Annotated in this window: 47 protein-coding genes (1 of these 47 cut by a window edge); 21 read left to right on the plus strand and 26 right to left on the minus strand. The window is 67.0% G+C overall.

Annotated elements, in window-relative coordinates:
- The 3 genes from iscB to plsY all read left to right on the plus strand — a co-directional run.
- The coding region (gene iscB / locus AC1DQ3_RS10020) for an RNA-guided endonuclease IscB (protein ID WP_477120037.1) at positions 1-1403 on the plus strand (1403 nt) is incomplete at its 5' end.
- Positions 1403-1894, plus strand: a complete 492-nt coding sequence (gene ybaK / locus AC1DQ3_RS10025) for a Cys-tRNA(Pro) deacylase (protein ID WP_477120038.1) — start codon at positions 1403-1405, stop codon at positions 1892-1894. The genes iscB and ybaK, both read left to right, overlap by 1 nt.
- Before the next feature lie 103 nt (positions 1895-1997).
- On the plus strand, positions 1998-2615 hold the full coding sequence (gene plsY / locus AC1DQ3_RS10030) for a glycerol-3-phosphate 1-O-acyltransferase PlsY (RefSeq protein WP_477120039.1): 618 nt from the start codon (positions 1998-2000) through the stop codon (positions 2613-2615).
- Positions 2616-2689: 74 nt separating this feature from the next.
- Here plsY and AC1DQ3_RS10035 read toward each other — a convergent pair whose 3' ends face one another.
- The 3 genes from AC1DQ3_RS10035 to AC1DQ3_RS10045 form a co-directional block, all read right to left on the minus strand.
- Positions 2690-2983 carry a GYD domain-containing protein gene (locus tag AC1DQ3_RS10035; protein ID WP_477120040.1) on the minus strand — a complete coding sequence of 98 codons (294 nt, stop codon included), beginning with the start codon at positions 2981-2983 and terminating at the stop codon, positions 2690-2692.
- 201 nt (positions 2984-3184) lie between these two features.
- Positions 3185-4462, minus strand: a complete 1278-nt coding sequence (locus AC1DQ3_RS10040; protein ID WP_477120041.1) for an ATP-binding protein — start codon at positions 4460-4462, stop codon at positions 3185-3187.
- Positions 4459-5190: a response regulator gene (locus AC1DQ3_RS10045; protein WP_477120042.1), complete on the minus strand. Its 732-nt coding sequence runs from the start codon at positions 5188-5190 to the stop codon at positions 4459-4461. Before AC1DQ3_RS10045 ends, AC1DQ3_RS10040 begins: the two co-directional genes overlap by 4 nt.
- 318 nt (positions 5191-5508) lie before the next feature.
- Here AC1DQ3_RS10045 and AC1DQ3_RS10050 point away from each other — a divergent pair, with 318 nt between their 5' ends.
- Genes AC1DQ3_RS10050 through AC1DQ3_RS10065 form a run of 4 tightly spaced genes read left to right on the plus strand, consistent with a single transcriptional unit; the run spans position 5509 to position 14969 of the window.
- Positions 5509-6957, plus strand: coding sequence for an MdtA/MuxA family multidrug efflux RND transporter periplasmic adaptor subunit (locus tag AC1DQ3_RS10050; protein ID WP_477120043.1), 1449 nt, complete (start codon positions 5509-5511; stop codon positions 6955-6957).
- A 9-nt stretch (positions 6958-6966) separates the two neighbouring features.
- On the plus strand, positions 6967-10101 hold the full coding sequence (locus AC1DQ3_RS10055; RefSeq protein WP_477120044.1) for an MdtB/MuxB family multidrug efflux RND transporter permease subunit: 3135 nt from the start codon (positions 6967-6969) through the stop codon (positions 10099-10101).
- A complete protein-coding gene (locus tag AC1DQ3_RS10060) occupies positions 10101-13397 on the plus strand; it encodes an efflux RND transporter permease subunit (protein WP_477120045.1) in 3297 nt (1098 codons plus the stop codon). Before AC1DQ3_RS10055 ends, AC1DQ3_RS10060 begins: the two co-directional genes overlap by 1 nt.
- A gap of 9 nt (positions 13398-13406) precedes the next feature.
- Positions 13407-14969, plus strand: a complete 1563-nt coding sequence (locus AC1DQ3_RS10065; protein WP_477120046.1) for an efflux transporter outer membrane subunit — start codon at positions 13407-13409, stop codon at positions 14967-14969.
- A gap of 21 nt (positions 14970-14990) precedes the next feature.
- Here the strand turns inward: AC1DQ3_RS10065 and AC1DQ3_RS10070 are convergent, their stop codons facing one another.
- The gene (locus AC1DQ3_RS10070; RefSeq protein WP_477120266.1) at positions 14991-16418 is read right to left on the minus strand and encodes a sensor histidine kinase; all 1428 of its coding nucleotides are present in this window, start codon (positions 16416-16418) and stop codon (positions 14991-14993) included.
- Positions 16419-16420: 2 nt separating this feature from the next.
- On the minus strand, positions 16421-17134 hold the full coding sequence (locus AC1DQ3_RS10075) for a response regulator (protein ID WP_477120047.1): 714 nt from the start codon (positions 17132-17134) through the stop codon (positions 16421-16423).
- Positions 17135-17260: 126 nt separating this feature from the next.
- On the opposite strand from AC1DQ3_RS10075, the gene AC1DQ3_RS10080 reads away from it, so the two are divergent.
- On the plus strand, positions 17261-18241 hold the full coding sequence (locus AC1DQ3_RS10080; protein ID WP_477120048.1) for a tripartite tricarboxylate transporter substrate binding protein: 981 nt from the start codon (positions 17261-17263) through the stop codon (positions 18239-18241).
- 15 nt (positions 18242-18256) lie between these two features.
- Here AC1DQ3_RS10080 and AC1DQ3_RS10085 read toward each other — a convergent pair whose 3' ends face one another.
- The gene (locus AC1DQ3_RS10085; protein ID WP_477120049.1) at positions 18257-19159 is read right to left on the minus strand and encodes a LysR family transcriptional regulator; all 903 of its coding nucleotides are present in this window, start codon (positions 19157-19159) and stop codon (positions 18257-18259) included.
- A gap of 114 nt (positions 19160-19273) precedes the next feature.
- Between AC1DQ3_RS10085 and AC1DQ3_RS10090 the strand changes: the two genes are divergently transcribed.
- The gene (locus tag AC1DQ3_RS10090) at positions 19274-19732 is read left to right on the plus strand and encodes a PACE efflux transporter (protein ID WP_477120050.1); all 459 of its coding nucleotides are present in this window, start codon (positions 19274-19276) and stop codon (positions 19730-19732) included.
- A gap of 335 nt (positions 19733-20067) precedes the next feature.
- Here AC1DQ3_RS10090 and AC1DQ3_RS10095 read toward each other — a convergent pair whose 3' ends face one another.
- From AC1DQ3_RS10095 to AC1DQ3_RS10125, 7 genes are all read right to left on the minus strand, one after another.
- Entirely contained in the window at positions 20068-20871 is an 804-nt protein-coding gene (locus AC1DQ3_RS10095) for an IclR family transcriptional regulator (protein ID WP_477120051.1), read from the minus strand.
- Between the two features lie 112 nt (positions 20872-20983).
- Positions 20984-21124 (minus strand): hypothetical protein, encoded by a 141-nt coding sequence (locus AC1DQ3_RS10100; protein WP_477120052.1) that lies wholly within the window; start codon positions 21122-21124, stop codon positions 20984-20986.
- Between the two features lie 34 nt (positions 21125-21158).
- Positions 21159-22493, minus strand: a complete 1335-nt coding sequence (locus AC1DQ3_RS10105; protein WP_477120053.1) for an MmgE/PrpD family protein — start codon at positions 22491-22493, stop codon at positions 21159-21161.
- Between the two features lie 13 nt (positions 22494-22506).
- Positions 22507-23352 carry an alpha/beta fold hydrolase gene (locus AC1DQ3_RS10110; RefSeq protein ID WP_477120054.1) on the minus strand — a complete coding sequence of 282 codons (846 nt, stop codon included), beginning with the start codon at positions 23350-23352 and terminating at the stop codon, positions 22507-22509.
- Positions 23353-23391: 39 nt separating this feature from the next.
- Positions 23392-25494, minus strand: a complete 2103-nt coding sequence (locus tag AC1DQ3_RS10115; RefSeq protein ID WP_477120055.1) for an acetate--CoA ligase family protein — start codon at positions 25492-25494, stop codon at positions 23392-23394.
- A gap of 4 nt (positions 25495-25498) precedes the next feature.
- Complete coding sequence (locus tag AC1DQ3_RS10120; protein WP_477120056.1) at positions 25499-26293, minus strand: enoyl-CoA hydratase/isomerase family protein; 795 nt, start codon at positions 26291-26293, stop codon at positions 25499-25501.
- A 58-nt stretch (positions 26294-26351) separates the two neighbouring features.
- The gene (locus AC1DQ3_RS10125; RefSeq protein WP_477120057.1) at positions 26352-27347 is read right to left on the minus strand and encodes a tripartite tricarboxylate transporter substrate binding protein; all 996 of its coding nucleotides are present in this window, start codon (positions 27345-27347) and stop codon (positions 26352-26354) included.
- 273 nt (positions 27348-27620) lie between these two features.
- Between AC1DQ3_RS10125 and AC1DQ3_RS10130 the strand changes: the two genes are divergently transcribed.
- The 4 genes from AC1DQ3_RS10130 (at position 27621) to dacB (ending at position 32233) form a co-directional block, all read left to right on the plus strand.
- Positions 27621-28238, plus strand: coding sequence for an alpha/beta hydrolase (locus AC1DQ3_RS10130; protein WP_477120058.1), 618 nt, complete (start codon positions 27621-27623; stop codon positions 28236-28238).
- Positions 28239-28638: 400 nt separating this feature from the next.
- A complete protein-coding gene (locus AC1DQ3_RS10135) occupies positions 28639-29919 on the plus strand; it encodes a flavin-dependent oxidoreductase (protein ID WP_477120059.1) in 1281 nt (426 codons plus the stop codon).
- A gap of 154 nt (positions 29920-30073) precedes the next feature.
- Positions 30074-30658, plus strand: coding sequence for a MarR family winged helix-turn-helix transcriptional regulator (locus AC1DQ3_RS10140; RefSeq protein WP_477120060.1), 585 nt, complete (start codon positions 30074-30076; stop codon positions 30656-30658).
- Positions 30659-30694: 36 nt separating this feature from the next.
- Positions 30695-32233, plus strand: coding sequence for a D-alanyl-D-alanine carboxypeptidase/D-alanyl-D-alanine endopeptidase (dacB, locus tag AC1DQ3_RS10145; protein WP_477120061.1), 1539 nt, complete (start codon positions 30695-30697; stop codon positions 32231-32233).
- 1080 nt (positions 32234-33313) lie between these two features.
- Here the strand turns inward: dacB and AC1DQ3_RS10150 are convergent.
- The 7 genes from AC1DQ3_RS10150 to AC1DQ3_RS10180 all read right to left on the minus strand — a co-directional run bounded on the left by AC1DQ3_RS10150 (position 33314) and on the right by AC1DQ3_RS10180 (position 41442).
- Positions 33314-34300 carry an L-threonylcarbamoyladenylate synthase gene (locus AC1DQ3_RS10150; RefSeq protein ID WP_477120062.1) on the minus strand — a complete coding sequence of 329 codons (987 nt, stop codon included), beginning with the start codon at positions 34298-34300 and terminating at the stop codon, positions 33314-33316.
- Positions 34301-34366: 66 nt separating this feature from the next.
- Positions 34367-35611: a 5-(carboxyamino)imidazole ribonucleotide synthase gene (locus AC1DQ3_RS10155; RefSeq protein ID WP_477120063.1), complete on the minus strand. Its 1245-nt coding sequence runs from the start codon at positions 35609-35611 to the stop codon at positions 34367-34369.
- Between the two features lie 114 nt (positions 35612-35725).
- On the minus strand, positions 35726-36223 hold the full coding sequence (gene purE, locus AC1DQ3_RS10160) for a 5-(carboxyamino)imidazole ribonucleotide mutase (RefSeq protein ID WP_035869268.1): 498 nt from the start codon (positions 36221-36223) through the stop codon (positions 35726-35728).
- Positions 36224-36376: 153 nt separating this feature from the next.
- Complete coding sequence (locus AC1DQ3_RS10165; protein WP_477120064.1) at positions 36377-37285, minus strand: phosphoribosylaminoimidazolesuccinocarboxamide synthase; 909 nt, start codon at positions 37283-37285, stop codon at positions 36377-36379.
- A gap of 162 nt (positions 37286-37447) precedes the next feature.
- Positions 37448-38512, minus strand: a complete 1065-nt coding sequence (gene fba, locus AC1DQ3_RS10170) for a class II fructose-bisphosphate aldolase (RefSeq protein WP_477120065.1) — start codon at positions 38510-38512, stop codon at positions 37448-37450.
- A 161-nt stretch (positions 38513-38673) separates the two neighbouring features.
- Positions 38674-40110: a pyruvate kinase gene (pyk, locus tag AC1DQ3_RS10175; protein ID WP_477120066.1), complete on the minus strand. Its 1437-nt coding sequence runs from the start codon at positions 40108-40110 to the stop codon at positions 38674-38676.
- 123 nt (positions 40111-40233) lie between these two features.
- Positions 40234-41442, minus strand: a complete 1209-nt coding sequence (locus AC1DQ3_RS10180; protein WP_477120067.1) for a phosphoglycerate kinase — start codon at positions 41440-41442, stop codon at positions 40234-40236.
- Between the two features lie 351 nt (positions 41443-41793).
- Here AC1DQ3_RS10180 and AC1DQ3_RS10185 point away from each other — a divergent pair, with 351 nt between their 5' ends.
- The gene (locus AC1DQ3_RS10185; RefSeq protein ID WP_477120068.1) at positions 41794-42933 is read left to right on the plus strand and encodes a helix-turn-helix transcriptional regulator; all 1140 of its coding nucleotides are present in this window, start codon (positions 41794-41796) and stop codon (positions 42931-42933) included.
- Positions 42934-42973: 40 nt separating this feature from the next.
- On the opposite strand, the gene AC1DQ3_RS10190 is transcribed toward AC1DQ3_RS10185, so the two are convergent.
- From AC1DQ3_RS10190 to AC1DQ3_RS10205, 4 genes are all read right to left on the minus strand, one after another.
- Positions 42974-43297: an AzlD domain-containing protein gene (locus AC1DQ3_RS10190; RefSeq protein WP_477120069.1), complete on the minus strand. Its 324-nt coding sequence runs from the start codon at positions 43295-43297 to the stop codon at positions 42974-42976.
- Positions 43294-44112, minus strand: a complete 819-nt coding sequence (locus tag AC1DQ3_RS10195) for an AzlC family ABC transporter permease (protein WP_477120070.1) — start codon at positions 44110-44112, stop codon at positions 43294-43296. Before AC1DQ3_RS10195 ends, AC1DQ3_RS10190 begins: the two co-directional genes overlap by 4 nt.
- A 276-nt stretch (positions 44113-44388) precedes the next feature.
- Complete coding sequence (locus AC1DQ3_RS10200) at positions 44389-45411, minus strand: Bug family tripartite tricarboxylate transporter substrate binding protein (protein ID WP_477120071.1); 1023 nt, start codon at positions 45409-45411, stop codon at positions 44389-44391.
- 166 nt (positions 45412-45577) lie between these two features.
- Positions 45578-49486, minus strand: coding sequence for an SNF2-related protein (locus AC1DQ3_RS10205; RefSeq protein WP_477120072.1), 3909 nt, complete (start codon positions 49484-49486; stop codon positions 45578-45580).
- Between the two features lie 112 nt (positions 49487-49598).
- On the opposite strand from AC1DQ3_RS10205, the gene AC1DQ3_RS10210 reads away from it, so the two are divergent.
- The 6 genes from AC1DQ3_RS10210 (at position 49599) to AC1DQ3_RS10235 (ending at position 54302) form a co-directional block, all read left to right on the plus strand.
- Complete coding sequence (locus AC1DQ3_RS10210; RefSeq protein ID WP_477120073.1) at positions 49599-50519, plus strand: branched-chain amino acid transaminase; 921 nt, start codon at positions 49599-49601, stop codon at positions 50517-50519.
- An 83-nt stretch (positions 50520-50602) separates the two neighbouring features.
- The gene (locus tag AC1DQ3_RS10215) at positions 50603-50797 is read left to right on the plus strand and encodes a zinc-finger domain-containing protein (protein ID WP_477120074.1); all 195 of its coding nucleotides are present in this window, start codon (positions 50603-50605) and stop codon (positions 50795-50797) included.
- A 121-nt stretch (positions 50798-50918) separates the two neighbouring features.
- Entirely contained in the window at positions 50919-51941 is a 1023-nt protein-coding gene (gene waaF / locus AC1DQ3_RS10220; protein ID WP_477120075.1) for a lipopolysaccharide heptosyltransferase II, read from the plus strand.
- 57 nt (positions 51942-51998) lie between these two features.
- Positions 51999-52439, plus strand: coding sequence for a YybH family protein (locus AC1DQ3_RS10225; protein WP_477120076.1), 441 nt, complete (start codon positions 51999-52001; stop codon positions 52437-52439).
- Between the two features lie 58 nt (positions 52440-52497).
- Complete coding sequence (locus tag AC1DQ3_RS10230; RefSeq protein ID WP_477120077.1) at positions 52498-53583, plus strand: YheT family hydrolase; 1086 nt, start codon at positions 52498-52500, stop codon at positions 53581-53583.
- A 137-nt stretch (positions 53584-53720) separates the two neighbouring features.
- Positions 53721-54302: a DUF2946 family protein gene (locus AC1DQ3_RS10235; protein ID WP_477120078.1), complete on the plus strand. Its 582-nt coding sequence runs from the start codon at positions 53721-53723 to the stop codon at positions 54300-54302.
- Positions 54303-54347: 45 nt separating this feature from the next.
- Here the strand turns inward: AC1DQ3_RS10235 and AC1DQ3_RS10240 are convergent, their stop codons facing one another.
- A complete protein-coding gene (locus AC1DQ3_RS10240) occupies positions 54348-56165 on the minus strand; it encodes a M48 family metallopeptidase (protein WP_477120079.1) in 1818 nt (605 codons plus the stop codon).
- A 127-nt stretch (positions 56166-56292) separates the two neighbouring features.
- Here AC1DQ3_RS10240 and moaC point away from each other — a divergent pair, with 127 nt between their 5' ends.
- Positions 56293-56775 carry a cyclic pyranopterin monophosphate synthase MoaC gene (gene moaC / locus AC1DQ3_RS10245; RefSeq protein WP_477120080.1) on the plus strand — a complete coding sequence of 161 codons (483 nt, stop codon included), beginning with the start codon at positions 56293-56295 and terminating at the stop codon, positions 56773-56775.
- A gap of 120 nt (positions 56776-56895) precedes the next feature.
- On the opposite strand, the gene AC1DQ3_RS10250 is transcribed toward moaC, so the two are convergent.
- Positions 56896-57208, minus strand: the 3' portion of a protein-coding gene (locus tag AC1DQ3_RS10250; protein WP_477120081.1) for an excalibur calcium-binding domain-containing protein. It continues 29 nt past the right edge of the window; 313 of the gene's 342 nt are visible here — the last part of the coding sequence; its start codon lies beyond the right edge, outside the window — the gene reads right to left on this strand; its stop codon occupies positions 56896-56898.

Consider the following 57208-nt stretch of genomic DNA (forward strand, 5'->3'; position numbering starts at 1 on the left):
TGGCAGTCTTTGTGTTGGACAAGCGCGGCAAGCCGCTCATGCCGTGCAGTGAGAAGCGCGCCAGGCTGTTGCTGGCGTGCGGCCGCGCGCGCGTGCACCGCGTGATGCCCTTCGCCATCCGCCTGGTGGATCGGCGGCAGGCGGACAGCGTTTTGCAACCGGTTCGCCTTAAACTCGATCCAGGCAGCAAGGGAACCGGCGTGGCCATCGTGCGCGAGGTCGAGGCCGGCGGTGACGAGACGGCTCGGGATGTCGCCGTCCTGTCTCTCGCAGAACTGATCCACCGCGGCGCGCAGATCAGCCTGGGCCTGACTGCACGGCGGGCCATGCGACGTGGCAGGCGTGGCCGCAAGACCCGGTATCGTGCCGCGCGTTTCAATAACCGGCGCAAGCCCGTTGGCTGGCTGGCGCCGAGCCTGCAACACCGTGTGCAGACCACGATGGCTTGGGTGCGCCGTTTCCGGGCGCTCGCGCCGATTACMGCCATCAGCACCGAACTCGTCCGCTTCGACATGCAGGCGCTGCAAAACCCGGAGATCTCCGGCGTCGAGTATCAGCAAGGCGAACTGGCCGGCTACGAGGTCCGGGAGTACCTGCTGGAGAAATGGGGCCGGCAGTGCGCGTACTGCGATGCCCGCGATACGCCGCTGGAAATGGAGCATATCGATGCCCGGGCAAACGGTGGCTCCAACCGGGTCGCCAACCTGACGCTGGCGTGCGTGCCTTGCAATCGGAAGAAGGCCGCGCRYCCGCTCKCYGATTTCCTGCGCAAGGACCCGGAGCGTCTCMGRCGCATCCTGGCCAAGGCAAAGTCACCGCTTCGCGACGCTGCTGCGGTCAATTCGACCCGCTGGGCACTGTACAACGCCCTGAAGACGACGGGGCTTTCCGTGGAGACGGGTTCTGGCGGCCGGACGAAGTACAACCGCCGTCGTTTCGATTTGCCAAMGACGCACGCCCTGGACGCGGCATGCGTCGGAGCCGTGGACTCTGTCTCGGACTGGCAAAAGCCCACGCTGGCGATCAAGTGCGCGGGCCGCGGCGCTTACCAGCGTACTCGCCTCACCGCCTCCGGCTTTCCTCGCGGCTACCTCATGCGCAGCAAGCGCGCCTTCGGCTTTCAGACCGGCGATATGGTGCGGGCCGATGTCCCGTCCGGGAAGAARACCGGCAGCCATATTGGGCGGGTGGCGATTCGCGCCTCYGGATCCTTCAACATTCAGACCGCTGAACGGCTCGTCCAGGGTATCTCTCACCGCTACTGCAAGATCATTCAGCGCGGCGATGGATACGGATATTCACTCGTAGCGCTTTCCGCAAAGGAGAGCGGGCACAGGGGCGACGCTTCGCGTCGCGCGCTATCCCTCACCGGCCTGAAGGCCGATGTTTCCCGCGCGAATTGATGAGTAAATCGAAGCACATTTCGGAAACCCCCGCTACGCAGTTTCTCAAGCAGCATGGCGTGGCCTTTGGCGAGCATGCCTACGATTACGTAGAGCATGGGGGCACCGGGGAATCGGCGCGGCAGCTTGGCGTGGAGGAGCATGCGGTAATCAAGACCCTGGTCATGGAAGACGAGAAGGCGCAGCCGATGATTGTGCTGATGCATGGGGATTGCTCGGTGTCGACCAAGAACCTGGCGCGGCAGATCGGGCGCAAGAGCGTGCAGCCGTGCAAGCCCGAGGTGGCGCAGCGGCATAGCGGTTATATGGTCGGGGGGACCTCGCCGTTCGGAACCCGCAAGCGGATGCCGGTCTTCGTGGAGGCAAGCGTGCTGGCGCTGGAGCGGATCTATATCAACGGTGGGCGCCGGGGGTATCTCGTCAGCATGGATCCGCAGGTGTTGGCGACGCTGGCGGGCGCGGAGGCGGTGGAATGTGCGTTGCCGGATTGAAGCCGCGGAGAACGCAAGGCAAGTTGGCCATCCGGGTAGTCACCGAAGAAAACATCCCCCTTCCAAGCTACAATCCCGCCAGCCTTAAATACCCGGTTCCCCAATGGCCAATCTGCTTTTCGCCCTCGCCGCCTACCTGATCGGCTCCGTTTCCTTCGCCGTCGTGGTCAGCAAGGCCATGAATCTGCCCGATCCGCACACCTACGGCTCCGGCAATCCCGGCGCCACCAACGTCCTGCGCAGCGGCAACAAGAAGGCCGCGGTATTGACGCTGATCGGCGACGCCTTGAAGGGCTGGCTGGCGGTCTGGCTGGCGCAGCGCTTCGGTCCGGCCTACGGCCTCGACGACACCGGCATCGCGCTGGTAGCCGTGGCGGTCTTCCTGGGCCACCTGTTCCCTGTCTTCTTCCGTTTCGCCGGCGGCAAGGGCGTGGCTACGGCAGCCGGCATCCTGTTCGCCATCGATCCGCTGCTGGGCGCCGGCACGCTGGCCACCTGGCTGATCATCGCCTTTTTCTTCCGCTACTCGTCGCTGGCCGCGCTGGTATCGGCCATCTTTGCGCCGTTCTTCTATGTGCTGACGTCGGGCGTGGACGTGATCGCCGGCGCGGTCTTCGCAATCAGCGTGCTGCTGGTGGTTCGCCATCGCCAGAATATCGGCAAGCTGCTGGCGGGCAAGGAAAGCCGCATCGGCGAAAAGAAGAAGGCGCCCGGGGCCTGACCGCAGGGCGCATCCACCAGGGAAAAGCCCGCACGAAGCGGGCTTTCATTTTGGCGCGGCAGCACGGAATGCCGTTACGGCATCTTGCTGAGGATCCCGTCCATCTCATCCGCGGAGAAGGCGCGCAGCGTCTGGGTATGCACATTGCCCGCCATGCCCAGGGACAGGGAAAACGCGGTCATGGTGGCCTCGTCGGGCGCGGTAAAGGTTGCGACGAGGTCGTATTGGCCGAGCGTCCAGTAGATGTCTTTCATGTCAATACCACTCTTTTTCGCCATTTCGCGAACGGCAGCGGCACGCTTGGTTGTGTCCTTAACGGTACGGATTCCCTGGTCGGTAAAGTTTAAGAGAGCGACGAAAGTTGCCATAATGCATCTCCTGATCAACTTGAATGGGCGCTACGCGTTGCCGGAGCGCACAGTGCAAGTGATGCAGCAATCTGCATACCATGCGAGACATCGCCTGCGCCGCATGGCCGTGGCATCAGGGGAACGCCCCCGCAACGGGAAAATCTGCCTGGAAGTGTTCCAGGCTTGATACGCTCCGGGACGCCGCGTTGGAAACCGCGCTCAGGCCGCTTGCGCCAGCGCCGCGAACGGGAACACCATTTCCACGCGCAATCCGCCCTCGGCACGGTTTTCCAGCACGAGCCGCCCGCCCGCCTGGCGCACCAGCCGGTCCACGATGGCCAGGCCCAGGCCCGAATGCGCATTGCCGCCGCGCGCCGGGTCCAGCCGCACGAAAGGCAGCGTCACTTTTTCCATCGCTTCCGGGGGAATGCCCTCGCCGTGGTCTTCCACCACCATGTGCCAGCCATCGGCCTGGCGCGAGGTGCTGAGCAGCACCGGGGGAGCGCCATAGGCATAGGCGTTGTCGATCAGGTTGCCGACGATGCGGTCGAGCTGGGTGGCGATCAGGCGGAAACCCTCGCCTGCCATCAACGACACTTCCACCGCCTTGTCCTGCTCGGACAGCGAGGCGGCCAGTTCGCCGAGGCGGCGATCGACCGGCACCGGCCGGGCAGCCGGCTCGCCGCTCTGGGCGAAGGTCAGGAACTGCTCGACGATGGACGACATCGATTCGACATCGCGCGTCACGCCAGCCGCCGCCTTGGGATCGGCCAGCATCTCGGCGCGCAGCCGCAGTCGTGCCAGCGGCGTCTTGAGGTCGTGGGCGATGCCGGCCAGCATGGTGTTGCGCTCCTGGTCGATGCGGGTCAGGTCGGCCATCATGCGGTTGAACCGCACGATCAGCTGGCGCAGCTCGTGCGGGCCGCGCTCGCGCAGCGGCTTGACCGCGTGCTGACGCGACAGCTGCTCGGCCGCCGCGGCCATGTCGCGCACCGGGCGCTGGATCTGCCAGGCAAGCAGCAAGGCCACCGCCATGGCCACGCCGACCACCAGGATCACCCCGGGCAGCAGGCGGTTGTCGGGCGGCGGGTTGACCACCCACAACGCCGGCATCGCAATCCAGTCCTGCCGCTGGGGCAGCTTGATCCAGATGCGCGTAGTCTGGTCTTCCTCCAGCCGCACCAGGGTACCGGGCGGCATGTGCTGGGTGAACTGTTCAACCAGCCGGCGCGCCCGGCCCTTGGCCGCCACGGTATGCTCGGCGGCGCTGGCCTCGCTGGCCACTTCCACCAGGCTGGGCAGCTTGACCGGCGGTTGCGCGGCCAGCGCGCGCTGGATGCTCTCGAACTGGAAGATCATCTGCTCGACGGAGTAATCCAGCTGCTGCTGGCGGCGGTCCATGCGCAGGATAGCGAGCCAGGAAAAATGGCTCAGCACCAGCACCGCTGCGATCAACAGCGCGATGCGTCCGAACAGCGTATCGATGCGCAGCTTCATTGCGGTATTTCGTCGGCTTCGTCAGGCACGAAGGTATAGCCTCGCCCCCGCACGGTCTGGATATAGCGGGGACGCTGGGCGTCCTCGTCGAGCAGGCGGCGCAGGCGCCAGATCTGCACGTCGATGCCGCGATCGCTGATGCCGCTGGCGGCGCCGTACATCAGCTCCACGATGCGCTCGCGCGACAGCACTTCGAGCGGGTGCATCAACAGCAACTTGAGCAGTGCGAACTCGGTATCGCTGATCGCCACAGGCTCGCCTGCGCGCACCAGCGAGCGCAGGCGGAAATTGACGCGGAAGGGTCCGAAGGCCATGCCCTCCCGGTCTTCCGGCGCGGCGGCCGGGCGCGCCAGCTTGCGGCGCAGCACGGCGTTGATGCGAGCCAGCAATTCGCGCGGCGAGAACGGCTTGCCCAGATAATCGTCGGCACCGATTTCGAGCCCGACAATGCGGTCGATCTCGTCGCTGCGCGCGGTCAGCAGGATCACGGGAATATCGTCGTTCTTGGCACGCAGGTTGCGCAGCGCCGTCAGGCCGTCCACCTTGGGCATCATCAGGTCGAGCACGATCAGCGCCGGCCGCTCGCGCTCCAGGCGTGCCTGCAGACCCTCGCCGTCGTGCATCACGGACACGGCGAAACCCTGCTGGCTGAGGTATTCGCGCAGCAGGTCGCGGAGTTCGGGATCGTCGTCGACGACCAGGATCTGGGTAGGCTGATTGGTTCGCATAGGCAGATGATAGCTAGGCTGGGCGCGGCATTCCGGGCGAATTGTTTCAGGGCATTACACCCAGGCCGCTGGTAATGATCTGTAAGAATGGATGCAGGGACTGAAACATCAGCCGCATCAAGGCGCATTATGCTTCGCTTATGTTTGCCGTTACCGGCGGTCGCCGGACCAAACGGCCCCGCCCCGACGCTGCCCGGCCACCACAAGCCGCGTGCCGCTTACGACATGTGCCGAGGACATTGCGGCATACTGCGGCCTCTCTTACCCAGAAATTCATTCGAACGCGCTCTCTTTTTCGYGCTGCTCCAGGATCAGTTCATGGCCAACCCCGAAGAACATCAACCGGCTAAGCTGCCACCGCTGCCAAAGGCTGCCTCGCGCCGCCGCAAACTGATCGCCACAGCGCTGATCGTGCTGCTGGCCGGCGGCGGCTGGTATTGGTACAAGCATCGTACCCCCGCCGCCGGCGCCGGCGCGCCCGGCGGCAGCGCTCCGGGTGGCCCCGGCGCCGGCCGGGGTGGTCCAGGCGCTCCGGGCGGCCCCGGCGGCCAGCGCTCGCCGGTAGTGGTCAGAACCGTGGTCCAGCGTAATATGGACGTTATCCTCAATGGCCTGGGCAATGTCACGCCGGTGGCCAACGTGACCGTGCGGGTCCAGGTGTCGGGCCCGCTGCTCAAGGTCCTGTTCAAGGAGGGCCAGATGGTCAAGGCCGGCGATGTGCTCGCCGAGATCGACCCGCGCCCGTTCCAGGCCACGCTGGACCAGGCCGTGGGCACGCTGGCGCGCGACCGCGCCTTGCTGGAAAACGCCCGCCTGGACCAGAAGCGCTACCGTACCCTGCTCGGCCAGGACTCGATCTCCAGCCAGCAGGTCGACACCCAGGACGCCCTGGTGCGCCAGTATGAAGGGGTGGTCAAGACCGACCAGGCCAATGTGGACAGCGCCCGCCTGCAACTGGGCTACACCCGCATCCTGGCGCCGGCCTCGGGCCGCATCGGCCTGCGCCAGGTCGATCCGGGCAATATCGTCAGCACCAGCGACGCCAACGGCATCGCGCTGATCACCCAGATCCAGCCGATTGCCGTGCTCTATACCATCCCCGAGGACAACCTGCCCTCGGTGCTCAAGCGCCTGCATGCTGGCGAGACCATCCCCGTCCAGGCCTGGGACCGCCAGGCGCGCAACCGCCTGGCCGAGGGCACGCTGCTGACCACGGACAACCAGATCGACACCACCACCGGCACGGTCAAGCTCAAGGCGATCTTCCAGAATACCGACGGCTTGCTGTTCCCCAACCAGTTCGTCAATATGCGCACGCGCGTGGACACCATCGAGAATGCCACCGTGGTGCCGGTGGCGGCCATCCAGCGCGGCCAGCAGGGTACCTTCGTGTATGTGGTGGACGAGAGCAGCAAGGTCAAGGTCCAGGTGGTCGCGCTGGGGCCGTCCGACGGCGAGCGTACCGTGGTGACCAAGGGCGTGCAACCCGGCCAGCGCGTGGTGGTGGACGGCGCCGACCGGCTCAAGGAAGGCATGACGGTGGAAGCCGTGGACCCGGCCGCGCGCGCTGCCGCGCTGGTGCCGGCCAGTGCGCCGCGCGGACGCGGGCGCCGCCGCGATGGTGGCGCCAGCGGCAGCGACGCTTCCGGCGCGGCCGGTGCCTCCGGCGTGCATGGCGAAGGACGCCGCCACGGCGACGGCGCGAGCGCGCCGGATGCCGGCGGCGGCGGTGCCGCGGCGAGCGCCCCCCGCCAGCGGCCGCAGTAAGGACCCAGCATGAACCCCTCACGCCTGTTCATCGAGCGGCCGGTCGCCACCGCGCTGCTGATGGTCGCCATCCTGCTGTCGGGGCTGGTGGCCTTCAAGCTGCTGCCGCTGTCGGCGCTGCCGGAGGTCGACTACCCGACCATCCAGGTCACCACGCTCTACCCGGGCGCCAGCCCGGACGTGATGACTTCGTCGATCACGGCGCCGCTGGAGCGCCAGTTCGGCCAGATGCCGGGCCTCAAGCAAATGTCGTCGTCGTCCTCGGGCGGTGCCTCGGTGATCACGCTGCAGTTCGAGCTGTCGCTGTCGCTGGACGTGGCCGAGCAAGAGGTGCAGGCCGCCATCAACGCCGGCGGCAACCTGCTGCCGGCGGACCTGCCGATGCCGCCGGTCTACAGCAAGGTCAACCCGGCCGACGCACCGATCATGACGCTGGCCATGACCTCGGACACCCTGCCGTTGCCCAAGCTGCAGGACATGGTCGACACCCGTGTGGCGCAAAAAATCTCCCAGCTCCAGGGCGTGGGGCTGGTCAGCATCAGTGGCGGGCAGCGCCCGGCGGTGCGCGTCCAGGCCAACCCGACCGCGCTGGCCGCGCTCGGCCTGTCGATCGACGACCTGCGCACGGCCATCGGCAGTGCCAACGTCAATGGCGCCAAGGGCAGCTTCGACGGCCCGGCGCGCGCTTCCACCATCGACGCCAACGACCAGCTCAAGTCCGCCGATGAGTACCGCCAGATCATCGTGGGCTACCAGAACGGCGCGCCGATCCGCATCACCGACGTGGCCAACATCATCGACGGCCCCGAGAACAGCCGGCTGGCCGCCTGGGCCAATGACAAGCCGGCCATCGTGCTGAGCATCCAGCGCCAGCCCGGCGCCAACGTGATCGAGGTAGTGGACCGCATCAAGGGCCTGCTGCCGCAATTGCAGGCCTCGCTGCCGGCCTCGGTCAAGGTGCAGCTGCTGACCGACCGCACCACCACCATTCGCGCCTCGGTGCGCGACGTGGAGTTCGAGCTGCTGCTGGCGGTGGCGCTGGTGGTGATGGTGATCTTCGTGTTCCTGCGCAATGTGCCGGCCACCATCATCCCCGGCGTGGCGGTGCCGCTGTCGCTGGTGGGCACTTTCGGCGTGATGTACCTGGCGGGCTTCTCGATCAATAACCTGACGCTGATGGCGCTGACCATCGCCACCGGCTTCGTGGTGGACGATGCCATCGTGATGATCGAGAACATCATGCGCTACATCGAGAAGGGCGATTCGCCCATGGAGGCGGCGCTGAAGGGTTCGAAGCAGATTGGCTTCACCATCATCTCGCTGACCTTCTCGCTGGTGGCCGTGCTGATTCCGCTGCTGTTCATGGGCGACGTGGTGGGGCGCCTCTTCCGCGAGTTCGCCATCACGCTGGCGGTCTCGATCCTGATCTCCGCGGTGGTCTCGCTGACGCTCACGCCGATGATGTGCGCGCGCCTGCTGCGCCATGTGCCGGAAGACCAGCAGTCGCGCTTCCATCTCGCCACCGGCCGCTTCTTCGACAAGGTGATCGACCGCTACGGCCAGGCGCTCGAATGGGTGCTGGACCGCCAGAAGATCACGCTGCTGGTCGCCATCGGCACGCTGGTGCTGACCGTGCTGCTGTACATGCTGGTGCCCAAGGGCTTCTTCCCCGTGCAGGACACCGGCGTGATCCAGGGCATTACCGAGGCCTCCCAGACCACCTCCTTCCCCGCCATGGCGCTCAAGCAGCAGGCCGTGGCGAAAGTGGTGCTGGAAGATCCGGCGGTGGAAAGCCTGTCCTCCTTCATCGGCGTGGATGGCACCAACACCACGCTCAACGCCGGGCGCCTGCTGATCAACCTCAAGCCCAAGGACCAGCGCAGCGATTCCATCGAGGATGTGACGCGCCGCCTGCAGGCCGCGGTCGACAAGCTCGGCGGCGTCTCGCTCTACACCCAGCCGGTGCAGGACCTGACCATCGAGGACCGCGTCTCCCGCACCCAGTACCAGTTCACCGTGCAGGACCCGGACCCGGCCACGCTGGCCACCTGGGTGCCCCGGCTGGTCGAGCGCCTGAAGCAGGAGCCCGAGTTGCGCGACGTGGCCAGCGACCAGCAGAACAATGGCCTGCGCGCCTTTGTGGAAATCGACCGCGACGCCGCGGCGCGCTTTGGCATCACCACCGCGGTGATCGACAGCGCACTGTACAGCGCGTTCGGCCAGCGGCTGGTCTCGACCATCTTCACGCAGTCGAGCCAATACCGCGTGGTGCTGGAATCCATGCCCGAGTTCCGCACCGATCCGCAGTCGCTGGCGGACCTGCGCCTGCCCTCCTCGTCCGGCGGACAGGTACCGCTGGGCGCGTTCGCGCGCATCAGCGAGCGCACCGGCCCGCTGGTGATCAACCACCAGGGCCAGTTCCCCTCGGCCACCATCTCGTTCAACCTGGCTTCGGGCGAATCGCTCGGCGCCGCGGTCGACAAGATCACCAAGGTGGAGCAGGAGATCGGCCTGCCGATCTCGATGCAGACCGACTTCCAGGGCGCCGCGCTGGCCTTCCGTGCCTCGTTGTCCAATACGCTGTGGCTGATCCTGGCGGCGGTGATCACCATGTACATCGTGCTGGGGGTGCTCTATGAGAGCACCATCCACCCGGTGACCATCCTGTCCACCCTGCCCTCGGCCGGCGTGGGCGCGCTGCTGGCGCTGCTGGTCTCGGGCCAGGACCTGGGCATCATCGCGATCATCGGCATCATCCTGCTGATCGGTATCGTCAAGAAGAACGCCATCATGATGATCGACTTCGCGCTGGATGCCGAGCGCGAGGGCGGCATGAAACCGCGCGACGCAATCTTCCAGGCCTGCCTGCTGCGTTTCCGCCCGATCCTGATGACCACCATGGCGGCACTGCTCGCCGCACTGCCGCTGATGCTCGGCACCGGCATCGGCTCCGAGCTGCGCCGCCCGCTGGGCATCACCATGGTGGGCGGCCTGCTGGTCAGCCAGGTCCTGACGCTGTTCACCACGCCGGTGATCTACCTGGCGTTCGACAACCTGGCAGCGCGCCTCAAGGACTGGCGCCGGCGCCGCCATGGCGGCGAAGGCGACCAAACCGGCGGCCCCACCCCCGAGCCGAGGCCGTGATGAACCTGTCGGCTACCTTCATCCATCGCCCGGTCGCCACCGCGCTGCTGACCATCGGCATCCTGCTGGCGGGCCTGGCGGCGTTTCGGCTGTTGCCGGTCTCGCCGCTGCCGCAGGTGGATTTTCCCACCATCTCGGTGTCCGCCTCGCTGCCGGGCGCAAGCCCGGAAACCATGGCCGCCACCGTGGCCACGCCGCTGGAGCGCGCGCTGGGCGCCATCGCCGGCGTCAACGAAATCACCTCCAGCAGCTCACTCGGCTCGACCCGCGTCACGCTGCAGTTCGATCTGTCGCGCAACATCGACGGCGCCGCGCGCGACGTGCAGGCCGCCATCAATGCCTCGCGCGCCACGCTGCCCACCAGCCTGCCGAGCAACCCGACCTACCGCAAGGTCAACCCGGCCGACGCGCCGATCATGATCGTCGCGCTGACCTCGCCCACCATGACGCGCGGCCAGCTGTACGATGCGGCCTCGACCATCCTGGCGCAGAAGATGTCGCAGATCGAGGGCGTCGGGCAGGTCACCATCGGCGGCTCTTCGCTGCCGGCGGTGCGGGTGGAACTCAATCCCACCGCGCTCAACAAGTACGGCGTTTCGCTTGAGGACGTGCGCAACACCATCAGCGCCACCAACGCCAACCGTCCGCTGGGCTCGCTGGAAAACGCCACCACCAACTGGCAGGTCTACGCCAACGACCAGGCCATGAAGGCGGCGGACTACATGCCTCTGATCGTCCGCTACGCCACGCCGGGCACGTTTTCCTCGGCCTCGGCCGGCGCGCTGATCGCCAGCACGGCCAACGCCACCGCGGGCGGCGGCGTCAGCACCAAGACCGTCAACGGCGTCACCACCACCACGCTGACCACCAGCAGCGGCACCACCACCATCACGACGGGCGCCACCGGCGGCAATGCCAACAGCGGCGGCCCGAACTCCTTCGCGGTGCCGATCCGGTTGTCGGACGTGGCCAACGTAACCGACTCGGTGCAGGACGTGCGCAACGCCGGCTCGGCCAATGGCCAGCCGTCGGTACTGCTGGTGCTCAACCGCTCGCCCGGCGCCAACATCATCGAGACGGTGGACCGCGTCAATGCGATGCTGCCGTCGCTGCAGCAGATGATCCCGTCCGCCATCAAGATGGAGGTGATGATGGACCGCACCCCCACCATCCGCGGTTCGCTGCGCGAGGTGGAGCGCACGCTGATGATCTCGGTGGCGCTGGTGATCATGGTGGTGTTCCTGTTCCTGCGCAATGTGCGCGCGACCTTCATCCCCAGCGTGGCCGTGCCGGTGTCGCTGATCGGCACCTTCTCGGCGATGTACCTGGCCGGCTTCTCGCTCAACAACCTGTCGCTGATGGCGCTGACCATCGCCACCGGCTTCGTGGTCGATGACGCCATCGTGGTGCTGGAGAATATCTCCCGCCATATCGAGGAGGGCATGAAGCCGCTCGAAGCCGCGCTCAGGGGCTCGCGCGAAGTAGGCTTCACGGTGTTGTCGATGAGCCTGTCGCTGATCGCGGTGTTTATCCCGCTGCTGATGATGGGCGGCATCGTCGGGCGTCTGTTCCAGGAGTTCGCCATCACCTTGTCGGTGGCCATCCTGGTGTCGCTGGTGGTCTCGCTGACCGCCACGCCGATGATGTGCGCGCGCCTGCTCAAGCCGGTGAAACCGGAACAGCAAGGCCGCTTCTACCGCGCCAGCGAACGCGTGTTCGTCTGGATGCACGACCATTACGCGCGCACGCTGGAGGTGGCGCTGCGCCACAGTGCGCTGGTGTGGCTGGTGTTGCTGACCACCGTGGGGCTCAACGTGTGGCTCTACGTGATCGTGCCCAAGGGCTTCTTCCCGCAGCAGGACACCGGGCGGCTGATCGGCTTTATCCGCGCCGACCAGGCCACCTCGTTCCAGGCCATGCGCACCAAGCTCGACAATTTCGTCAAGATCGTGCAGTCCGATCCGGCGGTGGTCAATGTGACGGGCTTCACCGGCGGTTCGCAGCGCAATACCGGCCAGATGTTCGTCACGCTCAAGCCGATCTCGGAGCGCGAATCGGCCGATGCCATCGTGGCCCGGCTGCGCGTCAAGCTGGCCAGGGAGCCCGGCGCGAGCCTGTTCCTGACCTCGGTGCAGGACATCCGCATCGGCGGCCGGCAGAGCAGTTCGGCCTACCAGTTCACGCTGCAGTCGGACGACCTCGATGTGCTGCGCGAGTGGGAGCCCAAGGTGCGCGCGGCCATCTCCAACCTCAAGGGGCTGGCGGATGTCGATACCGACACCAACGACAAGGGCTTGCAGACCTCGGTGATCATCGACCGCGACACCGCGTCCAAGCTCGGCGTCACCGCGCAGCAGATCGACGCCGTGCTCAACGACGCGTTCGGCCAGCGCCTGGTGTCCACCATCTACAACCCGCTCAACCAGTACCGGGTGGTGATGGAACTCAGCCCAGAGTACCTGCAGGGCCCGCATGCGCTCCAGGACGTCTACGTGGTCACCGGCGGCGGCAAGCGGGTGCCGCTATCGGCCTTCGCGCACTTCGCGCCCACCAGCACGCCGCTGGGCGTCAACCATCAGGGCCAGTTCGCCGCCTCCACCATCTCCTTCAACCTGGCCGAGGGCGTCTCTCTGTCGCAGGCCACGGACATGGTCAAGGGTGCGATGGCGCGCATCGGCGTGCCGGAAACGCTGCAGGCCAATTTCCAGGGCAGCGCCAAGGCCTTCCAGGATTCGCTCAAGAGCCAGCCGCTGCTGATCCTGGCCGCGCTGATCACCATCTATATCGTGCTCGGCATGTTGTACGAGAGCTATGTGCATCCGCTCACCATCCTGTCCACGCTGCCCTCGGCCGGGGTGGGCGCCCTGCTGGCGCTGCTGGCCTCGGGCACGGACTTCAGCATCATCGCGCTGATCGGCGTGATCCTGCTGATCGGTATCGTCAAGAAGAACGCCATCATGATGATCGACTTCGCCATCGATGCCGAGCGGCGCGAGGGGCTGTCGCCGCGCGATGCCATCTACCGCGCCTGCCTGCTGCGCTTCCGTCCCATCCTGATGACCACCATGGCCGCGCTGCTGGGCGCGATCCCGCTGGCGATCGGCCACGGCGACGGCGCCGAGCTGCGCGCGCCGCTGGGCATCTCCATCGTCGGCGGGCTGGCGGTCAGCCAGTTGCTGACGCTGTACACCACGCCCGTGGTCTACCTGACGCTGGACCGCTGGCGCCTCAAGGTGAAAGCCCGGCGCCAGCGCCGCTCGGCCGCGCCTCCGGCCACCGCCAGCCTCGAACCCTGAATGCGATCCATGAACGCTTTTCTCCGCACCCCTACCCTTTCCTCCCCGGCGGCCGCGCTGACGGTGGCCTGCGCGCTGCTGCTGGCCGGCTGCGCCGTGGGCCCCGATTACAAGCGGCCCGATGCGCCGACCACGCCGGCCTTCAAGGAGGCACCGGCCGACAGCTCGCAGTGGGGCGAGTGGAAGCCGGCCGAGCCGCGGGACACCAGCGATCGAAGCAACTGGTGGGCGGTGTTCAACGATCCGGCGCTCGACACGCTGATGTCGCAGGTGCAGGTCTCCAACCAGAACATCAAGGCGGCCGAGGCGCAGTACCGGCAAGCGCTGGCCGCGCTGCAATCGGCGCGCGCCGGCTACTTCCCCACGGTGGGCGCATCGGCCGGGCTCGACCGCGCGCGCGGCATCAATGGCAAGATTGGCAACAGCCAGAGCGCCACGCTGTCGGCCAGCTGGGAGATCGATGTGTGGGGCCGCGTGCGCAGGCAGGTGGAAAGCAGCGAGGCCAGCGCACAGGCCAGCCAGTCCGACCTCGCCTCGACCTTGCTTTCGACCCAGTCCACGCTGGCGCAAAGCTATTTCCTGCTGCGCATCGCCGACCAGCAGAAGGCCTTGCTCGACCGCACGGTGGTCGACTACATGAAGTCCCTGCAACTGGTCCGCAACCAGTATGCGGCCGGCACCGCCCAGCGCTCCGACGTGCTGCAATCCGAGACCCAGCTCAAGTCCGCGCAGGCGCAGCAGATCGATATCCAGATCACGCGCGCGCAACTCGAGCACGCCATTGCCATCCTTACCGGCAAGCCGCCGGCGGACCTCTCGATCGCGCCGCAGGACTACACCTCCGCCGTGCCGCGCGTGCCCATCGCGGTGCCGTCGGCGCTGCTGGAACGCCGGCCCGATATCGGCGCGGCCGAGCGCCGCATGGCCTCGGCCAACGCGCAGATCGGGGTGGCCCAGGCGGCTTACTACCCGACGCTGACGCTCTCCGCCAATGGCGGTCTTAGCGCCGCCACGCTGGCGCGCTGGCTATCGCTGCCGGACCGCGTGTGGTCGATCGGCCCCGCGCTGGCCGGCACGCTGTTCGACGGCGGCCTGCGCAGCGCCGCCAAGGCGCAGGCGGTTGCCTTCTACGACCAGACCGTGGCCAATTACCGCCAGACGGTGCTGGACGCCTTCCAGGAAGTCGAGGATGGCCTCGCGGCCGCGCGCCTGCTGGAGCAGGAAGGCGCGGTGCAGAACGACGCGCTGCGTTCGGCGCGCGATGCGCTGGCCCTGGTCAACAACCGCTACCGCGCCGGCACCGCCAGCCTGCTGGACGTGCTGACCGCGCAGACCACCGCCTACACGGCGGAGCGCACCTACCTGACCATCGTAGGCCGCCAGTACACGACCAGCGCGGTGTTGATCAAGTCGCTGGGCGGCGGGTGGCATATCGAGACGGATAATGCGTCGAACAGGGCACCGGCTGTGCCCGGCACGGTGCCGGCCGCGCCGGCCCCGGGCGGCATGCCGCCGCCTGCCGGGACGCAAGGCGCCGCGGGCAACGCCGCCGGCGTGTCGGCGCAGCGGTAGCCGGCGCGGCCTGCCACTTCCCTACGCCGGCGGGAAACGCACCCGCGCCATCAGGCCCTTGCCTCCCGCGCCCTCCCGTAGTTCCAGCGTGGCGCCGTGCGCGGCGGCAATATCGCGCACGATGGTGAGGCCGAGCCCGGAACCGCCCGGGTTGGCCTCCCCGGCCGCGCGCAAACCCGCGGCCTTGCCGCGATAGAACGGCTCCAGCACCGCCGCGCGCTCCGCTGCGGGAATGCCCGGGCCATCGTCTTCCACCTCCAGCACCACCGCATCGCCGGCGCGATGGACGCGCGCCGTGACGATGCCGCCCGATGGCGTGTAGCGCAGCGCGTTGTCCACCAGGTTGGTGACCAGTTCGTGCAGCAGGTCGGTACCGGGGACGGGCAGCGCGCCCTCGCCCTCGAAACCCAGGTCGATGCGCCGCGCACGGGCGGCGGGCGTTAGCTCAAGGCAGACTTCCCGCACCAGCGCCGCCAGGTCCAGCACGCGCGGCGCCTCCGCGCCTGCGTGCGCGGCGCGCGCCATCGACAGCAGGCGGTCGGCCAGCGCGGCCATGCGCGCGGTGCTGTCGGCCAGGCCCTGGGCGATGCGCCGCTGCTCGGCGGGATCGTGCTCGCGCGCCGCCAATTGCGCCTGCGTGTGCAGCACCGCGAGCGGCGTGCGCAACTGGTGCGCGGCGTCGGCGATAAAGCGGCGCTGCGCGGCCAGCACCTGTTCCAGGCGCGCCATATAGCCGTTCATCGCCTGCACCAGCGGCGCCGTTTCGCGCGGCGCGCTGTCGAGCGGCAGCGGCGTGGTGGTGCCAGGCTGGCGCTGCGCCACTTCGGCGCGCAGCGCATCGAGCGGCGCCAGCGCGCGCCGCGTGAACAGCCAGATCACCAGCACCGCGGCCAGCACCAGCACCAATTGGCCCCACAGCACTTCGAACAGGATGTTGCGCGTCAGCGCCTGGCGCGAATCGAGCGTCTCGCCAACCTCGATCAGCGCCATGCCGCCGTGCGTGCCGCTCGCGTCCATCACCGGCTGGCGCAGCGCGGCGATGCGGATCGGCTGGCCGCGGTAGGTGCGGTCGTAGAAGCTCACCAGCGCGGGATAGAGCTTGGTGCGGGGCTGGCTGGCATCGAACGGCGGCAGGTCGTCGTAGCCGGAGACAAACTCCCCGCGCACGCCGCTCACGCGGTAGAACATGGTGGCGTTCATGCCCACCTCGAAGGTGTCCAGCGAGATATAGGGCACGTCCACGCGCACGCCCTCCGGTGTCAGCGCGATGCGCTCGGAAATATTGCGCGCGGAGGCCAGCAGCGTGCGGTCGTAGGCCAGGTCGGCCGATTCCAGCGCATTCGAGTACGCCACCAGGCCATACACCGCCTGGAGCACCAGCATGGGCGGGATCAGCCACCACAGCAGGCGCGCGCGCAGGCTCGCGGGGCGCTTGCGGTGCTCAGCCAACGTCATTCCCCTGCACCCAGGGGACCAGGCTCCAGTACGTAGCCAAGGCCGCGCAGCGTCACGATGGCCGCGCCCGAACCTTCGAGCTTGCGGCGCAGCCGGTGCACATAGACTTCGATCACGTCGGGCTGGGTCTCGTCGGCCAGCGTAAAGATGCTGGCGTAGATGCGGTCCTTGCTGACGGTCTTGCCGGGCGGCGTCATCAGGATCTCCAGCACCGCATGCTCGCGGCGCGTCAGCGCAAGGGGCACGCCGCCCACCTGGAAATGGCGCGACACGGTATCGAAGGAGAGGCCGCCGCACACCACCAGCGGCGCCTCGGTCTGCCGCGCGCGGCGCAGCAGCGCCTTCACGCGCGCCTCGAATTCGGCCAGGTCGAAGGGCTTGGCCATGTAGTCGTCGGCGCCCAGGTCCAGGCCCTTGACGCGATCACCGACTTCCCCGCGCGCGGTCAGGATCATCACCGGCACGCGGCAGCCGCGCCCGCGCAGGCTCGCCAGCAGGTCCAGGCCGTCGCGGTCGGGCAGCGTCAGGTCCAGCAGCACCAGCGCGTAATCGCTGCCGGCGCCGCCCGCTTGTCCCGCATGCGTGCTGAACAGCAAGGATTCCGCGCTGGCCGCGCCGGCGGCGCGCTCCACGGTGAAATGCAGCGCGCGCAGCGCCTGCGTCACCCAGGTGGCCAGTTCATCGTGGTCTTCGACCAGCAGTACTCTCATTGGAAGGCTCTCTTCTGTCTCATGCCGGATTTTCGCATCGCATGCCAGCGGATGTGCGCGGAATTTCCCGGTAAGCTCTCTGCTGCGCCCTTTCCCATCGTGCCATCGTCCCCATTAGGAAAACCCATGCGCCAGATCCTGGCCACCCTGCGTCTCGCCTGCGCCGCACTCGCCCTCGCCGCCGCATCCGCGCAGGCTGCCGCCACGCCGGAATGCATCGTGCCCGCCAAGCCCGGCGGCGGCTTCGACCTGACCTGCAAGCTGGCGCAGCGTGCCCTGTTCGAAGCCGGACTGACCGGCGGGCAGCCGATGCGGCTGGTCTACGTGCCGGGCGGCATCGGCGCGGTCGCCTACAACAGCGTCGTGGCGCAGCGCTCCGGCGAGCCCGATACCATCGTCGCCTTCTCGGGCGGTTCGCTGCTGGCGCTGGCCGAAGGCAAGTTCGGCAAGTATGGGGCGGCCGACGTGCGCTGGGTAGGCGCGCTCGGCACCGATTACGGCATGATCGCGGTGCGCGCCGATTCGCCCTACAAGACCTTGAAGGACCTCGTGGCCGCGCTGAAGTCGGATCCCGACCAGGTCCTGTTCGGCGCCGGTGGCACCATCGGCAACCAGGACTGGATGAAGGCCGCGCTGGTGGCGAAACAGGCCGGCGTGGGCTACAAGCGCATGCGCTTCGTCGGCTTCGAAGGCGGCGGCGAGGCCTTCACGGCCTTGCTGGCCGGGCACGTGCAGGCGGTTTCGGGCGATGCCTCGGAAGCCGCGATGCAGCTTGGCGCGGGCGGCATCCGCATCCTCGCCGTGCTGGCCGAGCGGCGCCTGCCGGGCCGGCTTGCCGGCGTGCCGACTGCGCGCGAGCAAGGCTACGACATCACATGGCCCATCTTGCGCGGCTTCTATATGGGTCCGAAGGTGGCGCAGGCCGACTACCAGCGCTGGGCGAGCCGCTTCGAGCGCCTGCAGGCAAGCCCGGCATTCGCCCGGCTGCGTGCGGAGCAAGGCTTGTTCCCGGCCGATCTTGGCGGCGCCGCGTCGCTCGACGCCTATGTGAAGGAGACCGTGGAACGCTATGGCGCGCTGGCGAAGGAGTTCGGCCTGGTTCGCTAGGCCAGGATCGGCGCCCTATGCCGGCGACTTCTCCGGATGCGGCAGCGGCTGTTTGCTCACCCGCTCCTTGAGCCAGGTGGCCGCCTTGCCGAGCGGCCGCTGCTTGTGCCACACCAGTTCCATCGCCACCGGCCAGTCCTGGTCGTCGAACTCCAGCACGGGCGATACCAGCTGTGCCGCGGCCGGCGAGTTGGCCGCCACATGCCACGGCACGAAGGCCCAGCCCAGGCGCCGCTTGACCAGCTCGACGATGACCCACTGGCTCTCCACCCACCAGACTTCGGCGGCCACGCGCAACCGCTTCTTTTCCTCGCTGTCGCTGCGGGTCGCCACCATCAGTTGCCGGTAGCGTTTCAGTTCCTCCCAGCCCACGCGCTGGTCCGCGAGCGGATGGTCTGGCGCGCAGATGATCTGCATCGGCACCCAGCCCAGCGCGCGGAAACCCAGCTCCGGCGGCAGCACCTCCTGGCGCCACATCAGCCCGAGGTCGGCGCTGCCGCCCAGCACCAGGCGGCTGACGTCCTCCATCAGGGGAAACAGCAGCTCCAGCTCCACCGCCGGGAAGCGCGCCGAGAACTCCTCGAGCAGCACGCCCAGCGTTTCCTCCGGATACAGCTCGTCCACTGCCAGCACCAGGCGGCTCTCGACGCCCTCGCCCAGGCTCTTGGCCACGCCGCGGAAATGCTCGCAGCGCTCCAGGATCACGCGCGCCTCGGCCAGCAGGCGCTCGCCCGCGGCGGTCAGCGCCGGATAGCGCCCGCCCCGGTCGAACAACTGGTTGCCCAGGTCGATTTCGAGATTGGCCACGGCCGCGCTGACCACCGACTGGGCCTTGCCCAGGCGGCGCGCGGCAGCGGAGAAGGAGCCGCATTCGGCAGCGGCCGCAAAGGCCTGCAATTGTTCAAGGGAAAGACTCATGGGATCCTGATGTAGCGATGCCGTCATATCTATCGTTTTTAGCGATGGATACCAACTTTGCCATCCCACGATTATAGATAGAATGGCCTGCATTGACGCAACTCAGGAAGTATCATGCGCACTGCCAAGGACAGGATCCGTCACACCATCGGCTTCGAACTGATCGGCTTGCTGATTTTCGCGCCGGTCGGCAGCTGGCTGTTTGGTTTCGCCCTGCACCAGATGGGCATCATCGCGGTGGTGGCATCGCTGATCGCCGCCGGCTGGAATTATCTTTACAACCTGCTCTTCGACAAGGCGATGCTCCGCTTCACCGGGCAGCTGCGCAAGCCGGTGGCCGTGCGCATGCTGCACGCCATCCTGTTCGAACTGGGCCTGCTGGTGGTGTTCCTGCCGATGGTGGCCTGGTACCTCGACATGAGCCTGCTCGACGCCTTCATCATGGATATCGCGGTGGCGGCGTTCTATGTGGTCTATGCGTTTATCTACAACTGGGTTTACGACGCCTTGTTCCCGGTTGGCGCAACCGCCAGGGCCGGCATGAAAGCCGAGCCTGCCGGGGAATCCGCCTAGCGGCTGTAGGGAACCGGAATTGGCTGGACTATGTGCGCTCGTGCTGGACTGGAAGTTCGAGATTAACTGGATTGCCCCCGATGTGGGCGCGCTTGCTGCCGAATGACGGCGAGCGCCAGCAGCGGTCATGCGGCCCGATCCATGCGGTTGTTGATGGGAGCACCGAACCTTCGCCAAATGTTTCGTGACTGCAGAGCACTCGCCAGCCTTCCTCGCTTGAGCAGCCGCACAAAAAATGCAGGCGTGGGTGCTTTTTATCCTCGCCAGTGACAGCGCGTTAACATCCCTGCGCCGGAACTGGCTCGGTTCATGAGCCTCGCGATACTGCAGCGCCCCTACTCCACCTGCAGCATTCGCTCCTGTATCGCCGCTGCAAGTTCCATCAGTGGCCTGGCCAGCGCCGCCTCGACAGCACCGGCATCCTGTTGCGTGGATACGCTGACGTTCAATACATGGACGGCATATTCATGAAAGCGCATTGGTGTTGCCATAGCCACAACCTGGGGCTGCCACGACGCGACGCAGTAGCCTTTCTCACGCACGGAACACACCGCAGCATCGATTTCTCGTCGCAACTCCCCCCAGCCGCGGCCGCGGTTCTTGCCGGCCATGGCCCTCATCATCATGTTGAAAGCCACAGGTGCCAGCGTTGCGAGGTGCGCGCGGCCGAGAGAGGTCAGCGCCATCGGGATGCGCTGCCCGCTCACCACCGTGCGCAGTGACTGGCGCCGGTTGTAGCGGAACGACTCCAGATAGATCATCTCGTCGCCCTCTGCCACCGCCAGTCCGACATTGATCTTGTGCCGCATGGCAACCTCGGCCATCATCGGCGCCGCGACCTTGAGAACCTGCGAGCCGTCGCGCATGGCATGCGCCATACTGAGGACCGGCACACCCAGCCGGTAGGCCCGGCACTGCGGGACGTACTCGAGCATGCCGGTCTCGATCAGCGACTGCGTCAGGCGGCTGACCGTCGAGCGGGACAAGCCGGTGCGCTCGGCAATCTCGCTGTTGCCGAGCATGGACGAGCCGGCGCGGAAGGCGCGCAGTACGGCAATGCCACGTTCGAGCGAGCGGTTGGGCGTCGCCTTGCCTTGGCCTGGTTTGATCCGTTCGATGTTGACGATGCTGTTTGGCATGACATGGAATCACTGCGCGCCAGTGACCGTTCTGGAAGGCGGCGTCCGGTGCATGCATTGCTGGGTTGCACCCGCCGCAGGCAATGCTACTCGATGCCGATCTCCTTGTCCTTCACCACTTGCTGCCAACGGCTGACCTCCTGTCGGCAGTAGCGCAAAGATCCTGCGGCGCGCCGATGCCGCCCACCATGATCGGCAACGCCGTCACCAGCATGACAAACAGCAGCCGGCCTGTGGCAAAAATGCTAAACATGATCCTGGTCTGCTCGGTGCCGGGGCGCCGTTACTCAGCCAAACAGGCTGACCACCGGCTCCGTCTCAACGTGCCAGATCTTCTGCGCCAGCCGGCGGGCACCATCGGCGCCTATCATCGGTGATGCCAGTTCGATCAGCTTGCCGTCGAGGTCGGCGTCGGACAGCGGGTCCTCCGGATCGCCCTTGCGATTCGGCTGCAAGTAGTCTGCCGTGGCACCGTCCAGGGTTTCGATCTCAACCCTTGCCGCGCGCTTGCCAGGAAACCAGCCATCGATCTCGGGGTCGACCTCGACAGTCATGCAGTCCATCAGCCGGCGCGTCTCGCTGTCCCACAGCCGTTCCGGCGTGTAGGCCGACAAGCGCACGCTGCCATGTACCAGGGCGGCGGCGACGATGAACGTGAGGCTGAACCTGGCTTCGTTCTCGCTCTTGGGATCGAGATAGCAGGCGATATCCAGCGCTGGACGATAGGTGGCGACGCGGATGCGACGGATTTGGGCGGCTTCGATGCCCAGCTTCGCTTTCAGCGCCAGCGCGCCGTCGATTGCCGCAAAGGTATGGCCGCAGCCAATATGGTTCTTGAAGGTAAGCCGGCAAATATGGAAGTCTTTCCCAAGCGTCGATGCCAGCCCGCTCCAGTCAGCGCCGTCCGACATCGCGCGCCCCATACCGGCCTCACCGTCGAGCACATCGAGCGAACCGGTGATGCCGGCGATGGCGGCGCGGGCGGCCAGCAATCCGCCCTCCGCAGCGCGGCCCGCGTGCAGCGGCTTGGACATCGAGTCCATGCGGAACGCTTGCTGCAGTCCGGCGGCGAAAGTTGCCGCGGTTGCCAGCGCGTGGGCAAGGTGCTCCTCGTTCGCGCCATAGATGAACGCCGCAGCGGCCGCCGCGCCAAAGGTGCCGACGGTGGCGGTGCTGTGCCAGAAGCGATAGTGCGCCCGGCCCAGCACGACGCCGATACGCGTCGACACCTCATAGCCGACGACGATGCCCTTGAGCAGCGTCTCGCCGCTGGCGCCCACGTCCTGTGYGGCAGCAATGGCGGCGGCGATGGTGGCGGCACCGGGGTGGTACATCGCATCACGGAAGCTGTCGTCGATCTCGGCAGCGTGGGCGGCAGCGCCATTGAGCAGCGCTGCGGCACGCGCCGTGGCCCGTTGCCCCATTGGCAGCCTGGCGTTGCCGCGGCCAAGCTCTTCTTCCACCACGCCCTGCAGGCGCTGGACCGCATAGGTGCCGATGCCCGGGAACAACGCCGCATGCCAGTCGACCAGCGCGCGCTTCGCATGATGCCGCACCTCGGGGGGCAGCGTTGCTGCCTTGATGGTGCTTAAGAACGGCCCAAAGGCCTCGGTTGCGTTCAAGATAGGTCTCTCCTCAGCCGGCCCGCGCCGGCGTGTCAGGGGACTGCTGCAGCCAATCCTGCAGCAGACCGTTGACTTGTTGGTGGGCCTCGTACTGGACCCAATGCCCGACGCCCGGCACCACGCTGACACTGACTTCCGGCGCGTCGGCTGACGCGTCCCGCGAGTCGCGGGCGATCCCGGCAATCGATTCGGGCGACATGGTCACATCGGCTTCGCCCCAGATCATCAATACCGGGCCGGGAAAGCGTGCAAGCGCCTGCTGCAATCCGCCTGCGCGCGAAATCGACTTGCTATGGAAGCGCGTCGCGCGACACGCACGCGTGTGGAAGGCCACGGCTTCGCTGTCGATGGCGGCCGGATCGGCAATCATGAATGCCGCCAGGTTGTGGCGCATCGCCGCGGCAAGCGCCCGCGCATCCGGGCAGCGGCGCCAGTCGACCAGCGCCTGCGTCATGCGGCGCGGACCGCCGTGGCCGGCCGGCCCGAGCAATGCGAGGCGGCCGACTTCGATTTCGCCAAGGTCCGCATGGGTCGCAAGGTGCGCCGTCACCAGCGCACCAAAGGAAAAGCCCACGAGGTCGATACGGTCCAGCAATAGGCCCCGCGACTGGTCCACCGATAAGCGGGCCAGCGAGCGTGCCAGGAGATCGACGAGTCCCGGCAGGTCGGCGCTCGGCGCCGCACCGGAATCGCCAAAGCCCGGCAGGTCTGGCACCAACAGCCGGCGGTTCCGGGACAACGGCCCGATATTGCGCACCCAGTGCTGCCAATTGCCATGGCCGCCATGCAGCAGCACGGTCGTCGGGCCCTTCCCAAAGCTTCGCCAGATGACCTCGCACCCATCGACCGAAGTCACCAACAAACCGTCGCGCACGCCGCACATGCCAGGGCCTCGTCAGGGCTTGTCGTTACCGGCCAGCACCGCCACGCCATCTGCGGCCACCACGCCCTGCCCTTCGGGCAGGACGAACACGGGATTCATCTCCGCTTCGACCAGCCGGTCGCCAAGCGTGGCAACCATGCGCGAGAAGGCGACGATCGCTTCGGCCAGCGCCTCCACATCCGCCTTTGGCCGGCCCCGGAAGCCCTGCAGCAGCGGGGCCGTCTTCAGGCGCACGATCATTTCCAGCGCGGCCTCCCGAGTCAATCCGCACTCGCCAGGCAGCAGCCGCAGCGTGGTATCGCCGAACAGCTCCGCGGTCACGCCGCCCATGCCGAGCAGGATCGCGGTGCCGAGCGCGTCGCGGTGCATGCCGAGGATCACTTCAACGCCACCCTTGACCATTTCCTGCACGAGGAAGCGTTGGGGAGCGATACCCGTGGCCGACTGCACGTCGCTTGCCATTTTTGCCAGCCGGCTCGCCACCTCCGCTGGCGGGACATTGACGGCCACGCCACCGACATCGCTTTTGTGGGTGATCTCGGCCGACAGGATCTTCAGCACGACATTGCCGCTGAAGGCTTGCGCCGCCGCCATCGCCTCGGCGCCATCGGCAACAACAACCTCCTTCGCAACCGGTACGCCGAAACCGGCGAACAAGGTCTTGGCCGCGGCTTCGTCGATCGAGCCGGTGCCATAGGCGGCGAGATCCGGCAACGGCAGCGTGGGAGTGCCCGCTTCGTAGACCGCGCTGCGCTTGCCAGCACGCAGCATCGCGTCGATCGCCACCGTGCACGCCTCCGGCGCGGAAAACGCCGGCACGCCGCGACGATTGAGCAGCGAGGCGACCTCCGGCGCATGCGGGCTCACGTAAGCAATCACCGGTTTCTCGCTGCCGGGCAGACAGTCGCGAATGGCATTGGCCATCAGGTCCGGCATGGCCAGGCTGGACGAGCCCACGATCACTGCGACCGCGTCGTAGCTCGGGCTGTCGAGGAGGATGCGGATCGCGGCGCGAAGCAGCTCAGGCTGCAGCCCGGCCAGGGTCACGTCGATCGGATTGCGGTCGAGCGCCGCGTGGTCGCCCTTCTGCAGCGCGCGCAGCTTCGCCGCGGTCGCCTCGTCCGGCGCCGGCGTCTCGAAGCCGGCCACGCCCAGGCTGTCGGAGACCAGCGTGCCGGCGCCGCCGGTCGAGGTTAGGATCGCCACGCGATTGCCGGTCAGTTTGCGCCCGGTAGCCAGTGCGGCAGGCATGTCGAGCAGGTCCGAGAACGACTGCGCGCGAATCACGCCGACCTGTTCGAACAGCGCGTCGTACATGCGATCCGCACCGGCCAGCGCGCCCGTATGCGACACCGCGGCGCGCGCGCCGCTCTCGGAGCGGCCGATCTTGAACGCCACCACCGCCTTGCCAGCGCGCGCCGCCTTCAGCGCCGCACGGCGGAACGTTTCCGGGTTGCGCACGCTCTCGACATACAGCGCGATCACGCGGGTGGCTGCGTCATCGGCCAGGTAATCGATAAAGTCGGCCAGGTCCAGGTCGACTTCATTGCTGGTCGAAACCAGCTTGGACAGGCCGATGCCGCGCGCCGCGGCGCGCGACAGCAAGGCACCGAGGATGCCGCCGCTTTGCGACACCACGCCGATGCTGCCGGCCGGGAACTGGTCCATTTCCAGCGCGCCGCTCGCCGACAGCGGGATATTGTCAGTCAGGTTGACCAGGCCGATGGTATTGGGCCCCAGCAGGCGCATGCTGCCGGCCGCCTCGATCAGTTCGGCCTGGCGCCGCGCGCCCTCGGCGCCGGTCTCGGTATAGCCGCTTGCCAGCACGATGGCCGCGCCCGCGCCGCGCGCCGCCAGCTCGCGCACCGCCAGGTGCGCACGCTCGGCGCCCAGCAGCACGATGCCGACGTCCGGTACTTCGGGCAGCGAGGCAATGTCGGGATAGCAACGCAGCCCGTCGATCGACTCGACCTTGGGATTGACCGGGTAGATCGCCCCGCTGAATCCATGCTTGCGCAAGTAGGAAACCGGGCGGCCGGCGGTCTTGGAGGGATCAGCGGAAGCGCCGATCACGGCAACGCTGCACGGCGAGACAAGTCGTTGGATAGCATTCATGATGTCAGGCCTTGGCTGCGGTCTTGTTCAGAAAAGCCAGCACAGACTCGCGATGCTCGCTGCTGGTGTAGCAGATGCCCTGCGCCTGGCTGCCCTGGGCAAAGACCTGGTCGGCGGGCAGTTCGAAGGACTGGTTCATGATGCTCTTGCCCAGCGCGATCGCGGTGGCCGAGCCCTGGCTCAATTCCGCCGCCCAGGTCAGCGCATCGTCGATCAGTGCTTCGGGCTTGCTCAGGCGGTCGGCGATGCCAAGCGCCTTGGCCTCCTTCGCCTCGACCTTGCGGCCCGTGAATACCAGTTCCTTTGCCGCCGACAGCCCCACGCGGCGCGGCAGGAAATACATGCCGCCACCATCCGGGATCAGGCCCCGGTTGATATAGGACCAGGAGAACGACGCCGATTCGGACGCCAGCACGAAATCGCAGCATAGCGCGGTATCGGCACCCAGCCCGGATGCGGCACCGTTGACCGCGGCGACGGTGGGCTTGGGCATGGTGTGGAGCAGCTTGATGGTGTGATGGACCCGCTGCTGGCGGCTCCAGCCGTTGAAGCCCACCTCGCCCGGCGGCGCTTCCATGCGGCGCTGCATGCCAGCCACGTCGCCACCGGCGCAGAAGCCCTTGCCGTTGCCGGTGAGCACCAGGGCGCGGATCGTCTTGTCCACCGCCACACGCTCCAGCGCGCCGATGAATTCCGAGCGCATGTCGTCGCTCATGGCATTGCGCTTGTCGGGGCGGTTAAAGGCGAGCAGCGCGATGCCAGATTCAATCTTCAGTTCAATCAGGGAATAGTTGTCCATAGTCCTGTCCGGTTCCGTGTGTGCCATCAGTGCAATCTGTTCTGCGCGAGTGCCGCGCTCAGTCAGCCGTGATGTTGGCGTCCTTGATGACCTTGCTCCAGCGCTGGCTCTCGGCCTTGACGTAGCGGCCAAATTCCTCTGGCGTGCCGCCACTGATGGCAAGCCCTTCCTGCTCGGCGCGCTTGCGGAACGCGTCGGTGTGCACGGCCTTCTTCGCCGCGGCGTTCAGCCGCGTGATCACCGCCGATGGCGTGCCGGCCGGCGCGAACAGGCCATACCAGCTATCCGCCACGTAATTGGGCACACCGCTTTCCGCGATCGTCGGCACCTTGCTCAACGCCGGCGCCTGCGAGCGCTGCGCGGTCGTGACTGCCACCGCCCGAAGCTTGCCGCTCTCCAGGTGCGGCGCGACTGCGGCTGCGGTGGCGAACATCACATCGACCTGCCCGCCGAGCAGATCCGTGATCGCCGGCCCGGCACCGCGATAAGGAATGTGATTCATGTCGACCTTGGCCATACTCTTGAACAGTTCGCCGGCCAGGTGTGCCGAAGTGCCCGCGCCTTGCGAGGCGTAGTTGAGCTTGCCCGGCCTGGCCTTGGCGGCCGCGATCAGGTCCTGCACGGTCCTGATGGGGCTGTCCGGCTTCACCACCAGCACGTTGGGGGAGCGGCCCACCAGCATGACCGGCGCGAACGCCTTCTCGGTATCGAACGGCAGCTTCTTGTGCAGGCTCGGGTTGACCGCGTGGGCCATCGTCGCCATCACCAGCGTGTAGCCGTCGGGCGCGCTCTTGGCCACCGCATCGGTGCCGATGATGGTGCTGCCGCCTGGCTTGTTGTCGACGATGACGGGCTGGCCCAAGTCCGCGCCCATGGTAATGCCCATCGTACGTGCGACCAGGTCAGTGCCGCCGCCGGGGGCGAACGGCACCACCATGCGGATCGGCTTGTCGGGGAAGGCTGCGAGCGCGGGCAAGGGCGCTGCCGCGGCCATGAAGAGCGGGATGGCTGCCTTGGCAAGCCGGCGGAAGAAGCCGGTACTGAACAGATGCATGCTTTGTCTCCTGGAATGAGTCGGAACGCCGCGGTCAGCAGACTGCATGCACCGGGCGCGTTTCTTTGTTAGAGACAGCTTAGGCCCTGGCGGGCGGTTCCACACCCTCCCAATTCCACGGTATGGAATTTGATGGCAGGCAGACCGTCAGCAAGAAAAATACGCCCCGCAGAGCGCACAAACCGGCGACGATGTCAAACGCTTGCGGTGTACCAGTGCCATCATGATGCGGGATGGCCCTCGGCAAGCGATTCGACACCACCGCGCGGCGGGATGTCGACGCTAACTGCGCTCGACGTGATGCTATGGGCCGCGAGCCGCGGACTGATCGGCGTCAATCTCAATCACCGGATGGCACCGCAGAACTCTTGGCCAGCAGGCACCGAAGACCTGGGTCTGGCAGTGCGTTGGGTTCAGGAGAACATCGCCGCGCAGGGCGGCGACCCGAAGCGGGTCTTTCTCGTGGGTCACTCGTCTGGCGCGGTGCTCGTGGCCTCCTATGTCGCCCACCCACAGTTCTATGGACCGGTTGGCGTAGGAGTGGCTGGCGCGGCGTTTCTCTCGGCGACCATCTTCGACCCCGCTACCGCCGAGATTAGCCCGGCGCTCAAGGCATATTTCGGCGACGACGTCGGCCGGTACGCGGAACGCTCGTCAGTGCCCGGACTTCAGCAGACACCGTTGCCACTCATGGTGGCAACCGCGGAACTGGATCCCGTCGCCGTGGAGCGCCAGGCGCTGCAGCTCCAGGACGCGCTCTGCAAAGCCAACCGCTGCCCAGTATTCACACGCTTCCCGGGACAGAACCACTTCTCTGAGGTTTTTTCGATCAACAGCTCCGACGATACAGTGGGCACGGGAATACTTGCGTTCATTCGCAGCGTTCGATAGCGCATGCCCCGGATGGCGATGCAGCCCACTCAGTTGGCGAAGGAAGACCCTGTTTGAATCCTTGGGTCGGCAAGAGCCAGTGAGCAACCGGTGCTGAGCAGTCCAACGAACTCGCGCTTCAAGTCGGCGCAGTCTCGCTATGCCAGCGGCATCCGGTTTTGCTTTGCTGCTACCTGGATCTGAAGTCGGGCGGCTGCCACACGGGAGCGGCGCCGGGCCGAACTGTTTGTCGGACGATTTCCGCAAGCGCGACCCGGCCTTCGGGTTTCCACCCACTCGCCAAAGCTTGAAGCGCTCCTCCATTTAGTTATACTACATAACAATATTGCTGCCCGCCGCCGGCCTTGCCTGAAGCACCCGCGCCGCGTGGGCAGTCCATAACATCCATGGAGACGACATCATGAAGATCGCGATAGCCGGCGGCGGCATCGGCGGCCTGACGCTGGCACTGCTTTGCCACCGGCACGGCATCGAGGCCGAGGTCTGGGAGGCCAGCGAAGCGCTGCGCCCGCTGGGCGTGGGCATCAACCTGCTGCCGCACGCGGTACGCGAGCTGGCCGAACTCGGACTGCTCGATGCACTGGCCGAACTGGCGGTGCCGACTTCGTCGCTGTCTTACTACAACAAGCTGGGCCAGCGTATCTGGCACGAGCCGCGCGGGCACGCGGCGGGCTACGACCTGCCGCAGTTCTCCATTCATCGCGGCGAATTCCAGATGCTGCTCTACCGCGCCGCGGTGGAACGCCTGGGCGCCGACCGCATGCATGCCGGGCATGCCTTCGAATCGGTGGTGAGCACCGGCGCGCGCGCCGGCGAGCCGGTGGCATTCACGCTGCGCCGCCGCCGCGACGCCGCCGAGATTGCCGCACAGGCCGATGTGCTGGTGGGTGCCGACGGCATCCACTCCGCGGTGCGCCGCCACTTCCATCCCCGGGGCGACGCGCCGCGTTTCTCCCGCCGCACGCTGTGGCGCGCCGTCACCGAAGCGCCACCGTACCTCGACGGCAGATCGATGTTCATGGCGGGCCATCAGGACCAGAAGTTCGTGGCCTACCCGATCTCCGAGCCGCTTCGCCGCGAGGGACGCTCGCTGGTCAACTGGATCGCCGAGCTGCGCGTGCCCGACCACGTCTCGGATACGCCGCCGCGCAGCGACTGGAACAAGCAAGTCCACAAGTCCGTGTTCAGCGCGGCGTTTGCCAACTGGCGCTGGGACTGGATCGATATCCCCGCGCTGATCGACGGCGCGCAGGCCATCTACGAATTCCCCATGGTCGACAAGGATCCGCTGCCGCGCTGGACCTTCGACCGCGTGACACTGCTGGGCGACGCCGCCCACCCGATGTACCCGATCGGCTCCAACGGCAGCGCGCAGGCCATCCTGGATGCGCGCTACCTGATGGACAGCCTGCTGGCCAACGGCGCGCCGCGCGATGCGTCCGGCGCCGGCTACGCGCTGCGCGAGTACGAAGCCGAGCGGTTGCCGCGCACCGCCGCCATCGTGCTGCGCAACCGCCTGAACGGGCCCGAGCAGGTCATGCAGCTTGCCGAGCAGCGCGCGCCACAAGGCTTCAGCGATATAGGCGCCGTGATCCCGCCCGCGGAGCTTGAAGCGATTGCGCTGCGCTACAAGCAACTCGCCGGCTTCGACCGGCAATCGCTGCAGACGCCGGCGCGCTAGCGCTGCGCTTCGTCCGTCTTATGCAGCACCTGCTTGTCGCCACTGGCGCTCGCCTCGCTATCCCGACCGGGTGGAAATGCGGTATTTTCGCGTCATCTGGTTCCCGTTCCAGTTTCCGTTCCAGCTTCCGAGTTCGACCCGAGGCCAAGGCATTATGACCACAGCAAAGGCGCGCCCGCGCCGCAGCCGCGACGCCCTCGCCCCCGATCCCGCGGGTGCCAGCCAGGCGGCCGACGCCCTGGGCGGCTTCGACCCGCATCTCCCCAACATCGACTACGGCGTACTGGACAGCCTGGTCGGTTACGCGATCCGCCGCGCGCAGATCCGCATCTACGAGGACTTCGTGCAGTCGCTGGCACAGTGGAACATCACGCCGCCGCGTTTTTCCGCACTGGTGATCATCTCGCGCAACCCGCAACTCAAGCTGACCGAACTGGCCGGCATCCTGGGCATTGCGCGCTCCGGCGCGGTGCTGCTGGTCGACGCGCTGCAAGACATGAAGCTGGTGGCGCGCCGCCCCGCGCCGCACGACCGCCGGGCCTACAGCCTGGTACTGACGCCCGCGGGCCGCCGCACGCTGGAGGCCGCCACCACCGCCGTGTGCGCGCACGATGCGCGCGTCGCGGCCGCGCTGACGGCGCAGGAGCAGGATATGCTGCGCGCGCTGCTCGGCAAGCTGGCGCCGCCCAATCCTGCCGCGGCCGAGCGGGCGGCCCCTGCAAGCCTCACCGAAATCTGAACGCCGCGTCATCCGTGCTCATGCCCATGCGTTAACATGGGCACCATGCCGAAACGCCCCTCCCCAATTCTTCGCCGCCTGCTGCCGCTTTGCGCCGCCGGGCTGTTGTGCATCGGCGGCCTGCCCGCCGCCACCGCCAAAACCTCCGCTCACAAGTCCAAGGCCTCGCAGACTGCCGCTGCGCCGGCCGAGCCGCGCTCGGGCCTGCCGGCCAGCGTGATGGGCGCGCTCAAGCGCGCGCACGTGCCCGCCTCGGCCACCAGCTTCTATGTGATCAAGGTCGGCGCGCCGGCGCCCCGCGCGAGCTGGAACGCGCAGACGCCAATGAACCCGGCGTCGACCATGAAGCTGGTCACCACCTTCGCCGGACTGCAGTTGCTCGGCGCCGGCTACCGCTGGCAGACCTCGCTCTACGCCGACAGCCAGCCCGGCGCCGATGGCATCATCAACGGCAACATCTACCTGCGCGGACAGGGCGACCCCAAGCTGGTGCCGGAAGAAATGGCCAAGCTGGTCGCCACCGCTCGCGCCGCGGGTGCCACCACCATCAATGGCGACCTGGTGCTGGACCGCAGCTACTTCGATTCCGCCATCGACAAAGGCGCCACCATCGACGGCGAAACCCAGCGCGCCTACAACGTCAGCCCCGACGCGCTGCTGTACGCCTTCAAGACGCTGTCGTTCACCATCACGCCCGACCCGGCCAACCAGTCGGTCGCGGTATCCGTCAAGCCCGCGCTGGCGCAGCTCAGGCTCGACAACCGCCTGGCGCTGTCCAACGGCAAATGCGGCGACTGGTCGGTACACGCCCGCCCCGCCGTCACGCAACAGCCCGACGGCACCGTGCTGGCGTCCTTCGACGGCAGCTACGCCGCCGACTGCGGCGAACACGTGGTCAATATCGCCACGCTCTCGCACAACGAATTCACCTGGGGCGGCTTCGTCGCCGAATGGCAACTCGCCGGCGGCCGCTTCACGCATCAGCCCGCACTGCGCATGGGCCGCGCCCCGCGCGGCGCCTTCCTGCTCGCACGCCACTACGGCCAGCCGCTCTCGGAGATCGTGCGCGACATCAACAAGTTCTCGAACAACGTGATGGCCCGCCAGCTCTACCTGACCATCGGCGCCGAGATGGATCGCAGCGGGCCCGCCAGCACCGCGCGCTCGGCGAAAGTGGTGCAGAACTGGCTGGCGCGCCAGGGACTGGACATGCCGGACCTGGTTCTGGACAACGGCTCAGGGCTGTCGCGCGAGGAACGGATCAGCGCGTACGACATGTCGCGGTTGCTGCAGCAGGCGCTTGCCAGCGAGGTGGGGCCGGTGTTGATCGATTCGCTGCCTATCCTGGGGGTGGACGGGACGTTGCGGAACCGGCTGACCAGGGCCGGCGCGGCCGGCAATGCCTATATGAAGACGGGGACGTTGAATAATGTGCGGGCGCTGGCGGGGTATGTGGATGCGCTGAACGGGGATCGGTATGTGGTGGTGAGTTATATCAACCATGCGAACGCATCGCAGGCGCGGGATGCCCATGATGCGTTGTTGCAGTGGGTTTATCAGGGGGCGCCGTCGTAAACCGTTGGCTTTGGTTGTGTGGTTGGGATTTTAGTTGGGCGGGGTTGGTTTTTGGATCCAAAAGCCATACGACATCCCCCTGCGGGGGCTGCCGGTCACTTTTCTTTGCGCGGCAAAGAAAACTAACGAAAAGAAAGCCGCCCTGCCGGGAGCAGAGCATTAAGGCTATTCGGCGGCAGTGATTGCGTCGTACGGCCCGGAGTGTTGGCTGGCGTGTCCTACCGGCTTGAAAGGCATCGCAATTGCATTAGCCAGCGGTTTCGTGGTGGTGCCCACGGTAGCATCGCCATTGCCCATTCGGCAATCTGCCGTTCGCGGTGCAAAGGGCTGCGCAATCTCGCACCTCACTGGTTTCGTGGTTTTGTCTCTGACGGCACGCGCGGTGATCATACGGTCCCTGCCGTTCGCCGTTCGCAGCGCCGCGCAGCTTCGTACTGACGGGTTTCGTGGTGGGCGTGGTGGATCGAACGCACTCGCCTGCGGCCTCGCCGTTACGTCGGTTGGCGAGTGGAGCAACACCTTCTCGGTTTGAGCATCCTTCGCATCAGCCGGCCGGGCCACTGCGCCCACCACGAAACGAGGACGGCCGAGATCCAGTCACAGCCAGAGCCGGTACGGCAGGGTATCGAATGGTAGGGTATTTGCCGCAAGAGACAAAACCACGAAACCAGCCACACCTGAAACGGCGCAGCCCTTTGCACCGCGAACGGCAGATGTGGGAACGGTCACCGCAAACGAGGTCAGGGGCCGCACCACGAAACCGCTGGGGAAAGCAGTGGCGCCGCCATTGACGCCGGTAGGACACGCCAGCCAACACCCAGGGCCGTACGGCGAAACCACTGCCCCACATAAGCCTTATTGCTCTGCTCCCGGCAGGGCGGCTTTCTTTTCGTTAGTTTTCTTTGCCGCGCAAAGAAAAGTGACCGGCAGCCCCCGCAGGGGGTTGTCGTATGGCTGTTGGGTCCAAAGACCAACCCCGCCCAAATTAACGCCCAACCACGCAACCAAAGCCAACGGTTTTGCTCTTGGCCCCAAAAACCAACACCGCGTAAACCAAAAGCCCAAGGCCCCCAAGCCCCCTCACCCCCCAAACGCCGCAGCAGCCCGCTGCAACCGATCCCTGACCCCATCCCACTCATGCCCCGCCGGCAAGGCCTCAATCACCAGCCTCGCATACCCCTCCCGATCCAGCCTCCGCAACAGCCGGTAAAGCTCCCGCGCATAAGCCTCGGCACCGGCAGGCGCTTCCACCCACACACAGCGCGGATCGGCGGCCGCCTGGACGCCCACCCATGCCACCTTGGCATCCGCAGGCAAATCCGCTAACTGCGCCGGCAAATCGGCAGCGGAAGACAAAGCCAAGGGCGTATGCGGCGCATAGTGCGCCTTAAGCGTCCCCGAAGCCCGCGGCGCAGCGGCATCCGGCGGCAACGGCGTCACACCCAATACCTGCGCCATCATCGCCGCCGTAATCGCGCCAGGCCGCAACAACACCGGCCCGATTCCCTGTGCCAGCCGTGACAAGTCCACGATGGTCGATTCAATGCCGACCTCCACCCCATCGCCTTCCAGCACAAAGACACTATCGCCAAACTCGTCCCGCACATGCTGCGCGGTGGTCGGGCTGACCTGTCCGAACTTGTTGGCCGATGGCGCGGCAATCCCTCCGCGTCCGCGCTTGAAGCGTGAAAGCAGCGCCTGCGCGACAGGATGCGACGGGCAACGCAGGCCGATGTTGTCCTGTCCCCCCGCCACCGCAGCCGGGATATGCGCGGCGCGCTTGAGGATCAGCGTGAGCGGTCCGGGCCAGAAGGCATCGATCAGTTGCTGCGCAGCCGGCGGCACGTCGTCGACCCAGTAGCTGATGTCGCCGCCGTCCACCACGTGCACGATGATCGGATGGTTGGATGGCCGGCCCTTGGCCGCGTAGATGCGGGCGATGGCCTCCGGGTTTTCCGCGTCGGCGCCGAGACCATAGACGGTTTCGGTGGGGAAGGCGACCAGCTCGCCGGCCTCCAGCAGTTGGACCGCCTGGTCAAGTTCTGCGGACGTGGGCATGCGCGACATCGGGGGATCTCTGGGGTAAGCGTGACTACGAAACTACGAAAAAGGGAGAACCGGGCGGGCACGCCATCAGGGCTCGATATGCAGCGCCTTCAAGGCAGCGTCGAACGCGCGCCCTGCATCGGCGGCCTCGCCGCCCACGCAGTTCACATGGCCCATCTTGCGCGCTGGACGCGCATCGCTCTTGCCGTACAGATGCAGCTTGGCGCCGGGCTGTGCCACGACTTCGTCCCAGGCCGGCGTGCGCTCCAGCCCGAACTCGAACCACACGTCGCCCAGCAGGTTGAGCATCTTGCCGGCGGAATGCTGGCGCGTGCTGCCCAGCGGCAGGCGGGCCATGGCGCGTACCTGCTGCTCGAACTGGCTGGTCTCGCAGGCGTCCATGGTGATGTGGCCCGAGTTGTGCGGGCGCGGCGCCATTTCGTTGGCGACCAGCGAGCCGTCGGTCAGCACGAAGAACTCGATGCACAGCACGCCCACATAGCCCATCTCGGTGGCGATGGCGGCGGCGGCGGCACGGGCGCGCGCGGCGATGTCGCCGGAGACGCTGGTGGCGGGCATCACGGTGGAGAACAGGATGCCGTCGCGGTGCACGTTCTCGGCCAGCGGCCAGGTAGCGGTGCTGCCGTCGGCAGCGCGCGCGGCCAGCACCGAGACTTCGTAGGCCAGCGGCAGCATCTTCTCCAGCACGCAGGGCACGTGCTGCATGGCGCGCCAGGCGGCGCGCACATCTTCACGGCTCTTGACGCGGGCCTGGCCCTTGCCGTCATAGCCCATGCGCGCGGTCTTCAGGATGCCGGGCAGCAGGTCCTCGGGCAGCTGATCGACATCGGCGTCGTGCTGGATCACCCAATGCGGTGCGGTCGGCACGCCGGTGTGCTCGGCGCAGGAGGCGAAGAACTTCTTTTCGCCGATGCGGTTCTGTGCGATCGACACGCAATAGCCGCGCGGCGCCACGAAGGCGCCCAGTTGTTCGAGCCGGTCCAGCGAGAGCGATGGCACGTTCTCGAACTCGGTGCTCACCGCGGGGCACAACCTGGCCATCTCGACCAGCGCGGCTTCGTCGGTATAGGCCGCGCAGATGTGCTTCTCGGCGATCGTGCCGGCCGGGCTGTCCTGGTCCGGATCGAGCACGCAGACCTTGTACCCCATCGCCTGGGCGGCATGGGTGAACATGCGGCCAAGCTGGCCGCCGCCCAGCATGCCGAGCCAGGCGCCGGGCAGCACCGGCGCGCTGGGACTGTCGATGCCGAATTCGGCACGCGACTCCGGCGTGTGGGCTTCGACCAGGTGGGGATGGATATCGGTGGGCATTGCGCGTCTTTCCGGATTCTGGGGCTTAGGCTAGTCGGCTGTTCTGGCTGTTCTGGCTGCTCTGTCTGCTCTGTCTGCTCTGTCTGCTCTGTCTGCTCTGGTGATGCGTACGCCTTACACCGGCAGCGTCATCGCGCGCGCGGCTTCGGTCTGCCTGGCGCGGAACGCTTCGAGCGCCGCGGCCAGCGCGTCGTCGGTGGTGGCCAGGGTAGCGATGGCGTGCAGCGCGGCATTGGCGGCGCCAGCCTCGCCGATGGCGAAGGTGGCGACCGGCACGCCCTTGGGCATCTGCACGATCGACAGCAGCGAGTCCTCGCCGCGCAGGTAGCGCGACGGCACCGGCACGCCGAACACCGGCACGATGGTCTTGGCGGCGATCATGCCCGGCAGGTGCGCGGCACCGCCGGCGCCGGCGATGATGGCGCGCAGGCCGCGCTCGCGCGCGGTGGCTGCGTACTCGAACATGTCGTCGGCCATGCGGTGGGCGGAGACCACGCGCGCCTCGAAAGCCACGCCGAAATCCTTCAGCATGGCGACCGCGTTCTGCATCACGTCCCAGTCGGAACTGCTGCCCATCACAACGCCGACCAGCGGCTTGGCTGTATTGCTCACGTTAAATCCTTCAATATCCGTCTGGTGCCTGCTGGTACCAGTCCTCGCCATCCTGCGGTTTGCTCTCTCTCCCCCCGAGGGGAGAGAGAGTCAAAACCGTCGTCATTCCAAACGGTTGGCGCACTGGCCGGCTTCGGCCAGCGCCCCTGAAAATTACTGCAGTTCCTCGCCGGTCAGGCGCGTGAGCGCCTCGCGGTACTTGGCGGCGGTCTTCTCGATCACGTCGGCGGGCAGGGCCGGCGCCGGCGCGGTCTTGGGCCACGGCTTGCCGTCGATGCGCACCGATTCCAGCCAGTCGCGCACGAACTGCTTGTCGAAGGACGGCGGGTTGGTGCCCACCTGGTAGGAGTCGGCGGGCCAGAAACGCGAGGAATCCGCGGTCAGCACTTCGTCCATCAGCGTCAGCGTGCCGTTCTCGTCCAGGCCGAACTCGAACTTGGTGTCGGCGATGATGATGCCGCGCGTGGCGGCGTAGTCGGCCGCTTCCTTGTACAGGCGGATCGAGATGTCGCGCATCTGGCGGGCCAGGTCGGCGCCGATGCGGGCCTCGGTCTCGGCAAAGGAGATGTTCTCGTCGTGCTCGCCCATCTCGGCCTTGGCGGCCGGGGTGAAGATCGGCTCGGGCAGCTTCTGCGCGTTCTGCAGGCCGGCGGGCAGTTCGATGCCGCACACGCTGCCGGTAGCCTGGTAGTCCTTCCAGCCGCTGCCGGCCAGGTAGCCACGCACCACCGCTTCCACCAGGATCGGCTTGAGGCGCTTGACCACCACGGCGCGGCCTTGCACCTGCTCGACCTCGGCCGGGCTGACGACGCTCTCGGCGGTGACACCGGTCTCGTGGTTCGGCACGATGTGGGCGAGCTTCCTGAACCAGAAGTTGGCCATCTGGTTGAGCACGCGGCCCTTGGCCGGGATCGGCTCGCCCAGGATGACGTCGAAGGCCGACAGGCGGTCGGTGGTGACGATCAGCAGCTTGTCGTCGCCGACGGCGTAGTTGTCGCGGACCTTGCCGTGACCCAGCAGCGGCAGCGAAGTGATGGAGGACTGATAGAGAGCGTTCGACATGGTGGTTCGGGGGTTCCGATAGGAGGCACTGACAGGATGATCCTGCGCGTCATCTTGTCAGCGCCTCTCGGGCACCGGCAACAAGCGCCGGCGCCAGAAAAGCGTCGTCCCCGCGCCTGTCCCTGTTCAAGGGATCGGGGCGGGGACGGCACGGGGTTCTGCTTACTGCACGACCTGGGCCAGCGCGCCCGCTTTGTACTGCTGCGCGATGGCGTCGAGCGAGACCGGCTTGATCTTGCCGGCCTGGCCTTCGCAGCCGAAGGCGACGTAGCGTGCCTTGCAAACCTGCTTGGCGGCTTCGCGGGCCGGCTTCAGGTATTCGCGCGGGTCGAACTTGCCCGGATTCTCGGCAAGGAAGCGGCGGATCGCGCCGGTCATGGCAAGGCGGATATCGGTGTCGATATTGATCTTGCGCACGCCGTACTTGATGGCTTCCTGGATTTCCTCGACCGGCACGCCGTAGGTTTCCTTCATGTCGCCGCCGAACTGGCGGATTTCCGCCAGCAGCTCCTGCGGCACCGAGGACGAGCCGTGCATCACCAGGTGGGTGTTGGGGATGCGGGCGTGGATTTCCTTGATGCGGTTGATCGCCAGGATGTCGCCGGTGGGCTTGCGGGTGAACTTGTAGGCGCCGTGCGAGGTGCCGATGGCGATGGCCAGCGCGTCGAGCTGGGTAGCCTTGACGAAGTCGGCGGCCTGCTCGGGGTCGGTCAGCAGCATGGAGTGGTCCAGCTTGCCTTCGGCACCGATGCCGTCTTCCTCGCCGGCTTCGCCGGTTTCGAGCGAGCCCAGGCAGCCGAGTTCGCCCTCGACGGTCACGCCGATGGCGTGCGACATCTGCACGACCTTGCGGGTCACGTCGATGTTGTATTCGTAGTCGGACGGGGTCTTGCCGTCTTCACGCAGCGAGCCGTCCATCATCACGGAGGAGAAACCCAGGTCGATCGCGGCCTGGCAGATCACAGGCGACTGGCCGTGATCCTGGTGCATCACCACCGGGATATGCGGGTAGGCTTCGACCGCGGCTTCGATCAGGTGGCGCAGGAAGTGCTCGCCGGCATACTTGCGCGCACCAGCGGAGGCTTGCATGATCACCGGCGCATTGACCTCGTCGGCGGCCTGCATGATGGCCTGCACCTGTTCCAGGTTGTTCACGTTGAAAGCGGGCAGGCCGTAGCCGTTCTCAGCGGCGTGGTCGAGCAGCTGGCGCATCGATACGAGTGGCATGTCAAACTCCAAAAGAAGAAATGGGGTATCTCGGTATTCGAGTTATTCGAGGTATTCGGTATTCGGTATTCGGTATTCGTTTCTGTCCACGTGTAAAGCGCTATGCTTACGCGATGCATCCTATGCGCACGGCCGCCGGCCTTCTGTCCGGCCCAGCACATTCAGGCGCCGACACGGACAATCTTCAGCGTATTGGTACCGCCCGGCTGGCCCATCGGCTCGCCAATGGTCAGCACGATAAAATCGCCGCGCTGCACCACGCCGCGCGACAGCAACAGCTCCTCGGCCTGCTCCAGCGCGGTATCCCGGTCGGTGCTGGCGTCCAGCGACAGCGGCACCACATTGCGGTAGAGCTGCATCTTGCGCTGCGAGGCCAGGTTGGGCGTCATCGCGTAGATCGGCACATGGATGCGGTGGCGGCTCATCCACAGCGCGGTGGCACCGGAATCGGTCAGCGCCGCGATGGCCTTCACCTGCAAATGATAGGCTGTGAACAGCGCGCCCATGGCGATCGACTGGTCGATGCGGCCAAAGGTCTGGTTGAGGAAATCCGTATCGAGCTGCACCACCTCGGACTTCTCCGCCTCGACGCAGACTGCGGCCATGGCTTCCACGGTTTCCACCGGATAGCGGCCGGCGGCGGTCTCGGCCGACAGCATCACGGCATCGGTGCCGTCCAGCACGGCGTTGGCCACATCCGACACCTCGGCGCGCGTCGGCACCGGGTTGACGATCATGCTCTCCATCATCTGGGTGGCGGTGATGGTCAGCTTGTTGGCTTCGCGCGCCAGCCGGATCATGCGCTTTTGCAATGCCGGCACGGCCGCGTTGCCCACTTCCACGGCCAGGTCGCCGCGGGCCACCATGATGCCGTCGGATGCCTGCAGGATCTCTTCCAGCACGCCCGGACGGATCGCCTCGGCGCGCTCGATCTTGGCGATCATGCGCGCCTTGTGCTGGTGCGGCTGGCCGGCCACGGCGGCGAGCTGGCGCGCCATTTCCATATCGGTGGCGTTCTTGGGGAAGCTCACCGCGACATAGTCCGCGCCCAGCGCCATGGCGGTCTTGATGTCCTCCATGTCCTTGGCGGTCAGCGCCGGCGCCGACAGGCCGCCGCCCTGGCGGTTGATGCCCTTGTTGTTGGACAGCTCGCCGCCGATGCGCACGGTGGTGAAGATCTCGTGGCCGAGCACGCGGTCCACCACCAGCACGATCAGGCCGTCGTTGAGCAGCAGCAGGTCGCCCGGGCCGACGTCGCGCGGCAGGTCTTCATAATCCAGGCCCGCGCGCTCCTGGTTGCCCAGGGTGCAGTTCGAGTCGAGGATGAACGGGTCGCCTGGCTGCAGCGTGATCTTGCCGTTCTCGAACTTGCCGACGCGGATCTTCGGTCCTTGCAGGTCGGCCATGATGGCGACTTCGCGGCCGCAGGCCTTGGCCGCCTCGCGCACGAGGCGGGCGCGCTCGATGTGGTCCTCGGCAACGCCGTGGGAGAAGTTGAGGCGCACTACGTCGACCCCCGCCGCGATCATGCGCGTAAGCATTTCCAGCGTGCTGGAAGCGGGACCGATGGTGGCAACAATCTTGGTCGAGCGGGTCATTATCTTGTTTTCCTTAACGACGTAGGGACGACGTAGGGACGGCCTGCGCCGTCCGGAGACATCGGAACGGGCGGGCCGGTTTGCCGCCCGCCACCGGACCAGCCTGGGTTGCGGGGAGCGGGATCAGCCCGCGGCGCGCTGTTCCAGCACCTCGAAGGCGGGCAGCTTCTTGCCCTCCAGGAATTCCAGGAAGGCGCCGCCACCGGTGGAGATATAGCCCACGCGATCGGCAATGCCGTACTTGGCGATGGCCGCCAGCGTGTCGCCGCCGCCGGCGATCGAAAATGCCCTGGACTCGGCGATGGCCTGCGCCAGCACCAGCGTGCCGTTGCCGAACTGGTCGAACTCGAACACGCCGACCGGGCCGTTCCACACGATGGTGCCGGCGGCCTTGAGCTGCTCGGCCAGCATCTGCGCAGTCTTCGGGCCGATATCGAGGATCATGTCGTCGTCGGCCACGTCCTTTGCGTCCTTGACGGTGGCGGTGGCAGTGGCGCTGAATTCCTTGGCGCACACCACATCCACCGGAATCGGCACCGAGGCGCCGCGCGCGGCCATGATGTCGATGATGGCGCGGGCGTCGCCGACCAGGTCGGCCTCGGCCAGCGACTTGCCGATCTTGAGCCCGGCCGCCAGCATGAAGGTATTGGCGATGCCGCCGCCGACGATCAGGTTGTCGACCTTGCTGGCCAGCGTCTTGAGGATGGTCAGCTTGGTGGAGACCTTGGAACCGGCGACGATCGCCACCAGCGGACGCGCCGGCTGGCCCAGGGCCTTGCCCAGCGCATCGATCTCGGCGGCAAGCAACGGGCCGGCGCAGGCGATGGGCGCGTACCTGGCGATGCCGTGGGTGGTCGCTTCCGCGCGGTGCGCGGTGCCGAAGGCATCGTTCACATAGACATCGCACAGCCTGGCCATTTTCTGCGCCAGTTCGTCGCTGTTCTTCTTCTCGCCCTTGTTGACGCGGCAGTTCTCCAGCAGTACTACTTCGCCGGGCTTGACCTGGCTGACTTCGCCGGTGCCGTCGACCCAGTTCTGCACGAGCTTGACCGGCTTGCCGAGCAGTTCGCCCAGGCGCGCGGCCACGGGCGCCAGCGAATCCTCGGGCTTGAACTCGCCCTCGGTCGGGCGGCCCAGGTGGGAGGTCACCATGACGGCGGCGCCGGCCTTGCGGCAAGCCTCGATAGCAGGCACCGAGGCACGGATACGGGTATCTTCGGTGATTCGGCCGGCGTCATCCTGCGGCACATTCAGGTCGGCGCGGATAAACACACGCTTGCCGGCAATTTTGCCTTCGGAGATGAGATCGGAAAGACGCAGGACAGAGGTCATGGCGGTGGCTGGAGAGCGAAAATCGGGGAAAATCGGCATTTTACCTGATCGCAAAGGCCATTTTGCGGGATTGACGCCATGATGCGCCCACCACTGGGTGCGCCTTTATCCACATGCACCAGACGACGTGCCGCGTACTTGCAACGCACCCCCTGAAAGAAGGGTGCGACATTCGGCCTGCGTCTCGTACGCTTCTGCACAAGCCTGCAATATCTGTACAGATCATGCACGCAAAAACATGGCCGAGGCCCGCTACAGACGGGACCCAAGGCACTGGAGCCGAACACGCTTACGGGAAGCGGCGTTGGCGCCATACGGCTAATGCCGTTGTCGCGAAGGCAGGGGTTAATCATGAACGAAGACGTGCACGGCGCAATCCGTGGCTTGTACGAGGGGATTCTCGACGCGCAGGCGTGGCAGCAGAGCTTGCAAACCATGAGCGGGATCGTCGGCAGCGCGCATGCATCGATGATCGTGCGCGACACCGAGCGCGACCTGATGACGGTCAACGAAATGGTGCGTCCGATACAGGAGTTGTTCAGCGCCTACGAGAAGGAATTCCACGAAATCGACCCGGGCAAGCTGTTCGCCCACAGGCTGACGCCCGGCCAGTGGTACATCGACGCGCGCGATTTCGGCGAGGGCGCGATGCAGCGCAGCCCGTTCTACCGCGACTTCTTCCATCGCTTCGGCCTGCGCTCCTATGCGGCCTGCCTGGTGGAGCGAAAGCCGCACTACGAAGTGTATTTCGCCCTGCAGCGGTCGTTCTCGCAAGGCGTGTTCACGGCAGCGGACGTCAGCGCGCTGGATTGGGCACTGCCCCATCTGCGCAGCGCCATGGCCATGCGCGACCGCACCATCGAGCTGTCGGAGCTGGCCCAGCTATCGGCGCAGATCCTGGAGCGCCTGTCGTTCGGCGTGATCGCCTTCTCGCCCGAGCGCCGCGTCTTGCTGAGCAACAGCATTGGCGAGCGCTGGGTGCGCAGGCTCGACCCCGGCGGCAAGACCGGCGAATGGCAGCTGTCACGCTCGCTGGCGGACATGGTGGCCGCGGCCTGCTCGCAGCGCAGCACGATGCCGGCACAGGCTGCGATCGCGCGCCACGCCGAAAGCGCCAGCGCGCAACTGATCGTGCTGCCGCTGCCGCCCTCCCACCTCTTTGCGCAGCCCTGGCAAAGGCCCAGTGCGCTGGTGGTGATCCATGAGGACGCGCATTCGCCGGTGCAACTCCCGCGCCTGCTGCGCGAAATCTACGGCCTCACCCCGGCCGAGATCCGCCTGGCCAGCCTGCTGGCCACCGGCATGGGCCTGCCCGAAGCCAGCGAGCGCCTGCGCGTGCGGCATGAAACCGTGCGCAGCCAGCTCAAGGCGGTGTTCCTCAAGACCGGCGCCACCACGCAAGCCCGCCTGACCCGGCTGCTGACGCAGTTGAGCACCGCGCTCGGACCAGGCACGGATGCCGGGTCCGCCGCCAGTCCCAACCCCGGTTAGCCGGCAGGCAATCCCCTGCGCCGGGCCGCGCGCCCGGCACTCAACCCAGCAATCGCAGCGCGGTGTAGACCGCCATGCCTGCCGCGATCATGCCCAGCATGCGCCGCGTCAGCAGGTAGAACACCAGGGCAACGATGCCGGCCACCAGCTTGTAGTTGCCCGGCGCCAGCGTGAAATGACCGTGCCAGGTCATCAGGTCAGGCAGGATGATGGCCGCCAGCGCCGCGGCCGGCGCGTAGCGCAGCGCGCGCTGGATGCGGTCGGGCACCGTCACGCGCTCGCCCGCCATCAGGAACAGCGCGCGGGTGACGATGGTCACCACCGCCATCCCGACCAGCGCGATCCAGATCTCGAGATGGCTCACGGGCGATCCTCCGGCGGCCGCGCAGGCACCTGCGCCACCGCATGCTCCAGTTTGCGGCGGCGGATACCGCGCAAGGTGGCGCGCGCCGCCAGTTCGTCGCTGGCCATGCCGGCAGCGATCGCGCCCACCACCGCAGCCACCAGTCCGAGCCGGTAAGGCAGGTCGAAGCACAGCAGCGCCAGGGTCGAGGCCACTGCCACCGCCATCATCGTGGAGCGCGAATTGATGGTGGAGACCATGACCGGGATCAGCGCCAGGGTGCCCGCAAGGCCAAGGCCCCAGCTATCCGGGAAGGCGCTGGCCAGCACGATGCCGATGATGGACGAGACCTGCCACATGGCGAAATTGGTCAGTGCCATACCCCAGAAATAGCCTTCCTTGCCCGGCTCGTGGCCCGGCGTGACATAGCGCTGCATGAAGTAGACGAAATGCAGGTCACCGTTGAAGGATCCCAGCAGCGTCCGGCGCCACAGCGGCAGATAGCTGAAATGCGGCTGCAGCCCCGCGCTGAAGATGACGAAACGCAGGTTGACGATGGCGGCGGTCAGCCATACCGTCCACAGCGGCAAACCCGCGGCGAACAGCGGCAGCACCGACAACTGGGCCGAGCCCGCGTAGACCAGCAGCGACATGCCGATCGCCTCGGGCACGCTCATCACCGATTTGCTCATGGCCACGCCGGTCACGAGCCCCCAGGAGAACACCGCTGGCAGGGACGGGGCGAAATAGCGCGCGCCCTCGATAAAGCCGGCCCGCTCGGCCGGGGCAATACGATGCCAGGGACGCAGCAGGGCCTGGGGCGGTCGGAATGTCATGTTTTAAGTATGGGGGATGCGGCGCCGGCTCCGCCACAGTGAATGGACTGGGGCATGTGCGTTGCCCGAAGGGCGGGACGCGCGGGCAAGGCCCCATTATAGGGCCAGGCTGGCCGGTCGTAAGCAAACGCTTAACTGATCCAGCGGGGCTTGAATGCCTGGCCACCTGCCAATGAAGAGTTCCCGCATGCGGGGGCTGGCGGGGGCTTCAGCTTGCTGACAACGCCAGATCTGCGTTGTCTCCCTACCCTGACGGGAAAGGGGATGGTCTTGCTCTCAGTCGATCGACGCACCCACGCTCTTTACCACGCCAGCCCATTTCTGGCGGTCCGCCTTGACGGTAGTCCGGAACTGCTCGACCGTTTCGATCCGCGGCGAGTTGCCGGCCTCGATCAGCCTCTGCCGGATAGCCGGCGTTTCCAGCGCGACCTTGACCGCCTCGTTGATCTTCTTGCTGATCTTCGGATCGAGCCCCTTGGGCCCGAAGAAGCCAAACCAGATGGTGCTGTTGAATCCGGCCAGGCCGCTCTCGCCAATCGTCGGCACCTCCGGGATCACCGCCACGCGGTTCCTGGTGGTCACGCCCAGCAGCCGCACCTTCCCCGCCCGGTATTGCGGCAGCACGCTCTGCACCTGGTTGAAAATGCAGCAGACCTCGCCCTTGAGCACGGCCTGCAGCGCATCCGGACCGCCCTTGTACGGCACATGCACCATGTCCAGGCCGGCGCGCGCGTTGAATTCGGCGAAGGCCAGGTGGGTGCCGGTACCGTTGCCGGTGGATGCGTAGTTGTACTTGCCCGGATTGGCCTTGACCTTCTCGATGAATTCCTTCACCGACTTCACGTCGATCACGGCCGGATTGACGGTCAGCACATTGGACACTTCCACCAGCGGTGCCACGGGCGTGAAATCGGCCTCGGCGTCGAACGGCAAGCTCTTGTACAGGGCCGGGTTGATGCCGTGGGTGGCGGCGGTGCCGAGCAGGAGCGTGTAGCCGTCGGGCCTAGCGTGCGCCACGAATTCGGAGGCCACGTTGCCGCCGGCACCGGGGCGGTAGTCATAGATGATGGTGGCCTTGAGCGACTTCTGCAGCGATTCCTGCAGCGCGCGGCCAACCATGTCCACGCCCGAACCAGCGGTGAAGCCCATCAGGATCGTGATCGGCTGCGCGGGCCATGCCGGTTCCTGGGCGCGGGCCGGCGCGGCCAGCGTGCATAGCGCGGCCAGCACGCCAAGGCCGGCGGCCAGGCGGGAAGAACGGGAAACGGGCGAAATGCGGCGGGAAGCAGTGCTGAACATGGGGTACCGTCGGAAAAGATGAATGCGGGTCGGGGTGCCGGCCGGGGTCTGCCGCCCCGGTCCAAAGCAGCAAGATACCAACGATCCGCCGCATTACCAACGATGGAGTTCGCTTGAGGGTATGCCATGTTGGTATAAGCCGACATGGACCGGCATGCCCGTCCCCCTAGCTGCGCAACAGCCCCACCAGTTCATCGATATCCGGCAGTGCTGCCGCCGTGCCGATCAAGCCATCCCCGCCGGCCTCGCCAGCTTCCAGGATGCCGTCCGCCAGCGCCCGCTTGCCGTGGTGGAGCGCGAGGATGCGCTCCTCGATGGTGCCCGTGCTGATCAGCCGGTACACCGTCACCGGGCGCTGCTGCCCGATGCGGTGGGCGCGGCCCATGGCCTGGTCCTCGGCGGCCGGGTTCCACCAGGGGTCGGCGATGATCACATAGTCCGCCGCGGTCAGGTTCAGGCCGAAGCCGCCCGCCTTCAGGCTGATCAGGAAGACATCGCCCTCCCCGCCCTGGAATGCCGCCACGCGCCGGGTGCGTTCGGCCGCCGGGGTGGCGCCGTCAAGGTACTGCCAGGCCAGTCCCGCCTCGTCCAGCCCGCGGCGCAGCAGTTGCAGGAAGTCGACAAACTGGCTGAACACCAGCGTCTTGTGGCCGTTGGCGGCCAGTTCGCCGGCCAGTTGGACGAAGGCGCGCAACTTGGCGCCCCCCTGCCCCGGTTCCAGCTCGGGCGTGACCAGGCGCGCGTCGCAGGCGGCGCGCCGCAGCCGCATCAGTTGCGCCAGCACGTGGATGCGCGCCTCGGCGCCGGGCTGGCCGGCGGCGGTCCGGCGCGCCTTCGGACCACTGACCGCCGCCTCGGCTTCGGCCAGCGCCTGGCGGCGCAGCGCTTCGTAGTGGGCCGCTTCCACCGGCTCCGGGTCGATGCGCAAGACCAGCTCGGTACGCGGGGGCAGTTCGTCCAGCACCTGGGCCTTGGTCCGGCGCAGCACGAACGGGGCGATCATGCGGCGCAGCCGCTGGGACGCCTCGCGCACGCCGTTGCGCTCGATCGGCACGGCAAAGTGTTCGTTGAAGCGGACCAGCGAGCCAAGCAGGCCGGGGTTGCAGAAACGCATGATCGACCACAGCTCGGCCAGCCGGTTTTCCACCGGCGTGCCCGACAGCGCCATGCGGAAACCGGCACGCAGCTCGAACATCGCCTGCGAACGCTTGGTGGCGGCGTTCTTGAAGGCCTGCGCCTCATCGGCCACCACGGTGTGCCATTCCCGCTTGCGGAACGCGTCGCGCGCCTGCAGCAGCAGGGTGTACGAGACGATCACCACGTCGTGCGCCCCGGCCTGCTCCAGCAAAGCCGCGCGCTCGCCTTCGGCATAGATGTGCACGCGCAGCGTCGGCGCGAAGCGCCGCGCCTCTTCGGCCCAGTTGCCGCAGACCGAGGTCGGCGCGATGACCAGCGCGGCGCCGCCGTCCGCGCGCGCCAGCAGCACCGCCAGCGCCTGCAGCGTCTTGCCCAGTCCCATATCGTCAGCCAGGCAGGCGCCGAAGCCGGCCTCGGCCAGCGACATCGCCCACCGATAGCCGTCTTCCTGGTAAGGCCGCAGTTCAGCGGCCAGATTGGCGGGCACCCTGGCATCGCTGTCGCGCGCCCGGCGCAGCCGCGCCACACGCTGGCGGAAATGCTGGTCGGGATCGATATCCGCGCCGGCCAGGACGTCGTCCAGCCACGGCGCCGCCATCAGCGGCACCTTGATGCCGTCTGACACGCTGTGCGCCACGCTCGCCAGGTCCCGCAGCCGCGCTCGCAAGTTGCGCGTGAGCGCCACGTAGACGCCCTGCCCCATCGGCATGAAGCGCCCGGCATGGCTGGTGGTCCAGGCCAACAACTGGCCAAGCTGCAGCACCAGTCCCTCGGCCACGCTCAGCTCGCCTACCAGCTTGAACCATTCGCTCCCGGTCTCGATATGCACCGCCAGTTGCGGGATATCGGCGCCCGCTACGCGTATCTCCTTGCCCCTGGGCCACTCCACCGCGAGCACCCCGGGCAGGCCCGGGAGTTGCTCGACCACCGACAGTGCTTCCTCGGGGTCGGCCAAGGTCCAGTCGTACTCGCCGCTCTCGGGTGCCCGCGGCACCAGGAACGGCAGCGCATCGAAGACTTCGGCCACGTGGGCCAGCTCGGCCTTGAGGTCGCGCACCGTGGCGAGGCTCTCCCCCTTGACCGCCGCCATCAGCCGTTCGCGCCCGCTGCCAGGGGCGAGACGGGGCCCGAGCGGGCCGAGCGGCGTTACCACCAGACGCAGGGCGACGCCCTCGCCCAGTGGCGACAGTTCGGCGCGCAGCCGGCTCTCGGTTTCAAGTTCGCGCGCGCTGCCGTCGTGGTCGGCATGCACCTGGAAATGGCCGGACAGCGCGCGTAGCGTCGCGTCGAGCTGGGCATGGGCCTCGGCCGGCACCGCCAGCCCATCGGCGATCAGTTGCGCCGCGCCTTGCTGCGCGGGCGTGAGCCGGATCACGCGCAGGCGCTGCGAGCCTTCGCGCAGCACGGTGATCTGGCGTAGCGCCTCGGCATCCGCGCGGCTGCCGGCGGGCAGGAAGCTGTCCATGGCCGGGGCCTCGCGCACCGGCGGCGAGACCCGCAAGGTGTAGCGCGCGCCCTGGCGCACCACCTCCAGCGTGGGCGCGCCCTCCACCACTTCCAGGGTCTGCTCGGGCGCCTGCGCCAGCACGACGCCCGGATGCCCGACCAGGGCCAGCATGGCGGCGGCGCGGTCCAGCACATAGCGCCGGTGGTATGACTGGTCGCGGCGGATCGCGCGGGCCACGCGGGCATCCCACGGCTCCAGGCGGTCGTCCTCGGCCAGCCTGGCCAGTGGCAGCGGACGTGGCTTGTTCCAGCCGCGCGGGCCGCGTACTTGCTCCAGCGGCTCGATGGTGCCGACTGCGCCGTCGGCGTCCACGGTCAGCGCCCACAACACGCGGCTGGCGCTGGCACCGTCGGGTGCGCGCGTTTCGCCCGCGAGGGCCTGCAGCGCTTCCAGCGCCAGCCGCCAGCTTTCCTGGCGCTGGCCGGCGAAGCAGGCATCCGGCACCGGCTCGCCGGCCTCCAGCGCCTGCGCGGCATCGAGTTGCTGCACGAACCAGCGCAGGCCGCAGGCATGCAGCCGGGCACGCAGGGCCGCGACAGCTTCAGCGCGGGCGGCCGCCGGCTGGCGGCGGCCGCTGGCTGGCGCGGTGTCGCCGAGCCAGGCGCGCAACATCACGCGCCAGAACTGCGCGAGCGCTGGCACCTCCGGGCGCAGTTCGAACGCGGCCTCCTCCAGCCGCGCTTCGCCCCGCTGCACCGCGAGCGCGTGGCACCACAGCCCCCAGCGCTCGGTCGGCGCCGGACTGCGCGAGCCCGCTTCCGCCTGGCAGAACCTGCGGGCCTGTTCGAGGTGCGCGGGCGTGCGCTGGGCCAGCAAGGACAGCGGGTAGCAAGGTGCCAGCGTGGGCGGCAACAAGCCGGTTCGCTGGCCGCTTGCTTTGCGCAGCCGCTTTAGCGCGGCCTCGAAGCCCGCCTGGGCGGCTGGCCAGTCACCCTCCTGCAAGCACGCAAAAGCGCGCAGGGCGTAGTCATCGCCGCTGCCGGCGCTCTCGGTGGTGGACAGCAACGCCAGGGCAGCCGGGCGCTCGCCTGCGTACAGCAGCCCCGTGGCCAGCACGGCAGGAAGCGGCTCCGGCAGCGCCGTGGGATCGTCGGCGTTGCGCGCCAGTGCGTAGTCCAGGTAGGGGCGCAAGCGTGGATCCCAATCGGAAAAGAGACAGTCCAGCATCGCCAGGACGATACGCCAGCGCCACGGCGGCACAACCCGGTCCAGCAGCGTGGCCTCGCCGCCGGCCAGCGTCATCTCCACCAGCAGTGCGGCAAAGTCGACACCCTGCTCCCAGGACGCCACCAGCTTGCCGATGTCCCGCTCCGAAGCCCCCGAGAACAGCAGTTCGTGCAGCCGCCTGGCGCGCTCCGCGCGAAGGGGATCGGGGTTGGATGCGAAGTATCCGGACGAGGGCAAGAGGGGCACGGGCGGCAGTGGCGGCATACACAATGTGACGATTTTAGACCCCCGAGGCCCTGCGCCCGCGTTGGCACAAGGGGTCCCGGGGTTTACAATGTTGCCTTTGCATTGCTGACGGCACCCACGGAGAAGAATCATGTCGATGGCGGATCGCGACGGGAAAATCTGGATGGACGGCAAGTTGATCGAATGGCGCGACGCCAAGATCCACGTGCTAACCCATACGCTGCATTACGGCATGGGCGTGTTCGAGGGCGTACGCGCCTACAAGACCCCGGCCGGCACCGCGATCTTCCGCCTCAAGGAGCACACCCGCCGCCTGTTCAACTCGGCCAAGATCTTCCAGATGCAGATGCCGTTCGACGAGGCCACGCTGGAGGCGGCGCAGCGCGAGGTGGTGAAAGCCAACCAGCTCGAGTCCTGCTACATCCGCCCGCTGGTCTGGATCGGCTCGGAAAAGCTTGGCGTGTCGGCCAGGGGCAACACCATCCACGTGGCGATCGCCGCATGGCCGTGGGGCGCCTACCTGGGCGAGGAAGGCATGGAGCGCGGCATCCGCGTGAAGACTTCCTCCTTCACCCGGCACCACGTGAACGTGTCGCTGGTGCGCGCCAAGGCCAGCGGCTACTACATCAACTCGATCCTGGCCAACCAGGAAGCCACCAGCATGGGCTATGACGAAGCCCTGCTGCTGGATACCGAAGGCTACGTCAGCGAGGGCTCCGGCGAGAACGTGTTCATCGTGCGCAACGGCGTGATCTATACGCCCGACCTGGCCTCGTGCCTGGACGGCATCACGCGCGACGCCATCCTCACCATCGCGCACGATCTGGGCATCGAGGTACGCGAGAAGCGCATCACGCGCGACGAGGTGTACTGCTCGGACGAAGCCTTCTTCACCGGCACCGCCGCCGAAGTCACACCGATCCGCGAACTCGACGACCGCGTCATCGGGGAAGGCCGGCGCGGCCCGGTGACCAAGAGCGTGCAGGACGCCTTCTTCGCCGCCGTCGGCGGCACCAACGAACAATACAAGCGCTGGCTGACCCTGGTCTGATGGTCTGATGGTCTGAACGCCGGAACAACCAGCCAGCTACGTACCTGGTCCTGACAAAAAACGATATTCATCCCCGCAACACCATGACGCAAACCGCCTCCGTAATTGAAATCGGCGCAGAAGATCTTCCGCTGCACTGCCCCACCGGCAACACACCCGCCTGGAACTACCACCCGCGCGTCTTCCTCGACGTGGCCGACACCGGCGAAGTGAAGTGCCCGTACTGCGGTACCGTCTACAAGCTCAAGCCAGGCACCGTCATCAAGGGTCACCACTGACACGTCGCCCGGTTCACCGCACCACCCCGACGCTCCGGTCCGCCATGCGGCGCCCTGGAGCGTCGGCGTGCGTGGCGCGCACCGATCGCGTCACGAATTTCTTTCCGGCAGCGCTCCATCCATGAAAAAAGCCCTCGTCATCGCCCCCAACTGGATCGGCGACGCCCTGATGGCGCAGCCGCTCTTCGCGCTCATGAAAGCGCGCCATCCGCGCCTGCAGATCGACGCTCTCTCCCCTAAATGGGTGGCGCCGGTGCTGGCGCGCATGCCCGAGATCCACCAGGTTTTCCCCAGCGAACTGGCGCACGGCAAGCTGCAGCTCTCGGCGCGGCTGATGTTCGCCCAGCAGCTCAAGAACGAAGGCTACGACGCGGCCTACGTGCTGCCCAATTCGCTCAAGTCGGCGCTGATTCCCTGGCTGGCCGGCATCCCGCTGCGGGTGGGCTATCGCGGCGAAGCACGCTTCGGCCTGCTCAATATCCGCCACGCCAACCCGCCGCGCGACCACCGCCCGCCCATGGTCGAGCATTACGCCCGCCTGGCGCTCAAGCCCGGCGCACGCCTGCCCGAAGACCTGGCCGAGCCGCGCCTGCGCATCGACCCGGTGCGCATGGCCAAGACCGCGGAGCGCTTCGGCATTGCCCCGCAGACACGCCTGATCGCCTTTTGCCCAGGCGCGGAGTTCGGCCCGGCCAAGCGCTGGCCGGCGGCGCACTTCGCGGAACTGGCGCAGATGCTCAAGCGCTCGTTCCCGTATGCGCAGATCATCACACTCGGTTCGCCCAAGGATGCCGAGATCGCCGACGAGATCGTCAAGGGCGCGCCCTTCGTGCGCAATCTCTGCGGCCAGACCTCGCTCGACGATGCCGTCGACCTGCTGGCGATGTCCGAGGGCGCGGTGTGCAACGACTCCGGACTGATGCACGTCACCGCGGCGCTGAACCGGCCACAGGTGGCGGTGTTCGGCTCCAGTGACCCGCGCCACACGCCCCCGCTGTCACAGGCTGCGAGTATCATGTGGCTGCAGCTCGAATGCAGTCCGTGCTTCAAACGCGAGTGCCCCCTCGGTCACCTGCGCTGCCTGAAGGACATCGAGCCCGAAATGGTGTTTGTGGAGCTGCGCAAGCTCCTGCACCGGGCCTGAAGCGCTGACCCGCCGTTCGCGATCATCCGGCCAACGAATCCCTGAGCCCAGTCCACCATGCCTCGTTTTGCCCGCCTGTTCGATTCCGCCGAAGACATAGTCGAAGCCTTTCGCGAGGCCATGAAGCTGCGCGATGCGGACGGCGCGCTGCGCCTGTGGCTGGATGAGGACTCGGTTACCTGCGTGATGCCCGATGGCCAGCGCCTGATCGGCCACGAGCACCTGCGCCAGGCCTTCGCGCAATTGCTGGCGCTGCAACCGGTGCTGATCGACGTGATCGAGGCCAGCAGCCATACCTCCATGGGTGTCGCCATCTTCGACGTGACCGAAGCCTTGCGCTTTGGCGACGACCGCGTCGAAGCCGACCTCTACGTGCACACCACCTATGTGCTGATGCAGAACCACGAAGGCTGGCGGCTGGCACATATCCATTGCAGCCCGGCCAATGCCAGCCAGGTGGCCGCCGTCAGCACGGCGCCGGGCCAGGCCCTGCATTAGCACCGGGCGCGGCGTCACGATCCGGCAGCCCCGCCTGCGCGTTTCCAGCATTCCAGGCATGAGCCAGCTTCCGCCATCGCACCGCCGGCCCGCCGGGACGGCCCCGGCCACTCCGGTCGATAGCCACGCCGCTTCCTCGTTCGGCGGCGGCCGCCGCATGCCGTGGTGGCTCTCCGGCGGACATGCCCAGACCATCATCCCGGCGCGCTTCACGCAGCGCCCCCCAAGCGTCGCCTTCAAGCGCGAGCGCTGGACCGCGCCTGACGACGACTTCGTCGACCTCGACTGGACCACGCATCCGGTGACGCCCGGCACCCCGCTGCTGGTGATGTTCCACGGCCTGGAAGGCGACTCCGGCAGCCACTACGCGCAGGCCATGATGCATGCGCTGACGGCGCGCGGGTGGCAGGGCGTGATCCCGCACTTTCGCGGCTGCTCGGGCGAGCTGAACCTGGCGCCGCGCTTCTATCACTCCGGCGATTCGGCGGAGATCCGCTGGATCCTGGAACGGCTGCACCGGCAATACTGCGGCAACGGGCGCAAGCTGCTGGCGGTCGGCATTTCGCTGGGCGGCAATGCTCTGCTGCGCCTGCTGGGCGAACAGGGCAGCGGCGCGGGCTTCGTCAGCGCCGCGGCATCGGTGTCGGCGCCGCTGGACCTGGCCGCCGGCGGCGCGGCGCTGTCGCAGGGCTTCAACATGCTCTACACGCGCATGTTCCTGCAAACCCTGAAGCGCAAGTCGCTGGCCAAGCTGGAGCAGTATCCCAGCCTGTTCGACCGTGAAGCCATGCTCGCCAGCCGCGACCTGTACGACTTCGACAATGTGGTCACGGCGCCCCTGCATGGCTTTCGCGACACCGACGATTACTGGGCGCGCGCGTCCAGCAAGCCGGTGCTCGGCGGGATCGCCGTGCCCACGCTGGTGCTCAACGCCCGCAACGATCCTTTCCTGCCGGCGCGCCACCTGCCGGGACCGGCCGACGTCAGCCCGCAAGTCTGGCTGGAACAACCCGAGCACGGTGGTCACGTCGGTTTCATGACACCGCGCGAAGATGTCCTGCGCCTGCTGCCGGTGCTGCCCTATGCCGGGCACATCGAGTGGCTGCCAGCGCGCATCCTGCGGTTTTTCGACACTGTGGCGTGAAGCGCGGGCGCCCTGCGCACATGGATGGCGAGCGGGTGGCAAACCCGGGCCGACCGCCCGCGCCACGCCACCTGAATCAATGCGAGCGGGATGCGCTTCATGATCGACATGGATGATCCCGCAAGGAGACAGCGACAATGGATGACACCGTCAAGCAAGCAATGGCCCGCTGGCCGAATGTCCCCAACTGCTACGGCTGGCTGGCGCTGGACCGGCGCGGGCAATGGCGCATGCGCAACGAGTACGCCCAGCAGCACGGCCTGTCCGGCGACCCGATCCGGCATGACGCCCTGATCGCGTTCATCGAACGCAACTACCAGCACGACGAGCGCGGCGCCTGGTACTTCCAGAACGGTCCGCAGCGCGTGTTCGTGTCGCTGGCCTACGCGCCCTGGATCGTGCGCTTGCACCAGGGCCAGTTGCAAACCACGTCGCAGCGCGCCTTCACGCTGCGCGCCTGCCTTGCCGACGAGCACGGCAACGTGATACTGGCCGGCGAGATCGATGGTGTCCTGCAGGCCGCGCTGCTGCACGACCATGACCTCGATGCCTTCAGCAGTGCCTGCACCTGGCACGGCGAGGCGTGCGGCGGCAATCTCGGCGTGTTTCATTTCGACGGCACCGACGTGCCGATCGAGCCGATCACGCAGGACGAGGTGCCGGCGCGCTACGGCTTCGTGCGCCAGCCGCAGCCGCCCGCGGGCGAACAGGCCCCCTGAGCGGAAGCGGCGGTCGCCGGTCGGGATGGCGGCCACGGGTGGTCGTCAGTTAGGGATGCCCTTGCTGTCCTGCTTTTCCTCGCGGAACTGGCGCTCCAGCTGGTGCAGCCGCGCATCGACTTCCGACAGCGTGTAGAAATCGCCATCGCCCGCCTTGCGCGCGATCTGCAGTTGCTCGATCGCGGCCTGGTAGGATCCATCGACCGCATACTTCTCCGCCAGCGCCTGGTGTTGCTGCACGCGCCGGCCCTGATCGGCATAGGCTCGCGCCAGCATGTCCCACCACTCGGAGCGCGCGGTTTCCTCGCGCGTGCGCTCGCGCAGGAAGGCCACCGCCTGGTCGGTGCGGCCGGCGCCGAGCAAGGTCGCGGCATAGCTCATCGCTACCGCGTGCGACAGCGGAAACGCCTTCATCGACGCCACAGCCTGGTTCAGCGCCTCCTGCTGCCGGCCCTGCGCGCGCGCCAGTTCGATCGACATCACGTCGAGCATGGCGCTGCCGGAAGTGGCGCCGGGAATATTGCCATACAGCCGGCGGGCCTGGGCCAGCGACTGCTCCGCGGCAGCGTTGCGGCCCAGCCGCTGTTCGGCGAATGCAATGCCGTAATACAGCGCCGGCAAGCGCGTCGGCGACGCGGCCGCCAGCTGCGACTGCAGCGCCGCGCGCGCATTCTGCAGGTCGCTTGGCGTGGTTTCCTGGATGATGCGGGCGCGCATGCGCGCGAACTCGTACTCCGGCGTGCTCGGCACATGGCGCACCGCCACATGGCTGACGCGGTCCTGCATGTCGGCGATCCGCTCCGAGGTGAGCGGGTGGGTGCGCACGTAAGCCGGCACGGAACTCTCCGAGATGCCCATCACCCTTTGCAGCCGCTTGAAGAAATCAGGCATGCCCTGCGGGTCGAAGCCGGCGGCGGTCATGATCTGGAAACCTACCCGGTCTGCCTCGCGCTCGGCCCCGCGCGAGAACGACAGCTGGTTGGACACCGCCGCCGCCTGCCCGCCCACGGCCAGCGCCGCGGCCGCGTCGCCGCTCTTGGTGGCCGCCAGCCCCGCGAGCACCATCGATGCCAGCGCGATCCACATCGACTGGTCTTGCCTGGTAATGCCGCGCGCGATATGCCGCTGCATCACGTGGCCGATTTCGTGGCCCAGTACCGAGGCCAGCTCGGATTCGGTATCCGACTGCACCAGCAAGCCGGTGTGCACGCCGACGTACCCGCCGGGCAGCGCGAAGGCATTGATGGTGCGGTCGCGCACCGCGAACAGCTCGAAGCCGGTGGCGAAGGTCCCGACACCGTTGGAGCCGGAGATGTTCTGCCGGCGCGCCGCCTGCACCAGGCGATAGCCGAGCGCGTTCAGGTAATCGGCCAGCAGCGGATCGGTCACATAGTCGGGGTCGCGCCGGATGTCGCGCATGATGCGGTCGCCCAGGCGCTTTTCCATATCGGGCGTCAGCGATGCCGTGGACGGGTCTCCCAGGTCGGGCAACTGCACGCCGTTGGTCTCCACCACCGTGGTGTTGCTGCGCAGCCCGAAGTCGGATTTCTGCCCCGCCTTGACGCTGCGGTTCAGGTTGTCGTAGACCTGGTCGCTGCCGCTGCTGTCCGTACCGCTGGTAGCGGCTGCGGCGGTGCGCGCGGGATCGTTCAGCAACTGGCGCTGCTGGGGCCAGGCGGGCAACGCCATCGTCAGCGCCACCAGCGCCGCGATCGAACGGCGCGCAACCCGCCCCGGTTTCGCGGGCACGCGCGGCGGTGCGGCGTCGGGATCGGCATGGCGCACGAGGCCCATGCGAGACTTGAGGCGCGCCTGTCGGGCGGGCGAGGAGAGCGCTCCGGCGAGCGTTTGGTTCTTGCGCATGTTGCTATGATAGCGGCCTCCGGAAGCCATTCCCACCGGGCATCGCCCGGTCTTGCCACGCCCCGCCCCCGCAAACGCGGCAAGCGCCTCCGCCACGCATTTCTCTCGACTTTCGCAGGTCCACGCCATGAGCCAGCTCACCCATTTCGATTCCGCCGGACAAGCCCATATGGTCGACGTCGGCGCCAAGGCACATAGCCACCGCGTGGCCGTCGCCACCGGCACCATCGCCATGCTCCCCGACACCTTCGCACTGGTGCGCGACGGTACCGCCAGGAAGGGCGATGTGCTCGGCATTGCCCGCGTCGCCGCCATCATGGCCACCAAGCGCACGTCCGACCTGATCCCGCTATGCCACCCGATCTCGCTCACCAAGGTGGCGGTGGACTACGCGCTGGACGAAGCCAGCGCCACCATCCGCTGCACTGTGCGCACCGAGACGCACGGGCAGACCGGCGTGGAGATGGAAGCACTGACCGGCGTGCAGGTGGCGCTGCTGACTATTTACGACATGTGCAAGGCGGTGGATCGGGGGATGGTGATGGGGGACGTGAAGTTGCTGGAGAAGCATGGGGGGAAGTCGGGGGACTGGGTGGCGGGCGACAGCTAAGTAAATGTTTTATAAGCCTTTAGCTTGACGCTTTTTTCACCCGCACTCCCCGCGGAGTGACGAAAAATCGATCTTGCCCAAATTCTTTAGACGTTCGATGGCTATCGAACTCGAAGCAACCTACTTGGAAAAAATGCTCGTACACCACTGCGACTCACAAGGGGTGCCGTCACCATCACCGTCCATCGCAGTGTTTGGACAGTTTTTCAGGAAATACGTAGCCTCTTTGCAAGAGGTCATTTGAGAACAATGCGTCCGTCCATCACACTGAAATAAGCTAGACGCCGCGGCGGTTGGGGCTTGAACCGAGTCAGTGGCCAATGTCTCGGACGCGCCGAACTTCGGAGCGACATACTTGTATCCGGTGGCAATGACGATGGCAACAGCGATGAATCCAGCCAGACGGCGACCGAATGATGTTCCTTGGCGCACT

It is taken from the genome of Cupriavidus sp. 01T418 (assembly GCF_056398885.1).

Bases quoted from the DNA above. Each gene is read 5' to 3' on its own strand.
- ybaK (WP_477120038.1), top strand. From the start codon at position 1,403: ATGAGTAAATCGAAGCACATTTCGGAAACCCCCGCTACGCAGTTTCTC.
- plsY (WP_477120039.1), top strand. From the start codon at position 1,998: ATGGCCAATCTGCTTTTCGCCCTCGCCGCCTACCTGATCGGCTCCGTT.
- AC1DQ3_RS10035 (WP_477120040.1), bottom strand. From the start codon at position 2,983: ATGGCAACTTTCGTCGCTCTCTTAAACTTTACCGACCAGGGAATCCGT.
- AC1DQ3_RS10040 (WP_477120041.1), bottom strand. From the start codon at position 4,462: ATGAAGCTGCGCATCGATACGCTGTTCGGACGCATCGCGCTGTTGATC.
- AC1DQ3_RS10045 (WP_477120042.1), bottom strand. From the start codon at position 5,190: ATGCGAACCAATCAGCCTACCCAGATCCTGGTCGTCGACGACGATCCC.
- AC1DQ3_RS10050 (WP_477120043.1), top strand. From the start codon at position 5,509: ATGGCCAACCCCGAAGAACATCAACCGGCTAAGCTGCCACCGCTGCCA.
- AC1DQ3_RS10055 (WP_477120044.1), top strand. From the start codon at position 6,967: ATGAACCCCTCACGCCTGTTCATCGAGCGGCCGGTCGCCACCGCGCTG.
- AC1DQ3_RS10060 (WP_477120045.1), top strand. From the start codon at position 10,101: ATGAACCTGTCGGCTACCTTCATCCATCGCCCGGTCGCCACCGCGCTG.
- AC1DQ3_RS10065 (WP_477120046.1), top strand. From the start codon at position 13,407: ATGAACGCTTTTCTCCGCACCCCTACCCTTTCCTCCCCGGCGGCCGCG.
- AC1DQ3_RS10075 (WP_477120047.1), bottom strand. From the start codon at position 17,134: ATGAGAGTACTGCTGGTCGAAGACCACGATGAACTGGCCACCTGGGTG.
- AC1DQ3_RS10080 (WP_477120048.1), top strand. From the start codon at position 17,261: ATGCGCCAGATCCTGGCCACCCTGCGTCTCGCCTGCGCCGCACTCGCC.
- AC1DQ3_RS10085 (WP_477120049.1), bottom strand. From the start codon at position 19,159: ATGAGTCTTTCCCTTGAACAATTGCAGGCCTTTGCGGCCGCTGCCGAA.
- AC1DQ3_RS10090 (WP_477120050.1), top strand. From the start codon at position 19,274: ATGCGCACTGCCAAGGACAGGATCCGTCACACCATCGGCTTCGAACTG.
- AC1DQ3_RS10095 (WP_477120051.1), bottom strand. From the start codon at position 20,871: ATGCCAAACAGCATCGTCAACATCGAACGGATCAAACCAGGCCAAGGC.
- AC1DQ3_RS10100 (WP_477120052.1), bottom strand. From the start codon at position 21,124: ATGTTTAGCATTTTTGCCACAGGCCGGCTGCTGTTTGTCATGCTGGTG.
- AC1DQ3_RS10115 (WP_477120055.1), bottom strand. From the start codon at position 25,494: ATGAATGCTATCCAACGACTTGTCTCGCCGTGCAGCGTTGCCGTGATC.
- AC1DQ3_RS10120 (WP_477120056.1), bottom strand. From the start codon at position 26,293: ATGGACAACTATTCCCTGATTGAACTGAAGATTGAATCTGGCATCGCG.
- AC1DQ3_RS10125 (WP_477120057.1), bottom strand. From the start codon at position 27,347: ATGCATCTGTTCAGTACCGGCTTCTTCCGCCGGCTTGCCAAGGCAGCC.
- AC1DQ3_RS10130 (WP_477120058.1), top strand. From the start codon at position 27,621: ATGTCGACGCTAACTGCGCTCGACGTGATGCTATGGGCCGCGAGCCGC.
- AC1DQ3_RS10135 (WP_477120059.1), top strand. From the start codon at position 28,639: ATGAAGATCGCGATAGCCGGCGGCGGCATCGGCGGCCTGACGCTGGCA.
- AC1DQ3_RS10140 (WP_477120060.1), top strand. From the start codon at position 30,074: ATGACCACAGCAAAGGCGCGCCCGCGCCGCAGCCGCGACGCCCTCGCC.
- dacB (WP_477120061.1), top strand. From the start codon at position 30,695: ATGGGCACCATGCCGAAACGCCCCTCCCCAATTCTTCGCCGCCTGCTG.
- AC1DQ3_RS10150 (WP_477120062.1), bottom strand. From the start codon at position 34,300: ATGTCGCGCATGCCCACGTCCGCAGAACTTGACCAGGCGGTCCAACTG.
- AC1DQ3_RS10155 (WP_477120063.1), bottom strand. From the start codon at position 35,611: ATGCCCACCGATATCCATCCCCACCTGGTCGAAGCCCACACGCCGGAG.
- AC1DQ3_RS10165 (WP_477120064.1), bottom strand. From the start codon at position 37,285: ATGTCGAACGCTCTCTATCAGTCCTCCATCACTTCGCTGCCGCTGCTG.
- fba (WP_477120065.1), bottom strand. From the start codon at position 38,512: ATGCCACTCGTATCGATGCGCCAGCTGCTCGACCACGCCGCTGAGAAC.
- pyk (WP_477120066.1), bottom strand. From the start codon at position 40,110: ATGACCCGCTCGACCAAGATTGTTGCCACCATCGGTCCCGCTTCCAGC.
- AC1DQ3_RS10180 (WP_477120067.1), bottom strand. From the start codon at position 41,442: ATGACCTCTGTCCTGCGTCTTTCCGATCTCATCTCCGAAGGCAAAATT.
- AC1DQ3_RS10185 (WP_477120068.1), top strand. From the start codon at position 41,794: ATGAACGAAGACGTGCACGGCGCAATCCGTGGCTTGTACGAGGGGATT.
- AC1DQ3_RS10195 (WP_477120070.1), bottom strand. From the start codon at position 44,112: ATGACATTCCGACCGCCCCAGGCCCTGCTGCGTCCCTGGCATCGTATT.
- AC1DQ3_RS10200 (WP_477120071.1), bottom strand. From the start codon at position 45,411: ATGTTCAGCACTGCTTCCCGCCGCATTTCGCCCGTTTCCCGTTCTTCC.
- AC1DQ3_RS10205 (WP_477120072.1), bottom strand. From the start codon at position 49,486: ATGCCGCCACTGCCGCCCGTGCCCCTCTTGCCCTCGTCCGGATACTTC.
- AC1DQ3_RS10210 (WP_477120073.1), top strand. From the start codon at position 49,599: ATGTCGATGGCGGATCGCGACGGGAAAATCTGGATGGACGGCAAGTTG.
- AC1DQ3_RS10215 (WP_477120074.1), top strand. From the start codon at position 50,603: ATGACGCAAACCGCCTCCGTAATTGAAATCGGCGCAGAAGATCTTCCG.
- waaF (WP_477120075.1), top strand. From the start codon at position 50,919: ATGAAAAAAGCCCTCGTCATCGCCCCCAACTGGATCGGCGACGCCCTG.
- AC1DQ3_RS10225 (WP_477120076.1), top strand. From the start codon at position 51,999: ATGCCTCGTTTTGCCCGCCTGTTCGATTCCGCCGAAGACATAGTCGAA.
- AC1DQ3_RS10230 (WP_477120077.1), top strand. From the start codon at position 52,498: ATGAGCCAGCTTCCGCCATCGCACCGCCGGCCCGCCGGGACGGCCCCG.
- AC1DQ3_RS10235 (WP_477120078.1), top strand. From the start codon at position 53,721: ATGGATGACACCGTCAAGCAAGCAATGGCCCGCTGGCCGAATGTCCCC.
- AC1DQ3_RS10240 (WP_477120079.1), bottom strand. From the start codon at position 56,165: ATGCGCAAGAACCAAACGCTCGCCGGAGCGCTCTCCTCGCCCGCCCGA.
- moaC (WP_477120080.1), top strand. From the start codon at position 56,293: ATGAGCCAGCTCACCCATTTCGATTCCGCCGGACAAGCCCATATGGTC.